This window comes from Solidesulfovibrio sp. C21 (assembly GCF_047785625.1).
Classification (GTDB): domain Bacteria; phylum Desulfobacterota; class Desulfovibrionia; order Desulfovibrionales; family Desulfovibrionaceae; genus Solidesulfovibrio.
Genome location: NZ_JBLODY010000021.1, coordinates 1 through 53568, shown reverse-complemented (window position 1 = coordinate 53568; position 53568 = coordinate 1). Strand labels below are relative to the sequence as shown.

General features: G+C 63.3%; 57 protein-coding genes and 1 tRNA gene (1 of these 58 only partly in view). 32 read left to right on the top strand and 26 right to left on the bottom strand.

The genetic code is table 11. The annotated features are described in order from the left end of the window. Positions 1-393, bottom strand: partial view of an aldehyde ferredoxin oxidoreductase C-terminal domain-containing protein gene (locus ACMZ6R_RS08790; protein WP_416110552.1) — the beginning only. It extends 1335 nt beyond the left edge of the window; the window shows 393 of its 1728 coding nt (coding positions 1-393); it begins with the start codon at positions 391-393; its stop codon lies beyond the left edge, outside the window. Positions 394-969: 576 nt separating this feature from the next. Here ACMZ6R_RS08790 and ACMZ6R_RS08785 point away from each other — a divergent pair. The 11 genes from ACMZ6R_RS08785 (at position 970) to ACMZ6R_RS08735 (ending at position 10834) form a co-directional block, all read left to right on the top strand. Further along, positions 970-1116: a hypothetical protein gene (locus ACMZ6R_RS08785; protein WP_416110551.1), complete on the top strand. Its 147-nt coding sequence runs from the start codon at positions 970-972 to the stop codon at positions 1114-1116. A 302-nt stretch (positions 1117-1418) separates the two neighbouring features. Next, positions 1419-2171, top strand: coding sequence for an N-acyl homoserine lactonase family protein (locus tag ACMZ6R_RS08780; RefSeq protein WP_416110550.1), 753 nt, complete (start codon positions 1419-1421; stop codon positions 2169-2171). A gap of 443 nt (positions 2172-2614) precedes the next feature. Next, entirely contained in the window at positions 2615-3982 is a 1368-nt protein-coding gene (locus tag ACMZ6R_RS08775) for a tyrosine-type recombinase/integrase (protein WP_416110549.1), read from the top strand. Continuing rightward, positions 3975-5657, top strand: a complete 1683-nt coding sequence (locus ACMZ6R_RS08770) for a hypothetical protein (RefSeq protein WP_416110548.1) — start codon at positions 3975-3977, stop codon at positions 5655-5657. Before ACMZ6R_RS08775 ends, ACMZ6R_RS08770 begins: the two co-directional genes overlap by 8 nt. Before the next feature lie 3 nt (positions 5658-5660). Then, entirely contained in the window at positions 5661-6974 is a 1314-nt protein-coding gene (locus tag ACMZ6R_RS08765; RefSeq protein ID WP_416110547.1) for a hypothetical protein, read from the top strand. Positions 6975-7008: 34 nt separating this feature from the next. Continuing rightward, positions 7009-7395, top strand: coding sequence for a hypothetical protein (locus tag ACMZ6R_RS08760; protein ID WP_416110546.1), 387 nt, complete (start codon positions 7009-7011; stop codon positions 7393-7395). A 12-nt stretch (positions 7396-7407) separates the two neighbouring features. Continuing rightward, positions 7408-8328, top strand: coding sequence for a major capsid protein (locus tag ACMZ6R_RS08755; RefSeq protein ID WP_416110545.1), 921 nt, complete (start codon positions 7408-7410; stop codon positions 8326-8328). Positions 8329-8487: 159 nt separating this feature from the next. After that, on the top strand, positions 8488-8961 hold the full coding sequence (locus ACMZ6R_RS08750; protein ID WP_416110544.1) for a DnaT-like ssDNA-binding protein: 474 nt from the start codon (positions 8488-8490) through the stop codon (positions 8959-8961). Between the two features lie 2 nt (positions 8962-8963). Next, a complete protein-coding gene (locus ACMZ6R_RS08745; protein WP_416110543.1) occupies positions 8964-9326 on the top strand; it encodes a head-tail joining protein in 363 nt (120 codons plus the stop codon). Between the two features lie 3 nt (positions 9327-9329). Then, positions 9330-10430, top strand: a complete 1101-nt coding sequence (locus ACMZ6R_RS08740) for a phage minor head protein (protein ID WP_416110542.1) — start codon at positions 9330-9332, stop codon at positions 10428-10430. A 26-nt stretch (positions 10431-10456) separates the two neighbouring features. Further along, the gene (locus tag ACMZ6R_RS08735; RefSeq protein ID WP_416110541.1) at positions 10457-10834 is read left to right on the top strand and encodes a hypothetical protein; all 378 of its coding nucleotides are present in this window, start codon (positions 10457-10459) and stop codon (positions 10832-10834) included. Between the two features lie 68 nt (positions 10835-10902). Here the strand turns inward: ACMZ6R_RS08735 and ACMZ6R_RS08730 are convergent, their stop codons facing one another. Further along, positions 10903-11235: a hypothetical protein gene (locus ACMZ6R_RS08730; protein ID WP_416110540.1), complete on the bottom strand. Its 333-nt coding sequence runs from the start codon at positions 11233-11235 to the stop codon at positions 10903-10905. Next, positions 11232-11582 carry a hypothetical protein gene (locus ACMZ6R_RS08725; protein ID WP_416110539.1) on the bottom strand — a complete coding sequence of 117 codons (351 nt, stop codon included), beginning with the start codon at positions 11580-11582 and terminating at the stop codon, positions 11232-11234. The genes ACMZ6R_RS08730 and ACMZ6R_RS08725 overlap by 4 nt, the downstream gene beginning before the upstream one ends. Positions 11583-11880: 298 nt before the next feature. Between ACMZ6R_RS08725 and ACMZ6R_RS08720 the strand changes: the two genes are divergently transcribed. The 4 genes from ACMZ6R_RS08720 to ACMZ6R_RS08705 all read left to right on the top strand — a co-directional run bounded on the left by ACMZ6R_RS08720 (position 11881) and on the right by ACMZ6R_RS08705 (position 13151). Continuing rightward, positions 11881-12210, top strand: coding sequence for a hypothetical protein (locus ACMZ6R_RS08720; RefSeq protein WP_416110538.1), 330 nt, complete (start codon positions 11881-11883; stop codon positions 12208-12210). Positions 12211-12313: 103 nt separating this feature from the next. Beyond that, positions 12314-12451, top strand: coding sequence for a FitA-like ribbon-helix-helix domain-containing protein (locus ACMZ6R_RS08715; RefSeq protein WP_416110537.1), 138 nt, complete (start codon positions 12314-12316; stop codon positions 12449-12451). Positions 12452-12528: 77 nt separating this feature from the next. Further along, the gene (locus ACMZ6R_RS08710) at positions 12529-12954 is read left to right on the top strand and encodes a hypothetical protein (RefSeq protein WP_416110536.1); all 426 of its coding nucleotides are present in this window, start codon (positions 12529-12531) and stop codon (positions 12952-12954) included. Next, positions 12951-13151: a hypothetical protein gene (locus tag ACMZ6R_RS08705; protein WP_416110535.1), complete on the top strand. Its 201-nt coding sequence runs from the start codon at positions 12951-12953 to the stop codon at positions 13149-13151. Before ACMZ6R_RS08710 ends, ACMZ6R_RS08705 begins: the two co-directional genes overlap by 4 nt. A 199-nt stretch (positions 13152-13350) precedes the next feature. Here the strand turns inward: ACMZ6R_RS08705 and ACMZ6R_RS08700 are convergent. Next, a tRNA-Arg gene (locus tag ACMZ6R_RS08700) sits at positions 13351-13427 on the bottom strand. Between the two features lie 161 nt (positions 13428-13588). Beyond that, positions 13589-14197, bottom strand: coding sequence for a peptidylprolyl isomerase (locus tag ACMZ6R_RS08695; protein ID WP_416110534.1), 609 nt, complete (start codon positions 14195-14197; stop codon positions 13589-13591). A 151-nt stretch (positions 14198-14348) separates the two neighbouring features. Between ACMZ6R_RS08695 and ACMZ6R_RS08690 the strand changes: the two genes are divergently transcribed. The 5 genes from ACMZ6R_RS08690 (at position 14349) to ACMZ6R_RS08670 (ending at position 19758) form a co-directional block, all read left to right on the top strand. After that, entirely contained in the window at positions 14349-14696 is a 348-nt protein-coding gene (locus ACMZ6R_RS08690) for a ferredoxin family protein (protein WP_416110533.1), read from the top strand. Further along, complete coding sequence (locus ACMZ6R_RS08685) at positions 14693-15838, top strand: 2-oxoacid:acceptor oxidoreductase subunit alpha (protein WP_416110532.1); 1146 nt, start codon at positions 14693-14695, stop codon at positions 15836-15838. The genes ACMZ6R_RS08690 and ACMZ6R_RS08685 overlap by 4 nt, the downstream gene beginning before the upstream one ends. A 62-nt stretch (positions 15839-15900) precedes the next feature. Continuing rightward, entirely contained in the window at positions 15901-16737 is an 837-nt protein-coding gene (locus ACMZ6R_RS08680) for a 2-oxoacid:ferredoxin oxidoreductase subunit beta (RefSeq protein WP_416110531.1), read from the top strand. Continuing rightward, a complete protein-coding gene (locus ACMZ6R_RS08675; RefSeq protein ID WP_416110530.1) occupies positions 16734-17378 on the top strand; it encodes a 2-oxoacid:acceptor oxidoreductase family protein in 645 nt (214 codons plus the stop codon). The genes ACMZ6R_RS08680 and ACMZ6R_RS08675 overlap by 4 nt, the downstream gene beginning before the upstream one ends. A gap of 268 nt (positions 17379-17646) precedes the next feature. Continuing rightward, a complete protein-coding gene (locus tag ACMZ6R_RS08670; protein ID WP_416110529.1) occupies positions 17647-19758 on the top strand; it encodes an ATP-grasp domain-containing protein in 2112 nt (703 codons plus the stop codon). A gap of 179 nt (positions 19759-19937) precedes the next feature. On the opposite strand, the gene ACMZ6R_RS08665 is transcribed toward ACMZ6R_RS08670, so the two are convergent. Next, the gene (locus ACMZ6R_RS08665) at positions 19938-20297 is read right to left on the bottom strand and encodes a hypothetical protein (RefSeq protein WP_416110528.1); all 360 of its coding nucleotides are present in this window, start codon (positions 20295-20297) and stop codon (positions 19938-19940) included. A gap of 150 nt (positions 20298-20447) precedes the next feature. On the opposite strand from ACMZ6R_RS08665, the gene ACMZ6R_RS08660 reads away from it, so the two are divergent. The 3 genes from ACMZ6R_RS08660 to ACMZ6R_RS08650 all read left to right on the top strand — a co-directional run bounded on the left by ACMZ6R_RS08660 (position 20448) and on the right by ACMZ6R_RS08650 (position 23951). Continuing rightward, entirely contained in the window at positions 20448-22091 is a 1644-nt protein-coding gene (locus ACMZ6R_RS08660; protein WP_416110527.1) for a PAS domain-containing sensor histidine kinase, read from the top strand. A gap of 30 nt (positions 22092-22121) precedes the next feature. Then, positions 22122-22949, top strand: coding sequence for a helix-turn-helix domain-containing protein (locus ACMZ6R_RS08655; protein ID WP_416110526.1), 828 nt, complete (start codon positions 22122-22124; stop codon positions 22947-22949). A gap of 87 nt (positions 22950-23036) precedes the next feature. Further along, a complete protein-coding gene (locus tag ACMZ6R_RS08650) occupies positions 23037-23951 on the top strand; it encodes a DMT family transporter (RefSeq protein ID WP_416110525.1) in 915 nt (304 codons plus the stop codon). On the opposite strand, the gene ybeY is transcribed toward ACMZ6R_RS08650, so the two are convergent. From ybeY to dksA, 5 genes are all read right to left on the bottom strand, one after another. Beyond that, on the bottom strand, positions 23948-24376 hold the full coding sequence (gene ybeY / locus ACMZ6R_RS08645) for an rRNA maturation RNase YbeY (protein ID WP_416110524.1): 429 nt from the start codon (positions 24374-24376) through the stop codon (positions 23948-23950). The genes ACMZ6R_RS08650 and ybeY overlap by 4 nt on opposite strands. Beyond that, a complete protein-coding gene (locus tag ACMZ6R_RS08640; protein ID WP_416110523.1) occupies positions 24373-26682 on the bottom strand; it encodes an HD family phosphohydrolase in 2310 nt (769 codons plus the stop codon). Before ACMZ6R_RS08640 ends, ybeY begins: the two co-directional genes overlap by 4 nt. Then, entirely contained in the window at positions 26645-27631 is a 987-nt protein-coding gene (locus tag ACMZ6R_RS08635; protein WP_416110522.1) for a PhoH family protein, read from the bottom strand. The genes ACMZ6R_RS08640 and ACMZ6R_RS08635 overlap by 38 nt, the downstream gene beginning before the upstream one ends. Before the next feature lie 93 nt (positions 27632-27724). Next, positions 27725-29251, bottom strand: a complete 1527-nt coding sequence (locus ACMZ6R_RS08630) for an NFACT RNA binding domain-containing protein (RefSeq protein WP_416110521.1) — start codon at positions 29249-29251, stop codon at positions 27725-27727. A gap of 100 nt (positions 29252-29351) precedes the next feature. Next, on the bottom strand, positions 29352-29714 hold the full coding sequence (dksA, locus tag ACMZ6R_RS08625; protein ID WP_416110520.1) for an RNA polymerase-binding protein DksA: 363 nt from the start codon (positions 29712-29714) through the stop codon (positions 29352-29354). Positions 29715-30081: 367 nt separating this feature from the next. Between dksA and ACMZ6R_RS08620 the strand changes: the two genes are divergently transcribed. The 4 genes from ACMZ6R_RS08620 (at position 30082) to ACMZ6R_RS08605 (ending at position 34169) form a co-directional block, all read left to right on the top strand. After that, entirely contained in the window at positions 30082-30642 is a 561-nt protein-coding gene (locus ACMZ6R_RS08620; protein WP_416110519.1) for a GAF domain-containing protein, read from the top strand. 14 nt (positions 30643-30656) lie between these two features. Next, positions 30657-31673: a type I glyceraldehyde-3-phosphate dehydrogenase gene (gap, locus tag ACMZ6R_RS08615; RefSeq protein WP_416110518.1), complete on the top strand. Its 1017-nt coding sequence runs from the start codon at positions 30657-30659 to the stop codon at positions 31671-31673. 165 nt (positions 31674-31838) lie between these two features. Continuing rightward, on the top strand, positions 31839-33749 hold the full coding sequence (locus ACMZ6R_RS08610) for a heavy metal translocating P-type ATPase (RefSeq protein WP_416110517.1): 1911 nt from the start codon (positions 31839-31841) through the stop codon (positions 33747-33749). 6 nt (positions 33750-33755) lie between these two features. Then, positions 33756-34169, top strand: a complete 414-nt coding sequence (locus ACMZ6R_RS08605) for a MarR family winged helix-turn-helix transcriptional regulator (RefSeq protein WP_416110516.1) — start codon at positions 33756-33758, stop codon at positions 34167-34169. A gap of 362 nt (positions 34170-34531) precedes the next feature. On the opposite strand, the gene ACMZ6R_RS08600 is transcribed toward ACMZ6R_RS08605, so the two are convergent. After that, positions 34532-36205 carry an AMP-binding protein gene (locus ACMZ6R_RS08600; protein ID WP_416110515.1) on the bottom strand — a complete coding sequence of 558 codons (1674 nt, stop codon included), beginning with the start codon at positions 36203-36205 and terminating at the stop codon, positions 34532-34534. A 16-nt stretch (positions 36206-36221) separates the two neighbouring features. Next, positions 36222-36800 carry a helix-turn-helix domain-containing protein gene (locus ACMZ6R_RS08595; protein WP_416110514.1) on the bottom strand — a complete coding sequence of 193 codons (579 nt, stop codon included), beginning with the start codon at positions 36798-36800 and terminating at the stop codon, positions 36222-36224. A gap of 204 nt (positions 36801-37004) precedes the next feature. Here ACMZ6R_RS08595 and ACMZ6R_RS08590 point away from each other — a divergent pair, with 204 nt between their 5' ends. Both ACMZ6R_RS08590 and ACMZ6R_RS08585 read left to right on the top strand, forming a co-directional pair. Beyond that, the gene (locus ACMZ6R_RS08590; RefSeq protein ID WP_416110513.1) at positions 37005-37565 is read left to right on the top strand and encodes a helix-turn-helix domain-containing protein; all 561 of its coding nucleotides are present in this window, start codon (positions 37005-37007) and stop codon (positions 37563-37565) included. A 94-nt stretch (positions 37566-37659) separates the two neighbouring features. Beyond that, a complete protein-coding gene (locus ACMZ6R_RS08585; RefSeq protein WP_416110512.1) occupies positions 37660-39312 on the top strand; it encodes an AMP-binding protein in 1653 nt (550 codons plus the stop codon). Positions 39313-39709: 397 nt separating this feature from the next. Here the strand turns inward: ACMZ6R_RS08585 and ACMZ6R_RS08580 are convergent, their stop codons facing one another. The 5 genes from ACMZ6R_RS08580 to ACMZ6R_RS08560 all read right to left on the bottom strand — a co-directional run bounded on the left by ACMZ6R_RS08580 (position 39710) and on the right by ACMZ6R_RS08560 (position 43659). Continuing rightward, positions 39710-40807: a nicotinate phosphoribosyltransferase gene (locus ACMZ6R_RS08580; protein WP_416110511.1), complete on the bottom strand. Its 1098-nt coding sequence runs from the start codon at positions 40805-40807 to the stop codon at positions 39710-39712. A 32-nt stretch (positions 40808-40839) separates the two neighbouring features. After that, positions 40840-41007, bottom strand: coding sequence for a hypothetical protein (locus ACMZ6R_RS08575; protein ID WP_416110510.1), 168 nt, complete (start codon positions 41005-41007; stop codon positions 40840-40842). 17 nt (positions 41008-41024) lie between these two features. Continuing rightward, positions 41025-42311, bottom strand: coding sequence for a Y-family DNA polymerase (locus ACMZ6R_RS08570; protein WP_416110509.1), 1287 nt, complete (start codon positions 42309-42311; stop codon positions 41025-41027). Between the two features lie 8 nt (positions 42312-42319). After that, positions 42320-42742 (bottom strand): translesion error-prone DNA polymerase V autoproteolytic subunit, encoded by a 423-nt coding sequence (gene umuD / locus ACMZ6R_RS08565; protein ID WP_416110508.1) that lies wholly within the window; start codon positions 42740-42742, stop codon positions 42320-42322. 299 nt (positions 42743-43041) lie between these two features. After that, complete coding sequence (locus ACMZ6R_RS08560; RefSeq protein ID WP_416110507.1) at positions 43042-43659, bottom strand: SOS response-associated peptidase; 618 nt, start codon at positions 43657-43659, stop codon at positions 43042-43044. Positions 43660-43893: 234 nt separating this feature from the next. Here ACMZ6R_RS08560 and ACMZ6R_RS08555 point away from each other — a divergent pair, with 234 nt between their 5' ends. Beyond that, positions 43894-44883: an HD-GYP domain-containing protein gene (locus tag ACMZ6R_RS08555; protein ID WP_416110506.1), complete on the top strand. Its 990-nt coding sequence runs from the start codon at positions 43894-43896 to the stop codon at positions 44881-44883. 61 nt (positions 44884-44944) lie between these two features. Continuing rightward, the gene (locus ACMZ6R_RS08550) at positions 44945-45640 is read left to right on the top strand and encodes a potassium channel family protein (RefSeq protein WP_416110505.1); all 696 of its coding nucleotides are present in this window, start codon (positions 44945-44947) and stop codon (positions 45638-45640) included. 4 nt (positions 45641-45644) lie between these two features. On the opposite strand, the gene ACMZ6R_RS08545 is transcribed toward ACMZ6R_RS08550, so the two are convergent. Next, the gene (locus ACMZ6R_RS08545) at positions 45645-45821 is read right to left on the bottom strand and encodes a hypothetical protein (protein WP_416110504.1); all 177 of its coding nucleotides are present in this window, start codon (positions 45819-45821) and stop codon (positions 45645-45647) included. Between the two features lie 498 nt (positions 45822-46319). Here ACMZ6R_RS08545 and ACMZ6R_RS08540 point away from each other — a divergent pair, with 498 nt between their 5' ends. Next, positions 46320-47033: a hypothetical protein gene (locus tag ACMZ6R_RS08540; protein ID WP_416110503.1), complete on the top strand. Its 714-nt coding sequence runs from the start codon at positions 46320-46322 to the stop codon at positions 47031-47033. A gap of 94 nt (positions 47034-47127) precedes the next feature. On the opposite strand, the gene ACMZ6R_RS08535 is transcribed toward ACMZ6R_RS08540, so the two are convergent. From ACMZ6R_RS08535 to thiL, 7 genes are all read right to left on the bottom strand, one after another. Continuing rightward, complete coding sequence (locus tag ACMZ6R_RS08535; RefSeq protein WP_416110502.1) at positions 47128-48372, bottom strand: NupC/NupG family nucleoside CNT transporter; 1245 nt, start codon at positions 48370-48372, stop codon at positions 47128-47130. A gap of 202 nt (positions 48373-48574) precedes the next feature. Continuing rightward, positions 48575-49378: a sulfite exporter TauE/SafE family protein gene (locus ACMZ6R_RS08530; protein WP_416110501.1), complete on the bottom strand. Its 804-nt coding sequence runs from the start codon at positions 49376-49378 to the stop codon at positions 48575-48577. A gap of 77 nt (positions 49379-49455) precedes the next feature. Continuing rightward, positions 49456-50802, bottom strand: coding sequence for a YihY/virulence factor BrkB family protein (locus ACMZ6R_RS08525; RefSeq protein ID WP_416110500.1), 1347 nt, complete (start codon positions 50800-50802; stop codon positions 49456-49458). Between the two features lie 67 nt (positions 50803-50869). Then, the gene (locus tag ACMZ6R_RS08520) at positions 50870-51133 is read right to left on the bottom strand and encodes a hypothetical protein (RefSeq protein ID WP_416110499.1); all 264 of its coding nucleotides are present in this window, start codon (positions 51131-51133) and stop codon (positions 50870-50872) included. A 116-nt stretch (positions 51134-51249) separates the two neighbouring features. Then, positions 51250-51657: a tRNA (N6-threonylcarbamoyladenosine(37)-N6)-methyltransferase TrmO gene (tsaA, locus tag ACMZ6R_RS08515; RefSeq protein ID WP_416110498.1), complete on the bottom strand. Its 408-nt coding sequence runs from the start codon at positions 51655-51657 to the stop codon at positions 51250-51252. A gap of 13 nt (positions 51658-51670) precedes the next feature. Then, on the bottom strand, positions 51671-52531 hold the full coding sequence (locus tag ACMZ6R_RS08510) for a DMT family transporter (protein WP_416110497.1): 861 nt from the start codon (positions 52529-52531) through the stop codon (positions 51671-51673). A gap of 3 nt (positions 52532-52534) precedes the next feature. Continuing rightward, positions 52535-53497 carry a thiamine-phosphate kinase gene (gene thiL, locus ACMZ6R_RS08505; RefSeq protein ID WP_416110496.1) on the bottom strand — a complete coding sequence of 321 codons (963 nt, stop codon included), beginning with the start codon at positions 53495-53497 and terminating at the stop codon, positions 52535-52537. Positions 53498-53568: the final 71 nt, after the last annotated feature.

Sequence of the window (53568 nt, the reverse complement as noted above, 5' to 3'; positions counted from 1 at the left end):
CGGGGCTTCGTCGAAGGTCACGCCGTCCATGGTGATCTTGACCACATAATAGGCGTCTTCGGCCGGAATTTCCTCGAATACGAGGGCCTTGATGTCCATCTTGGACATTTTCTGGCCAAAGGTGCCGCCGGTGTTGCTTTCCTTGATGCCGCCGGTGAGCGGGCTTTTCGCGCCGCAGGAAAGCCGGCCGGAGTTGGCGGCGCTCGTTCCGGTCAGGTAGCCGGGGGCGAAAACGAGCTTGTTGTAATGGCCAAGCGGATGGCAGGATGCCTTGACCTCATTGGCCACAACCGTGGAAGTCAGGCCGCGTCCGGCCAGGGCGGCGTAGTTTTCCGGGCATTCCTCGGTCGTTATCTTTTTGGACTTCATGTCAACTCTGATAAATTTGGGCATATCCCCTCCGCTGGTTATGATGGACGTGCAACATTGTTCTCGCATCGACAAACAAGGAGATGAAATTTTTTTGGAGGTATGTTGCAGTCCATCCGGTTTATTTTGGATACGAGGCAATCCCCACAGCCCTTTCGAGTCCCCAGCGCCTGGCGGAGAGGCCCTGCGCCGTTTTCTTCGGTTAAAAATAGCAAGTCTTGAGCCAAAAAAAATATCTATAATATCAATGTTTTGAAATTCAAGCTTCGGATTGTTTTGAGAAAAAATGGTACCGATTGGCCAGCGGGGTGACGCTGCGGGCGATAAAGTGGTGCTTTTTGTATGTTAAATTAAATATTACAACAAGTTCTGGCCATGGCAAAAATGACCCAGGCAACCCCCTGCCTTGGGTCAAAAGTATACGTTGTCTCACGATAGCGTGCGAATCGTGACGAATGTGGGGGAGGGCGCTCCCGCACGCTTTCGGTGGGGCGGGTGCCGGACAGGGCCGGCTTTCCGGCCATTCGTCAATTCCCGGACCGCGAAAAGGGATGTTTTGCCCTTGCCCCTGTTTCTTTTCGAAAAGGCGGCGGGGAAAACATGGCGGTCGTCGGCCATTTTCCCTTTCTGCCCAAGGTCCGCCAACAGGCCGCCAACCTGTGGGAGCTGGAAAACAATCCCCGCGAGGGCGATTTCGGTCCCGAACGGGCCGAGGCGTTTCTACGCAGGCCGGTGTCGTGGCCCTGACCGGCGCATTCTTCCCCAATCATATGTTCGCCGGGCTTCTCCGTCTGTGCCGACCCCGGGCCTTTGTGCTCATGCTGGGAGATTTCGTGCCGTTTACGCCGCTGCTCTTCGATTCGGAGAAAGTACTTCGCTGTGTCAGCCAGGGAGGAAATTACCGGCAAATTCAGGGGGAAGCAGCTGACCATGTTCGAGCAACAGCCCTGAGGCCTGGAGCTCGCAGCGCCACAAGGGAATTTTCTCCCGGTTTGGACATCTTGCGTGTCTTAGCGCATGGTGGGGAGAAAAAAAGGCTGGAGGGTCTCATGAGCACATTCGTGATTCATCCCATCGTGTTGGGGACCAAGGAATTCGACAAGGGCATGATGACCTACCAGGTCGACTACGGGCAGCCCTACACCATTCCCATTTATGGCTGGTACCTGGAAGGGGGCGACAAGCGCATCCTGGTGGACACCGGGGAGATGCGGCCCGTGGTTTCCGCGGCCAGGGAGGCGGCCATCGGGGGACCGATCCATGCCTTTGCCGAGGGGTTGGCCCGCTTCGGCCTGACGCCCGGCGATATCGACGTGGTGGTGCACACCCATCTCCACAACGACCACTGCGAAAACGACAGCCTGTGCGAAAATGCCGTGTTCTACGTCCACGAAAAGGAATTGGCCCACGCCTGCAATCCGCATCCGCTCGATTACCGCTATAACGAGGAATTCATCGAGGACGTGGCGGAAGCCGGGCAGATCGTGACCCTGTCCGAGGATACGGAAATCGCACCCGGCCTGCGCATGGTCCATACCCCGGCCCATACGGAAGGCGGCATGTCCGTGTTCGTGGACACGCCGGCTGGCTCGGCCGTTATCACCGGCTTTTGCGTCATCCGGGAGAACCTTTTCCCGCCCAAATCGGTAACGGCCCGGGAAATGGAGGTCATCCCGCCCGGGACCTGCATCAACAGCTACGACGCCTATGACATTGTGCGGCGGATTCGGGACGCGGCGGACATCGTCATCCCGCTTCATGAGCCGTCGTTTGCCACGGGCGCGCCCATCGGCCTAAAGTAATTGCCCCCGGGGCCTGACCAGGGAGGGGATGTATTATCCCCTCGCGGTGGACCGGCCTTCATCTTTCGGTTGGACGAGGAGCCGTGAAGCGGGGAGGGGGGTGATTTTCCCGCTCCTGCCCATGTCTTCCCGAGAAAGTGGGACCAGTGTGGGACCAAAATGAGGTGGGATAAAAAAAAGGGATCAGCCTTTCGGCTGACCCCTTGAAATTTTGGTGCGCCCGGAAGGATTCGAACCTTCGACCTACGGATTCGTAGTCCCGTATTTTATCCTTCCCGTATCTTCCCGCTTCTCCTGTTACATATTGACTTTTAAGCTTTTCCTGCCTAGCTTCTATCCCATCAAGTCCTTTTTTGTCCCCTGCGTTCATCGATAAAGTGGGGACATAGTGGGGACAAGAGACCTTCGGACTTCTCGGCAATCCGAGGGCAAGGGGTGGACAAATGAGCTATCTATGGCACTCTTCAAAATTTAAGGGCGTTCGTTTTCGGGAGCATCCAACCCGCAAGCACGGCATCGTGGCGGACCGCTATTTCGTCATCCGTTTTCAGCTAGACGGCAAACGCCGTGAAGAGGCGCTAGGGTGGGCTTCCCAGGGCTGGACCGAGCAGAAGGCAGCTTTAGAGCTGGAGAAGCTTCGGACCTCAGGCAGAATCGGAGACGGCCCCTGTTCGCTTCGGGAAAAGCGCAAGGAGCAAGAAGCCAAGCGTCAAGCCGAAGCAGAAGCCGAGACCGCCCGGAAGGTTCAAGAGGAACGCGACAACCTTACCTTCAACCGCTTTTTCGCGGACACATACATGCCGCAGCAAAAAGCCGACGGGAAAAGCGCCAGATCAGTAGCCCGGGAAGACGAGTTTGCCCGGCTATGGATCGGGCCAGCGTTCGGCAGTAAACCCTTGCGGAAAATTGCCCCGCTGGACCTGGAACGCCTCAAAAAGAACATGATGAATGCCGGCAGGGCGGCCCGTTCGATTTCGTACTGTTTGGCCGTCGCGCGCCAAGTTTTTAACCATGCCAAGCGCCTAGGTCTCTATGACGGTGAGGCCCCAACCGCCAAGGTAAAGAAGCCCACCGAGGACAACCGCCGCGTCCGGTTTCTGTCACACGAAGAAGCCGACCGCCTGCTTGAGGCCTTGGCCCTGAAAAGCCCTAACGTCCACGATATGGCCCTGTTGTCTCTGCATTGTGGCCTTCGCGCCGGGGAAATCTTTGGACTTGAGTGGGGAGACGTGGACATGGAACGCGGCGTCATCACGATCCGGGGCACGTCCGTCAAAGCGGGTACGCGCACCAAAAGCGGGAAGACTCGCCCGGCCATTATGACCGACGCCGTCAAGGAGATGTTTGCCCAACGCGTTCACGGGCAGCATCATGACCTCGTTTTCCCTGACCGGAGCGGTAAGAAGGCTGTCCAGGTTTCGGACAGCTTCAACCGGGTGGTAAGCGCCCTAGGATTTAATGAAGGCGTCGAGGATGACCGCCAGAAGGTGGTCTTTCATAAGGACCCAACGCGCCATGATGATCCGGCCTTAAAGGTCAAGATCGTCCGAGCCAAGTTGCGCGACATGGTCAGCGGCAGACTGTCACGAGTCCAGAAGATGCTGATCGAAACAATGGTCCCCATGTATTTGGAGCTCTTAGACATGCAAAACACCTACGGCACTCCAGGATTCGACTTTGACCGCTATGTCCGTGTGCAAAATCTCTTTCGCACGAACCTTGGCCAGCTTGCCAACGCGGCCAAGGGTTACGGCCAGAAGGACCCCGAGTCCTGGGGCGTCAACCTGTCCGAGGTCTTGAAGGATGCCTAAGCCCAAGGCCAAGCCCCGCAGCAACGACGACATCCTTGCCGCCTGGAACGCACCGGGGGCGGCGGGCTTTCGTCACTGGCTTGCCGACGTGAAGCCCCGCATCCTGACCAAGGGCAACGCCTGGGAGCCCGTGGCCCTCGAACCCTGGCAGAACGCCTTTATCGTCGAAGCCCTGGAGCCCGGCGACGGCAAGCCCTTCCGGTATTCCATCGTCCTGCATGTGACCCCGCGCCGCCATTCCAAGAGCACGCTTTTTGCCCTGCTTGCCCTGTGGCTTTTCACCAGTCGGAGCAACCAGACCATCCAGGCCTTGGGCAACTCCGAAATCCATTGCGAGAAGGTGCAGATGCGGACCCTTCGGGGGATCATCCGCAACACCCCGGCGCTCAAGGCCATGATCGGGGAAGAGAACCTTCGCAAGCAGGCCATCGAATATCCGGCCATGGGCAACATCATCCAGGCGTCCACCGTGACCATGAGCGGGGCCTTTGGCGACAAGCTGAACCTGCTTTGGGTCTCGGACTTCCACGCCTGCCCGGACACCGGGCCTTTCGACGCCTATCAAGCCTCGCTTCTCGATTCCGAGGGCACGCTTTGCCTGATCGACTCGAACACCGACCATGAGGGCGGGCACGTTCACGGACTGGAAATGCTGGCCGAGACGGACCCGGGCATCCTGTGCCGCCGGATCGAGTATCCCGACCTGGAAACCTACCTGCGCGAGGCCCCGGCCTGGATCGACCGGGAAAAGGTGGTCCGGCTTCAGAAGACGCAGCTTCCCACGGCCTTCTCCCGCGACATCCTGGGCAAACGCTCCAGCGCCCGCAACGCGCTTTTCCCGGCCGAGGTCATCACCTTGTGCCGCGCCGAAATCCCGTGTCCGTTCCCGCCTGACCGCCTGGAGGACCTGACCGGCGGGCGCAAGTACGTCATCGGCGGGGGCCTGGACCGTTCCAAGAAGCTCTTCGGCGGCGACAACACGGTTTGGACCACGACCTTGAAGGTGGCGTCGGCCAAGGACGCGGAGCCGGAATATTTCGTCCTCAACCAGGACGTGGTGGTCCCGAACCATGCCCGGTGCATCAAGAAGGCCATCCTTGAGGACCATCGCCGTTACAACCTGGATGCCGTGACCCTGGAGCAATACGAGGTGGCCGACCTCAAGCCCTGGTTGGATGACCAGGACATCCCGGCCGAGGTCCTTTCCGCCACCAGCACGAACCAGAACCTTTCCTTCGTCGAACTGCACCGGATCGCCAAGGAAGGCCGGCTTCACTTCTCCCAGGACCTTGAGGTGCTGACAAGCGAGATGCGGACCTTCGTTTACGAGGAAAAGCGGGACGGCAATTACACCTTCGGCCATTCCTCGCAGAAGTTCCACGACGACACAGTGTATTCCCTCAACTGGTCCGTCTTTGCGACCCGGGCGGCGGTCCTGTCGGTCTATGCCCTCAAGCGCATCGAATGCCGCAATCTGCGTCCCACGCGGAGCCTGTGCTTTCTCATGGGCGGAGACATGGAGCTTTTATGCAAGCACGAGTGCGCGGCCTATCACGAGGTCGCGGAGATGTTCCGGGGCTACATGCGGCTTCGGATGGACGACGACCATACCTTGCCCGGCTTCTATGCGGCTTACGTGAAGCTCGACGGGCCGCGCATCTATCAGGGGGTGTAAGCGATGCTTTTTGAACCGCAGGGGCCGGCGCTTGTGGCCGAGATGTTCCGGGGGGCGCTTTATGCCCTCAACCGGGACCGTAAACGGGATGCGGCCAAGCGTTTGGACTTTTACCACGACGGCCAGCTTGAGCATTTGCAGGAAGTGCTTGCCCTCAAGTTCGCGGAGCCGGCCAAGCTGACGCACTGCTTCGTGAACATCGTCAAGAAAGTGGTGGACCTGAAGGCCCGGGTCTATGCCGACGAGCCCAAGCGGAGCGTGGACGGGATCGAGTCCGACAAGGCCCTTTACGCGGAGATTGCCGAACAGGCCGCGCTCTCTATCAAGATGAAGACGGCCAGCCGGTACGTGAAGCTCTGCAAGACCTGCCTTGCCCGCCCCGTTTGGCGCAACGGTCGCCTGGACCTGGACATCCTGACCCCGGACATTCTGGACGTGACCACGGGCGAAAGCCCCGAGGACATCCAGGCCGTGCTGGTCACGCACTACCCGGACAATGGGAAGAGCGAGGAAGTCACCTATGCCTTGTGGACCCCGGAGACGTGGCAGCGCCTGGACTACCGGGGGAACCAGACGGATGGCGGCCCGAACCCCTACGGCGTGTTGCCCTTCGTGCCCCTGTGGGACCGCGCCCCCACGGATTCCTTTTGGATCGCGGGCGGGGAAGACCTGATCGTCATGCAAGAGGCCGTGAACAAGGCCCTGGTGGACTTGCTCCATACCCTGGAGTTTCAGGGCTTCGGCCTGGGCTGGGTTCGCGGAGCCGAGGGCGGCGGCATCCTCGACACCGGGCCGGGCAAGATCATCGAGCTTCCCAAGGAAGGCGAGCTTGGCATTGCCGCGCCCCAGGCCCCCATTGACGAGGTGGTGGGCGCAATCGACCGCTTGATGAAGTGGTGCGCCGTCTCCAACGGCCTGCCGGGCTCTTCCATGAGCGTGGACCCGACCGACGAAAGCGGCGTCTCCAAGATCGTGGGCAACGTGGAGCTTGAGGAGTCCCGCCGCGATGACATCGCGCTTTGGCGCATGTACGAGCGCCGGCTTTTCGCCGTCCTGCGGACCGTCTGGAACCACCACAACCCCGGCCGCAAGCTCTCCGACGCCGCGACCCTGGCCGTCGATTTTGCCGACCCCAAACCGGACACCAGCGAGAAGGACCAGGCCGCGACCTGGGAGCTTCTTTTGTCCATGGGCCTCATTTCCCCCGTGGACGCCGTCATGGAGCGAAACCCCGACCTCGCCACCAGGGAAGACGCCTTGGCCTACCTGATCCAGGTGCGCGACGAGACGGCCGCCCTCAAGGAACAGCAAATTTAGCGCCCACGCAGGCGTAAAACGCGAGGAGATCACCATGGAAGACCAGAACCAGCAGCAGGACCAGACCCCGAACCAGGGCCAGCAGGGCACACCCGGGACCGCCCCCGACAAAGGCGAAAAGACCGTGCCCTATGAGCGGTTCCAGAAGGTCAACGACGCCAAGAAGGCGGCCGAGGAAACGCTTTCCGGGATCGTCACCGAGCTTTTGGAGGACATCCCGGAGGACCTGCGGGACATCGTGCCCGACCTGCCGCCGGCCGAGAAGATCAAATGGATTCGCGCCGCCCACAAGAAAGGCGTTTTCGGCGGCCGCGCTCCCGAGCCCAACGGCCCGGACAGCAAGCGGCCCGGCGGGAAGCCTCCCGTCGATTTCTCGAACATGACCCCGCAAGCCATCATGGCGACCGGGTACAAGTCCTAAGAGGAAACCACCATGTTGACCCTGACCGAAGCCAGCAAGCTGATTCAGAACCCCTTGCAGCGGGGCGTTGTGGAAATTTTCCCCCGGTCCTCGGCGGTGCTGGAGCGCCTGCCCTTCATGGACGTGGCCGGAAACGCCTACGCCTGGAACCAGGAACAGACCCTGCCCGGCATCGGCTTCCGTGGCTACAATGATACCTACACCGAGAGCACGGGCGTCATCAATCCGATGACCGAAGCCTTGAAGATCTTCGGCGGCATTTCCAAGGTGGACCGTGCCCAGGTGAAGACCCAAGGCAAGATCAACGACATCCGGGCCACGCACGACGCCATGAAAGCCAAGGCGGCGGCCCTGGAGTTCACCCGGGTCTTCTTCAAGGGCGATGCCGAAGCGGACGCCCTGGCCTTCGACGGCCTGGAAAAGCGCCTGACCGGCAATCAGGTCCTCGCGGCCGGAACCGCCGCCGGCGGCGCGGCCCTGACCCTCGACATGCTGGACCAGCTCATGGACGCCGTCCAGGGCGGGCCGGACGTGCTCTTCATGAACAAGACCATGCGCCGCAAGGTCAACGCCCTCATGCGGGCCAGCAATCAGGCCACGGAACCCATTTCCGACGCCTTCGGCCGTCCCATCTACGCCTATGCCGGCATTCCCATCGGCGTGATCGAGCAGGACAAGGACGGGGCCGAAATCCTGGCCTTCGACGAGCAGGATGCCCAGGCGACCCCGGCCGACGCCGCTTGCACCAGCATCTATGCCGTGCGCTTCGGTGCCCAGGAATGGGTTTCCGGTCTCCAGGCCACGGGCGGCATGGAAGTCATCGACCAGGGCTTGCAAGGCATTTTTTATCAGACCCTGATCGAGTGGATTTGCTCGATCACGGTCTTTCACCCGAAGGCGGCCGCCCGCTTGAAGGCCATCAAGAACGCGTAAACGCTTCCAGGATTCCCCATCCTGAAGGCTTTCATGCGCCTGTTGGTACGGCCTTGGATCAAGGCGCGCCCGAGGGAGGGCGAAAAGGCCGCCCCGGACCCGCCGGAGTCCGAAAACGCCCGCAAGGGTTCCGGCAATTTTTCAAGCGAGGGATGAACCATGGCCGAAGTGCTCACAGGGTCTAACAGCTACGTCACCACGGACGAGGCGACCGCCTACTTCGAGGACCGCCTTCACGCCGACGCTTGGACGAGCGCCAGCGCCAACAATCAGGCCAAGGCCCTGGTGACGGCCGCCGTGCTCCTGGATCGGCATATCGTCTGGCAGGGGGCCAAGGCTTCCCCGGACCAGGGCATGGAGTGGCCGCGCCTGGGCATTCCTGGCCTCACCCTCACGACCACGCCCAAGGCGCTCAAGGTTGCGCAGATGGAGCTTGCCCTTGTGCTTCTGGCCAAGGACACCACGGCCATGCCCGAGACGGCCGGCATGAAGTCCATCCAGGCCGACACCATCAAGATTGAGGTGGACCCGGGCGACCGCGTGAAGGTCATCCCGGACCAAGTCTTCGCCCTGGTGGCTCCCTATGGCTTCCGTAGCGGCGGCTTGCGCTCCATAAGCCTGCGGAGGGCCTAGCCATGGGACTGCGTGCTGTACTGGCCCACGCCACGGCCACGGCGTTCACGGCCCTGGGGGACATTCCGGCCGACATCCTCATTCGTCGCACAGAAACCGGCGAGTATGACCCCGTGTCCGGCGAATACACGGACGAAGTGGTTACGGACTATCCCTGCCAGGGCCTCCTGACCGGGTACAATGACTTCCTGATCGACGGCACACGCATCAAGACCGGCGACCGAAAGCTCTCCATTCGGCAGGCGGAAATACCCATCCGCCCCACGGTGAGCGACCAAGTTGTCATCGGTGGGGAGTCGTGGGCCATCGTCAACGTCGAAGCGGACGCGGCGTCCATCCTCTGGAAGCTGCAAATCAGGTCGTAGGTCATGGCCGACAAGTATCTCGACGACCTTCTTAAGTTCCAGCACGCCGTGAACCAGCGGGCGACCGGGCTTGCCGAAGACATGGTCCGGGAGCTTCGGGCCGCCCGTGCGGACATTGTAGGCAAGCTGGCGGCCCTGGCCGACGATGCCGGGGATAACTTCGCGGACATGCCCCTAAGCCGCAAGAAAGCCCTTCTGGAGGCCCAGGCGGCGGCTATCGACAAGGTGCTTGCCCAAGTCTACGCCACGGCCGGCGACCAGCTTCACGAGGCCGGGCAAGACGTGATCCAGGCCAGCGCCACGCAGACAGCCGCGGCTATGTCGGAATTGGCCGGCGGGGCGGCGGTCGGCCTCGGCACGGCCTTCACCCTGGACATGACGAAAGCCTGGTTCGAGTCCTCGACCGTGGAGGGCCTGACCATCAACGACTTCCTGGGGAAGCTCCAGGCGTCGGCCCGGGACCGCATCATCAGCGCCGGCCGGCGGGCCCTGATCGAAGGCAAAGGCGTCCAGGCAGCGGCCCGGATGATCCGACAAGAGGGAATTGAAGGCAGCGTCCCCGGCCTGGAAGGGCTGGCCCGGACCTACCTTCTTTCCGCCAGCAACTACGCCCGGGAAACGATCATCGAAGAGAAATTTTCCGACGTGGTGAAGGGCTGGAAGCGCATGGTCGTGCTCGACGGCCGCACCTGCGTTGCCTGCGGGAGCATGGACGGCAAGATTTACAAGCCTGGGGAGCCGCGTCCCTCTCTGCCGGCGCACTGGCGTTGCCGCTGCCTCTACACGGTGGTGACGCCCACGTGGCGGGACCTGGGCGTGGACATCGACGAGATGGCCGACACGGGCCGCACCACGGTCAAGCACACGGGCAAGACCGTCCACCACAAGGACGGCAGCACCAGCACGAAATTCAAGGTGGCCGAGGTTGACCGGACCCGGCCCGGGGAGAATTATGCCGCCTGGATGAAGCGCCAGCTTGAGGAAGACCCGGCCTTTGTGCGCCGCGTCCTGGGGAAGACCCGGTTCGAGCTTTTCAAGGCCGGCAAGCTGTCCCTGTCGGGGATGGTGACGGACGGGCGGATCAAGAAATTGTCGGAGCTGTAATTTCTACCTCAAGGAGATATTTTGTTATGGAAGGAAGTAAGCCAATTGAGCGTGACGAATTTTTCAAGCAACTCGACAAAATATACAAGGAATCATCAAGTATTCGTGTTTCTTCAGAAATAGAAGCGAGGAAGAAAGCTCTTCGCGTATGCTCAGAAGCCGCCAGCATTATGGAGTTTTATGATGACCATATACCGTTTGCTCAAATTGTGCATAACGACAGAAAGAATGGAGTAGTTTCTTTAACAATCAAGATAGAAGGCCGCGTTTGTAAAACTATTAAGGTCTCAGGCGGATCTGTATTTGTCGATCAATCAGTGGTTCTCGAACCGGATGATTGGGATAAGGATAAATTTGAGGCGATAATTCAAGAGACGGCTATAGATATTGCCAAGCACGCTTAACTAAGACCAAGAAGACTCTAACTTTATAGGCGGTTTGGTGTAATGCCGGGCCGCTTTTTTGTGGCCCATCATCCGTGCAATTCTGCTACTGCGTCCCTGATTTCCTTGTCTGTCGGCTGGGCAATGTCACGCTTGCAATAGATCATGAGCAGAAAGACGTTCTCCGAGCCATCAAAGTACATGATGACGCGGAGCCCGCCACGCTTCCCGATCTTGTACGCTTTGAGCCCGAGCCGATCCTTCCATAGCATCTTGTGCCGCTGGATTTGATCGCCACGCGGTGCGGATTGCTCCAGGCTCTTCAGATAATCGACAAGCTCTTGCTTGAAGGCGGGATAGCGAGAAAGGATGTCCTTCGCCTGCCGCTTGAAGGTGGGCGAAAGTTTGACCGTGAAGGTCATTGGAAAAGGTCGGAGTCGCGCCAGTCGGTGAACTTGTCCTTGTTCGCCTGGACCGCCTGTTCCAAGTCATCCAGGAGCGCCCGACGTTCGGGAGTGGCGACCATGGAAAGGTTTTCCGCCAGCGCGTCCCAATCGTCCAAGGCGTCCTCAAAAAGCGGCTTCAGTACGCGAAGACGCGGATGCCGGGCGAGCTTTGAGATAAACACGATGAGCGCGTCCCGGGCCCGGGTGACGCTTGTATAGAGCCCTTCCAGATCGGTTTCGGCCTTCTGGGCCTCTTCCCTGGAGGTAAGGAGGGCCTTTTCACCCATCTTGCTCAGGGCAATGGCCTGCCGGGCAAGGTCCATATCCCTTTCCGACCTCGCCTTCAGACACCGCCCGGCGGAGGCGGCAACTCGCATATGGGCAAGGAGCCCGGCAAAGGCCGCCGCGTTGGCCGGTTCGCTGAAAGTTGGCGTGCTCATGGGGCTACCATGTCCACGGGGAGGGTGGAAGTCAAGGGCAGGTGGGACAAGAAGGGAGCCGGCTTTTTTTGAAGCTGGCCATGTTTTTGGATGCGATAGCGTCCCCCACCTAAAAACTTATTATCGATAACTTGCCCTGTCTATTTGTTTACTGGTATCTTTCTCAAAAAAGGGGAAGTACATGAAAACATTTTTGGCGGCGTTGGTCACCGTTTCTTTGTGGGCCTCGGCAGCCTTTGCACTTGATTGCGACAAACAACAAGCGCAGCTTATACTTGACACAATGCAAAAAAATTACAGCTTAAAATATGACGACTCTGGTGTTAGCTTGCACATCGATATGAATGGCGGGTGGGACAGCATGAATATAGATAGAAAAAATCGATTTCTCAGGCTAATTGCCGACTCTGACGCCTGCATTCGTGACAAGGCAAGAGGCATATTCATCTATTCATGGGGTGACAAAGTCGCGGAAGCATCCCCTCTGTTCGGCCTCAAGGTTATAAAATAAGGTTATTACGCCCCGGATCGCCGCGGCTCTTTTTGTGACGAGAGAAACTGGCCGCTTGACGTTGGCTAAACCGTGGGGTAGAAAGATAGAAAAGGTGGAAGACATGAGCGCAATCAACATCAAAAATATCCCCGACGAGATCCACCGCGAAGCCAAGGCCGCCGCCGCGAGAGCCGGCATATCCATGCAGGCTTGGATAATTGAAGCCATAAGGGAGAAGCTGGAAAGGACGAAAGCCTGAAAATATCAACAGCCCTGGCCAGAAGTTGCAGCTTCCGACCAGGGCCTAACCCGCAACCGCACACTGGAGATGCGATCATGGCTAACCCATTCGTATTCATCGACGGCAAGGAAAGCAACCGCCTTATCCCGGAACCCCGCATCTTCCGCCGCATCAGGCGGGCCAAGGAAGTTTGGAACGCCTTCAAGTTCCTGGTCCGGGGCGGGAAGTTCAAGGTCTTCCTGGACTTCTCCGGGGTTGATCCGCGCATCCTCAAACCGGTCAAAGTCACCGTCACCAACGACGGCCGCGTGGTGAACGTGGAGAACGAGCGGCGCGGAGCCGTTGCTTGTTCCATAGGCAAGATATTTCGTGATTCCGGCCTGACCCTGGCGAGTGACGACGAGCCCGGTTTCCGTGTCCGGTGGAGTGAACCGGCGCAGGGAAAAGCCTGGGAGGAAGTCGGCTTCGACGTGACCAGGGAACCCATCAGGGTGGTTGTCCAGCCCAAGGGGGCGGCATGACTACCACCGAACGCCGCGAGGTCTCCCACGCCGTGCTGGCCCTGGAAAATCTGGTCAACCAGTTGGTAGCCCTATCCGAGGGTTTCAAGCCCGTCCCCGGTGCGAACGTCCAGGGCGTGGCTTACCTCTTGGGCCTGACCACGGAACGCTTGGGCAATCTGGTCGGCAATGGGCCGGTGGAAGGACAGCCGGAATAGCCGGCACTGACGAAATCATGGGCGGCCTGCTTCCCTGGTGGAGGTGGGCCGCTTGGAACTAGGCAGACGGGGACAAGTGGGGACAAGGGGAACTGAATGTTTCCCAGGGCATCCCGGACGGAATGGGGACATGGTGGGGACAAAACGAGGTTTGCCAAAGAAGAAGGGGGCAACCTTTCGGCTAACCCCTTGAAATTTTTGGTGCGCCCGGAAGGATTCGAACCTTCGACCTACGGATTCGTAGTCCGGCACTCTATCCAGCTGAGCTACGGGCGCACGCGAGAAAAAGACTTCTACGCGTCAGCCCCGGGCCCGTCAATACTTTTTTTTCCGGGCAAGGTGTTTCCCCTGGGAAAATTTTTCGCGCGCCCCAGGCAAAAGGCCGCCCCGATACCTTCGGGACGGCCTTTCATGCGATCCGTGCGGAAGCGAAGACGCTATTCGCTGACCACCTCGGCCTTTTCGATGACCACCGGGACCACCGGCACATTCTCGTGGAAGCCCTTGGTCATGGTCGGTACGGCCTTGATGGCGTCCACCACGTCCTGGCCTTTGACCACCTTGCCGAACACCGCATAACCCCAGCCCTGGGGATTTTTCGCGGTGTGATCCAGAAAGCCGTTGTCGGCCACGTTGATGAAAAACTGGGCCGTGGCCGAATGCGGATCGGCCGTGCGGGCCATGGCCAGGGTATAGGCCTTGTTCTTGAGCCCGTTGTCGGCCTCGTTCTGGATCGGAGCCTCGGTGGGAAGCTCCTTCATGGACTTGTCCATGCCGCCGCCCTGGATCATGAAGCCGTTTATGACGCGGTGAAAGACCGTGCCGTCATAATGTCCCGATTTGACGTACTTGAGAAAGCTCTCAACCGTGATCGGGGCTTTTTCCTTGTCCAGCCCGATGACGATGTCACCTTTGCTGGTTGTCAACTTGACCATGGGGTTACCTCCCTCGGCCCGGACGACGCCAACGCCGCCCAGGGTTGCGGCCAGAACGCAGCACAGCGCCATAAGCGCCCGCAGCCAGAACCTCCGGCCAATTGCCACCATAACGTCAACCTCCGGAAAAAAAGTTGTATCGCCCTAAGGGAAATTCGCAATTTCGTCGAGTGAAAAATGGAATTGGAAGAGGCCGTTGCCATTTTGCCACAAACAGGTCACTGTCACGCCCACTTATAAATCCTCATCCCGGGACAGTGGCATGACCGAGCACAGGAAAGGACAAACCCGCGTCGTCGTCTATTCGGACTGGTGCAAAGGCTGCGGCATCTGTGCCGCATTTTGCCCGAAACAAGTACTCGCGCTCGGCCCTGATGGCAAGGCCAGGGTCGTACGCGAGGACGCCTGCGTCAATTGCGGCTTTTGCGAGCCGCATTGCCCGGATTTCGCCATCATGGTGGTTCCCGCGAACGGTAATGGCCATCAAAACGGCCACAAGGACAACCACACCGTCCAGTCCCCGGCGGATGGAGTCTGTCCAGGCCCCGAAGGGCCGGACGCGCCCACCGCGACCGTAACGAAGGCGGACGACAAGGAGGGCAGGCCGTGACGCAGCATCTTCGCAAAAAACGGCGCGAGGCCTTCGTGCTCGGCAACGAGGCCGTGGTCGAAGGGGCGCTGGCCGCCGGCTGCTCCTTTTACGCCGGTTATCCCATCACGCCGTCCACGGAAATCATGGAGACCATGGCCCGCCGGCTGCCGCTGGTGCCGGACGGCGTCTTTATCCAGATGGAGGACGAGATCGCCTCCATGGGAGCGATCATCGGCGCGTCGCTGGCCGGACGCAAGGTCATGACCGCCACCTCCGGCCCCGGCTTCTCGCTCATGCAGGAGCAGATCGGCTACGCCGCCATGACCGAGACGCCGCTGGTCATCGTCGACGTCATGCGCGGCGGCGCGAGCACGGGACTGCCCACCAGCCCCGGCCAGGGCGACGTGCAGCAGGCGCGCTGGGGCGCCCATGGCGACCATCCCATTATCGTGCTCTCGGCGACGGATGTGCCCCAGTGCGTGGAAATGACCGTGGCGGCCTTTAATTTCGCGGAGAAATACCGCACCCCGGTGGTGCTGCTTTTAGACGAAATCACTGCCCACACCCGCGAGAAGATCACGCTGCCGGAACCTGGCGATTTCGAGATCTTCTCCCGCCTGGTGCCGACCATGCCGCCGGAGTGGTACAAGCCCTACGAGGAGACCCTTCGCGGCGTGCCGCCCATGCCGCCTGTCGGCTCGGGCTACCGGTTCCACGTGACCGGGCTCACCCACGACCTGCTCGGCTTTCCGACCTCCCGGCCCGAGGAGGTGCGCGCCCTGGTCGAGCGGCAGTTCCGCAAGATCGACCGGTTTTTCCAGGATGTGCAGCTCGTGGAGCACGTGGATACGGAAGACGCCGAGGTACTGGTCGTGGCCTACGGCTGCGTGGCCCGCTCGGCGCGGCTGGCCGTGAAGCAGGCCCGGGATGTGGGGGTCAGGGCCGGCCTGCTCGTGCTCAATACGCTTTTTCCCTTTCCAAGGGCCCATGTGGAAAAGCTCATGCGGACCTGCCGGCTGGTGGTGGTGCCGGAACTCAATGTCGGCCAGATCTCCCGCGAGGTCAAACGGGTCAACGAGGGCTACACCGCCGTGCGCACGATAAACCGCATCGACGGCCAGATCATCACCCCGTCGCAGATATTCAAGGAGATCGCCTGAGGCCGGCCCCTTTCCCTCAATCGGAGCATTTGCGTCGCAGAGCGTGAAGGAGATCGCGTGACATGGCCGAAGTAACGCAGCTTATCCACCAGTACCTGCGCCACAACAAGAAGTTTCCCCTGGTCTTTTGCCCGGGCTGCGGCCACGGCATCGTGCTGGGGTCGCTCGTGCGCAGCGTCCATGCCCTGGGCCTGTCCAAGGACGAGGTGGTCATCGTGGCCGGCATCGGCTGCTCGGGCCGCATCGCCGCCTACGTGGACTTCAACACCGTCCACGCCACCCACGGCCGGGCGCTGACCATCGCCACGGGCATCAAGATGGCCAACCCGGAGCTGACCGTCATCGCGGTCATGGGCGACGGCGACGCCTTTTCCATCGGCGGCAACCACTTCATCCACGCCGCCCGGCGCAACATCGGCGTCACGGCGCTGGTGCTCAACAACTTCATTTACGGCATGACCGGCGGCCAGTGCTCGTCCACCACCCCCGAGGGCGCCTACACCCACACCAGCCCCATGGGCCAGCCCGAGGCCTCCTTCGACGTGGTCGAACTGGCCAGGGCCGCCGGGGCCAGCGGTGTGGCCCGGGGCACGGTCTACCACGTCAAGGCCCTGGACGGACTTGTAACCGCCGCGCTTGCCCAGCCGGGGTTCAATCTGGTCGAGGCGCTGACCCCGTGCTTCACCCAGTACGGCCGGGGCAACGGATTTAAGAACCCGGTGGCCATGTTTCAGTGGCTGAAAGAGCGGGCGGTGCCCATCGAGGCCTACGAGAAGCTGGAGCAAAAAGACGGGCGCATCCCCATCGGGGTGTTCGTCAAGCGCGATGTGCCGGGCCTGGAGACGCGCTACGCCGCCATGTGCCGGGAGTTTCGGGAGAAAAAGGGAGGCGCGGCATGAACGGCGAGGATATGGTGCTGGCCCGCTACGAGATACGGCTGTCGGGGCTTGGCGGCCAGGGCATCCTGACCATGGGCAAGCTCTTGGGCCAGGGCCTGGCGCTCTACCACGGCTACCACGTGACCCAGACCCAGAGCTACGGCCCCGAGGCCCGGGGCGGGGCCAGCCGGTCCGACCTCGTGGTCAGTTCCGACCCCATCAGCTATCCCAAGACCGAATACCTGGACCTGCTTGTCGCCTTGTCCCAGGAGGCGGTCGGCATCTACTACCATTACCTCAAGCCCCGGGGCACGCTGCTTATCGATACGGGGCTGGTCAAGCAGACGCCGTCCAACGTGTTTTTGGGTCTGCCGTTTACGGCGTTGGCCCGGGACCATGTGGGCGTGCCCCAGTCCACCAACGTGGTGGCGCTTGGCGCGGTGACCTGGCTTTTGCCGTTCGCCAAGCCCGAGGCCATGCGCAAGAGCCTCAAGGCGGCGCTGCCCGAAAAAATCCGGGCCGCCAACCTCAAGGCCTTCAACCTCGGCTATAACGAAGCCAAGAAGCGCCTGGGCCAGCCCATCGCCGTGATCGAGCCCGGCGCCGGCGACGGCCAGGACGAGGAACGTATGGACCTCTGCAACATCATGGCCGAGGACTAGGGCAAAGCATTTGGAAAAGATCGTGCGAGAGGGGAAACCCTTGAAAAAGGGTTCTCCTCTCTCGCGCTCTCCCTTTCCTAAACGTTTTGACGTTGCAACTCCATGTGATCACTATCTTTTGAGTTGCGAAAGTTGGGAAAGCCCCTTGAGGGAAAATCTTCGCCCGATCAAGCTGTTCCCACCGTATGTTTTTTTGAGGTAGGGGAAAGGAAACGGGCGGCGGAAAGGCCGCTGTCGCATCGTTGCAACCCGTAAGGGAGCGCCGTCCATGCATCTGACCGAACACGCCGGCAAGAAGCTTCTGGCCGAGGCGGGTATCGCTGTTCCGCCGGGCATCGCTTTCGAACCGGGCGAGGTGGACGGCCTTGCGCCGCCTTTTGCCTCGCCCTATTATCTCAAGGCCCAGACCCTTTCCGGCGGCCGGGGCAAGGCCGGCGGGGTGGTCCGGCTGGAATCGGCCGGGGAGTTGCCCGAAGCCGCCCGAGCGCTTTTTTCCCGTCCCTTCGGCGGCGTTTGTCCGCCTTTTTTGCGCCTGGAGCCGGCGGTTGCCCATGACCGGGCGCTCTATGTGTCTCTGGGCGTGTCCCGGGAGCGTCGGGCGCTTTGTCTGACCCTCGCCCGGCAGGGCGGGGTGGATGTGGAGGGGTTGGCCGGCACGCCGGACCTGCTCGTCCTGCCGGTCGTGCCGCCGTTTGTCCCCACGCCGCGCCTTGTGCGCCGGGCTTTTTTCCATTTCGGGCTGGCCCGGGAATGCTACGCGGCCTTTGCCGACCTGCTCGACCGGCTTTTTGCCGCCGTGGCCGATTACGGGCTGCTCTTGGCCGAAATCAATCCCCTGGCCGTGACGCCGGACGGGCATTTCGTGGCTCTCGACGCCAAGGTGGTCATCGACGACAGCGCGGTGTGCATTGCCCCCGGATTGTCCCGTTTCGGCGACAACCGGCTGGCCACGCCGGCCGAGCGGCTGGCCCGGGACCATGGCCTGTCCTTTGTGAGCCTTTCCGGCCACATCGGCCTTGTGGCCAACGGCGCGGGCCTGGCCATGGCCACCATGGACGCCCTCGACGTCGCCGGGCTGGCCGCCGCCAACTTTCTGGATTTCGGCGGCACGGCCGACGCCGCCCGGCTGCGGGCCGCCTTTGACCTCATTTTCGTCGAACCGCGCGTCGCGGCCTGCTGCGTCAACATGTTCGGCGGCATCCTGTCCTGTGCCGACGTGGCCAAGGCCCTGCTCGAGGCCTTGGGCGACGCGCCGCCGTCGCGACCGATCGTGGTGCGCTTCGCCGGCAACGGTGCGGAGATGGGCGCGGCGCTGTTGCGTCGCCAGGGCCTGCCCTCGCTGCTCGTGGCCGACGACATGGACCAGGCCGTGGCCTTGCTGTCCGAGGTGGCGCCGGTCGGCCCGCGAAAGCCGCAGGTCGAAGTTGCGCCGGATCACTGCCGCGAGGTGGCGTCCGGCCCCCGGACGCCGGCCGCATCCGGGAAACGCGCGCCGGTGCTGCCGTCCCTGCTCGCCCTCGACGGTGCAAGCGGCGTGCTCGTCCAGGGTATCACCGGCCGGGCCGGGCGGCTGCACGCCAAGCGCATGCGGGCCTACGGGGCCAACGTGGTCTGCGGGGTGACGCCTTTCCGGGGCGGCACGGCCGTGGACGGGGTGCCGGTCTACGATACCGTGGCCGCGGCGGCCGACGCCCACGACATCGCCCTGTCCGTCATCTTCGTCCCCGGCATGGGCGCGGCCGATGCCGTGCTGGAGGCGATCGAGGCCGGTGTCCCGCGCATCGTGTGCATCACCGACGGCGTTCCCCAAAAGGACATGTTGACCGTGCGGGCGGCTTTTTCCGGGCGCGACATCCTGCTGCTCGGGCCCAACACGCCGGGCATGCTGCTGCCCGGGCGGATGCAGGCGGGCATCATGCCGGCCGAGCCCTTCATTCCCGGGCCGGTGGCGGTTTTTTCCCGAAGCGGCACGCTGACCTACGAAGTGTGCTCGCGGCTGTCGGCGGCGGGCATCGGTCAGGCCGTGGCCGCCGGCATCGGCGGTGACCCCTTCGGCGGCGCGGGTTTTGTCGAGTTGTGCGAAATGGTGCGCGACGATCCCCAGGTGCTCGGGGTGATGGTCCTCGGCGAAGTGGGGGGGCGGGCCGAAGAGGATCTGGCCGCCTATGTGGTCGAAACCGGCTACACCAAGCCGGTGGCGGCATTCGTGGCCGGTATGACCGCTCCCCCCGGCCGGGCGCTCGGCCATGCCGGGGCGCTGCTCGAACACCCCGGCGGCATAAACGCCAAGATCGCCTGCCTCGAGCGGGCCGGCATCGCCGTGTGCCCGGAACTCGGCGACGTGGCCGGCGTCATGGCCGGGCTGCTGTGTGGCCGGTAGGAGAAGATTTTTTGGAAAAGACAGAAAGTGCGAGAGGGGGACCCTTTTTGGAAAAAGGGTCCCCCTCTCGCGCTCTCCCCTCCCCAAAACTTTTCACGGTGATGGGTGGATGAAGGAATTTTTTGGGGAAAAGAGGGGGAAAGGAAAATTTGTGTGAGACGAGGGAGCCCCGCGGAGATTCAGTTCCCCTTGGGCGTGGCCGGTTCGGCCTTGGCGTTTTTCTTCTTGTCGTGCTTGGGCCGCACGTAGCCCTTGTACTTGTCCTCGATCTTGCTTTTTTCCTTGGTGAATTCAACCGCGTCCGCGGCATGTTCCCGATCCACCCAGGCGCGGTAGCGCGCTTCGGCCGCATCCGTGGCCGGGTTGGACGGTCCGTGCTCGGCCGGTTCGGCCTTGGCGCCTGGCGCGTTTTGGGACGCGGCGGCGGGCGCTTTCGGGCTTGTCGCGGCGACCGGGGCTGCCGGGTCGGCGGCCCGGGTCGGGGAGGGCAGGGCCAAAACGATGGCCGCCAGCATGATCGGCAAGAAAACCTTGTACATGGAATCTCCCTGGCGGCATAGGGCCGCGAAGATCATCGTCGAGCGAACTAACCATATTTTACCCGGTCCGGCAATGGGCCGTCGGCCACGCGCCGGGGGACCGTCCCCGCCATACTGGTCAAGGCCGCGTAAGTGCCCTATACTTCGGTTATGGCCGATACCCTCCCGCTGTTCGACGATCCCGCTTTTGTCGGGGCATTGCTCGACGCCTCGCCGGACCTTTTTTTCTACAAGGACGCGGCCTTCGTCTACCGCTTTGCCAACAAGGCCTTTTGCGAGCTTTTCGGGCTATCCTTGGAGGCCGTGGCCGGGCAGACGGATTTCGCACTTTTCGAGAAGGAAAGCGCCGAGCGCCACCGCAAGGCCGATCTCACCGTTGTGCGTACGGGACGTTTCGGCGCCTTCGAGTACGAGGTGGTGGGCGGCGGGCGATCGGTCTGGCTCGAGGTGTTCAAGACGCCCGTGCGCGACGCTTCCGGCGGCATACAGGGCATCTTTTGCTCGGCGCGCAATATCACCACCCACAAGCGGCTCGAAGTGGCGTCCCGAAACGCGCGCCTCGAACTGGAAAAGGATGCCGCCGCCCGGGCCGAGGACCTGCGCCGCGTCAACGCGGAACTGCGCCGGCAGATGGCCGAACGGAGCAAGGCGGAAAAGGCCCTGGAAGAGTCCCTGCGCACCGTCAATCTGATTTTGGAAAACAGCCCCATCGGCATCACCTTCGTTGCCGATCGCGTGGTGCAGCGGGCCAATCCGACCTTTCACGAACTGTTCGCCATGCCCCCGGATACGGGGGCCGGACGGTCGACCGCCGATTTTTATCCCGACCGCGAGGCCTATGAGGCCTTTGGCCGGGAGTTTTATTCGGTCCTTGGACGCGGGCGGCGCGTGGACACGGTGCGGCCCATGCGGCGCGCCGACGGCACGGAGTTCTGGTGCCGCATCATTGGCCAGGTGCTTTTTCCGGACAGGCCCCAGGCCGGCTCCATCTGGCTCATGGAGGACGTGACCGAGCGCCGTCTGGCCGAGGAGGCCACCTTGGCCGCCGAGCGCCTCAAGCGGGAATTCGCGGACAACATGTCCCACGAGGTGCGCACGCCGCTCAATGGCATCCTGGGCATGGCCGAGCTGCTGCTGGCCACCGACCTGACCGACGAGCAGCGGGGATTGGTGGCGACACTCAAGGAGTCGGCCGGCAACCTCACCGAACTTCTGGAAAGCATCCTCGATTTTTCGCGCCTGGACGCCGACTCCGAGGCGACCCGGAATACGCCCTTCAACATCAACAACATCATCCAGGGCGCGGTCAATTCCTTCGGTTCCTCGGCCCTGCAAAAAGGCCTGTCCCTGACCTGGCGCATCGACCCCGAAACACCGGACCTGGTCGTCGGCGACGGCGCGGGCCTGCGGCGCGTGCTGGCGGCGCTTTTGAGCAACGCCATCAAATTTACGGTCCAAGGCGGGGTGGAGGTGGCCGTCTCCGTGGGCGCGGACTGCCGGGAAGCGGTACCCGCGGCAACGGACGGGGTGGTCATGGTGTCCTTTGCCGTGCGCGACACGGGCATCGGCCTGCCCGCCGACCAGCTGGAAACCGTTTTCGAGCCCTTCCGTCAGGCCGACGGCAGCATGACCCGCCATTTCGGCGGCGCAGGCCTGGGCTTGGCCATCGCCCGGAAAATAGCCACCTCCATGGGAGGCGACCTGACCGTGGAAAGCCGGCCCGGGAGCGGCAGTGTGTTCTGCTTCACCGCGCCCTTTAGCCTTCCCCGGGACGGGGGCGCGCCCACGCCTTGACCCTGGCGGGCCGCCGGGGCATGGAAAACTATGCCGCGCCGCACCGCATCCTTTGCTCCCGAATTGTTGCGTCGTCGGGAAGATCCCGACCTCCCCGGGCTTGTGGCCCGTCTGGCCGCCTACCGTCGGCGGGCTTTTTCCCGCCATATCCATGACGCCTGGTGCGTAGGCCTCATCCTTTCCGGGGCCACACGGCTCCGGCAGGCCGGCGGCCTAGGCCGGATCACGGCCGGGGAGACGGCGCTTATTGCCCCGGGCGAGCCCCATGCCTGCAATCCCGAGCCGGACGGCAGGCTGGCCTATGTGATGTTTTTCCTGGAACGCGAAGCGGTGCGGCTTGTGGGCGTCGGCGACGAGCCGGCCTTTCGGGTGCCGCTTGTGCGGGACCCGGTTCTGGCCGCGCGCCTGTCCGGGCTGTACCGGGCCATGACCGCGCGTCGCGACCGCCTGGAAAAACAGTCGCTTTTGTGTTTGGCCCTGGCGCCGCTTTTTTCCAGGACGGAGCATTTGCCCGGACCGCCTGGCCGGGGGCTCGCCCGGGTGCGCGACTATCTGCGGGAGCACTGGCGCGACAAGGTTTCATTGACCGAGTTGGCCGAGTTGGCCGGGCAGAGCCCGAGCCATGTGCTGCGCCTGTTCAAGCGGGAATACGGCCTGCCGCCCCATGCCTATCAGAGTTTCCTGCGCGTGGAGCGGGCCAAGGCGCTTTTGGCCGGCACGGACCTGCCCGCCGCCGCCGTGGCCCAGGAAGTCGGATTCGCCGACCAGAGCCATTTGATCCGCACCTTCACGCCCCAGGTCGGGGCCACGCCCAACCAGTACCGCCTGTCCCTGCGGCGTGCGCGCCCCCGGGCGTAGCCCCGGTAGGGCAATTTTGTTCAATCCTCCCCGGGGCAGGCATGGCATGTCCTCCCGGCGCGGCCGTGGCGTCGCGGGGAGGCTCTTTTGAAAGATCACGATGGGAGTGTGGCCGCCGCCCTGGCCGTCACGCTTTTCGCCTGGGGACTTTCCTATGTCTGGACCAAGGTGGCGCTGGCGGCCATGGGGCCTTTCACCCTGGTGTGCCTGCGCTTCACCCTGGCGAGCGCGCTTTTCGGGCTGCTTTTTTGCGTCACGGGGCGACGGCCCCAGCGCCTTGGCCGGGCCGACCGCTGGCGCATGTTTGTTCTGGCCCTGCTCCAGCCCGTCGGCCATTTCGCCTTCGAGACCTGCGGGCTGGTCTACACCACGGCCTCGGCCGCGGCCCTGATCGTGGCCGCCATTCCCCTGGCCGCGCTGGCCCTGGCCGCCTGTCTCGGCCGGCAGCGGGCCGGGGCGGGGGATTTGGCCCGCATCCTCGTCTCGGCCGGGGGCGTTTCGCTGATCATCCTGGGCGGTGGCCAGGGCGGGCTTGTCGGCGGCGAGCTGGTCGGCAATCTGCTTATGGTGGGGGCGGTTATTTCCACGGCCGGCTATGTGGTGCTGGGCGGGGCGCTGGTGCGCCGCTTGGACGCCTGGACCGTTACCTTTGTGCAACTGGCCTGGGGCGCGGTGCTTTTTTTGCCGGGTTGTCTGTGGGAAATCGTCGAGCGGGGCTGGCCTGTTCTCGACGGCAGGCAGATGCTGGCGGTGGCCGCCCTGACCGTGTTGGCCAGCTTCGCCGCCTTTTTGTGCTACAATTACGTGCTTTCCCGACTTTCGCCGGCCCGGTCGGCCTTGTGGCTCAACGCCGTGCCTGTGGTGGCGGCTGTCGGGGCCTGGGCGACCCTGGGCGAACGCTTGGGCGGGTGGCAGCTTGTCGGCGGCGCGGCCGTGGTCATGGCCGTGGCCATGCCCCGTGTCGTGTCCTCGAAGTTCGGAAAATGCCGACGTGTCGTTTAAGGGGCCCAGGCAGCCGCGTCGGCAACGGCCTGACAGGCCGCTTCGGTGAGCCCGTCCATGATCGGGCCGTGGTCGAACCCGGCCAGATGCAGAAAGCCGTGGGCCACAAGCCTGGTGAGGTGCCCGGTCGGGTCCTGGCCGTAGAGAAAGGCCTCGCGCACGGCCGTGTCGCGGCTGACGGCCATTTCCCCGAGATAGTCCGGCCGGTCGGGATCGTCGGCCGGGAAGCTCAACACGTTGGTCGGGCCGCAAAGCCCCAGATAGTCGCGGTTGAGCCGCGCCATCTCCGCGTCGCCCACCAGCCGCAGGTCGAAGTCGCGTCCCGGGAGGTCCAGGGCGGCCAGGATGCGCCGGCAAAGCGCGTCGAGCTCCCGGCGCGAGACGGGGAGTTCCGGTTGGATGGGCCCGCGCGCCACCCCGATCATGCGGCGTGTTCCGCCGCGTTTTTAGGGCCAACGGCGCACACCGGCTCCTCGCGGGTCTTGCCGTTTTTGACCTCGGTCGTCTTGGCGCTCGGGTATTCGATGCGCTGGTGGAAGATGCCGGTCAGGATGCGGTGGAAGGTCTCGGAAAGCAGGGTCAGGTCCTTGAGTGTGAGCTGGGAATCGTCCAGCTCGCCCTCGGTGTAGATCTTGCGCACGATGTTTTGGATATGGCCCTTGATGCGGCTCGGCGTGGGATCGACCAGGGTGCGGCTGGAGGCCTCGATGGCGTCGGCCAGGAGAATCAGCCCGGCTTCCTTGCTTTGGGGCTTGGGGCCGGGATAGCGGTAATCCTCTTCGCGGATGGGCTCCTCGCCCTTGGCCTCGGCCTGTTCCTTGGCCTTGTGGTGGAAGTAGGCGATCAGCGTGGTGCCGTGGTGCTGGCCGATGAGGTCGGTGATCTGCTGGCCCAGGCGATGTTCCCTGGCCAGTTCCACTCCTTTTTTGACGTGGGCGATGAGGATCAGCGCGCTCATGGACGGGGCCAGCTTGTTATGCCGGTTTTCCTTGCACGAGATGTTTTCGATGAAATAGTGCGGGCTCTTGAGCTTGCCGATGTCGTGGTAGAGCGCCGCCACCTTGCCCAGAAGCGGGTTGGCCCCGATGGCCCGGGCTCCGGCCTCCACCATGTTGGAGACGATCAGCGAATGGTGGTAGGTGCCCGGCGCCTTGACCATGAGCTCCTGCAGGAGCGGCTGCTCAAGGTTGAGAAGTTCCATGAGCCGAAAGCGCGACGTGTAGCCGAAGAGAAGCTCCATGATGGGCGCGATGCCGACCACGGCCAGAAGCGACAGAAAGGCGGAGAGCGCCACGAAGACGAGGCCCGTGCCGGTCACGGCCGGCGTGCTCAGGTCCATGAGATTGATGGAAACCCACATGACGCACAGCGCGGCGAAAAGCGGCAGGGTGGCCCTGAGCACCTGGGACCGGGTCTCCGAACGCTTCATGAGGTAGATGTAGATCATGGAGCCGACGAAATAGTAGCAGAAGGCGCCGATGCCGCCGAAGACCATGTTGGAGGCCAGAAAGGCCAGGATGAGGCTGACGAAGATGCACAGGCGCTTGGAGAAAAAAAGCGCCAGGATGCCCGCCGCCCCGGCCATGGGCAGGCTGAAGGCGAAATAGAGCGCCCGCGTGCCCTCGGGCAGCCCGCTGCCCCCCGGCAGCGTGACCACGTCGGCCATCTTGGCCAGCAGGCCGAAAATGACCAGGATCACGGCGAGAAACATCCAGTCCGTGTTGCGCAGCCGTTTGACGCCGGTGCGCTCCAGGGACGCGTAGAGCACGGCCAGAAACATCAGGCACATGCCGAAGATCCCGAGCGCCCGCAGCATGTTGTAGGAACCCTTGCGGTGGGAGTAGAGGGCTTGCAGCTTCAGCTGCTGGATGGGGCCCACGCGCTCGCCCTGGCGCACGATGACCTCGCCCTTCTTGATGATGTAGTAGAGCGGCTCCACGGCCTGGCTGATTTCGCGGCGGCGGGACTGGGTCGTTTCCTGGTTGAAGGTCATGTTCGGGGCGATGAAGGGATTGACCAGGGTGTAGACGGCCTTGCGCACCCGAAAGGGTTTGTTCATGGACACCTTGAGCATGTGTTCCATGTCGTCCTTGACCTGCTTGATGTCCTTGAGGTCGCGGGTGTCCATGCGCAGCGTTTCCATCATGGACGGCAGGTCGCGGATGAGGATGCCGTTTTTGTACGGCGCGAACAGGGCGGCGGAGGCCACCACGCCCTGTTCGTAGTTCTGCTTGAGCCAGGGCAGGACGTCCTGGTCGATCAGGTTCTTGAAGCCGTCCTGGCGCCAGACCTCGATGATCTCGCCGCCGATTTCGGTGTTGAGGTTCTCGGCGATCTGCCAGCGCAGCTTGTCCAGGTCCTCGCCGCCGGCGGTGCGCACCGAGGTCAGGATGTCGTCCACGCTCTTGACCAGGGCCTCGTAGGGCAGCGGGCTGACGTCGAAAACAGGGGGCTGGGACTGGGCCACCTGCTCGCGCTTGCGGCTGGTGGCTTCCACGTCCTCGATCTGGAGATTCTGGTCGGCGGCCACGTCCTGGGTCGCGATTTCGCCGGCGGTGAATATCTTGACGGAATTATCGAGCCCGAGCCGGGCAATGAAACTCAGGGCGAAGACAATGGCCAAAAAGAAGACGAACCCCGGCAGCCCGTTGGCCGTGACCGCACAGCATACGGCCTGCGCGCCGGGATGACTTTTAAGCTTCCTTTTGACCTTGTTTGCTATCTCGCTCATAGGCCTTGACGATCCTTCCCACAAGGGGATGGCGGATCACGTCCGCGTCGCTAAAGGATATGAAATCGATGCCGCACACGTTTTTGAGCACGCGTCTGGCCTCGACGAGGCCGGAGACGGCCCGGGAGGGCAGGTCGATCTGGGTCACGTCGCCGGTGACCACGGCCTTGGAGGCCAGGCCCAGGCGCGTGAGAAACATCTTCATCTGTTCCGGGGTGGTGTTTTGCGCCTCATCCAGGATGATCAGCGCGTCGTTTAAGGTGCGGCCGCGCATGAAGGCCAGCGGGGCCACCTCGATCACGCCCGTTTCCAGCATCTCCCGGACCTTCCGGAAGTCGAGCATGTCGTTTAGGGCGTCGTAGAGCGGGCGCAGGTAGGGATTGATCTTCTCCACCAGGTCGCCCGGCAAAAATCCGAGCTTCTCGCCGGCTTCCACCGCCGGCCGGGTAAGGATGAGCCGCTTGACCTTGCGTTCGAGCAGGAAGCTCACGCCCATGGCCACGGCCAGATAGGTCTTGCCGGTGCCGGCCGGGCCGATGCCGAACACGAGGTCATGCCTGCGGATGGAGGCGAGGTAGTCGCGCTGGGTGGCGGTCTTGGGCACCACGGTCTTTTTGGCTGAAACCACCAGCCCTTCCTCCCGGTACACCCGGTTGAGGCTGGCCTCGGGTTCCTTGGCCAGGACGGAGAGCGCCTGTTCCACGTCGGCGGGATAGACGGGCTTGCCCTGGCGCAAGAGCCCGTAGAGCTGCACCAGGACGTTGGCCACGTGGGCCAGGGTTTCCTCGGAATCGGCGCGCAGGATGACGGCGTTGCCCCGGGTGTCGAGACGCGCCCCGGATTTGCCGGCGATCAGGGCGATGTTGGCGTTGTGGGGACCGAAGAGGTCCCTGGCCAGCTCCGAGTCGTCGAACTCCAGCCGCCGTTCGTGCTCAAGGGTTTGCATCATGGTGTCACGAAGCGGTTACGGTCAAATGCCGCGCGTATGGCCCATGCCCGCACCTAATACAACCCGGCGACAAGTACAAGCGGATGGCGGCATTCATGATGGTTCCCGCAATATTTCCAAGTGTGGGTCCGGGGTGACCCGCAACGTTTCCAACAGATTGGTCACGGTCACGCGCCCCGTGGCCGCGCCCTTCACGCGCCGCACGTCGGCCACCCGGGCCAGCATGACGTCGGCCGCGCCCGCCTTGCCGGCAAAGCTGGCCAGGGCCGCCAGTCCCGCCGCTTCGAGCAGGCTTCGCCGGGGCACCTCCCGGCCGGGATGGTCCCGGCGCAGGATGACGTGGGCTCCGGGCCCGCCAGCGGCGTGCAGCCACAGGTCGAAGTGGCTGGCCTTGCGCAGGAGCTGCTCGCCGGCCTTGGCGTTTTTGCCGCGAAGAACCAGAAAACCGTCGGAGGTGCGGTAGACGTTGGCCGCAATGCCCGAGACGATGGCAGGTGTTGGGGGCGCGGGCTTTTTCGTGCCCGCGACGTGTTCCCGACCTTGTAAGTATTTTTTGGCGACTTGCAAGTCCCCCCGGCGCCTGGCGATGGCGGTGAGCCCCCGTTCGCCCTTTGCCGCCAAATGATAGAGCTTTTGCATGTTGCCAAGCACCGAAAGCGACGGATCCAGGGCGAGCTCCCGACTGCCGCCGTCCGGGGTTGTCACGGAAAGTGCGTGGAGTTTTGCCTGTTTATCCAATACGTGCAGCCGCGCTGCGATCAGATTGGCGTCGGCGCGCCGGGCGATAAAGGCCCGCATGCGCGCCTCGTCGGCGTCGAGTTTGGCCAGGGCTCTGGTCAGCCGGCGTTTGCCGGCCGTCCGGGCGGCGGATTGGGGCGCGGCTTCCCGTCCCGACACCTCGCCGAAGGCCAGCGGTTCGCCAAAGGCGGCGGCCGCGGCGAGCGCCGAGGAAAAGGCGCGCACCTCCCGGCCGCCTTTGGACCCGTCCGGCCAGGACACGGGCCAGACGGCCTCGGGCTCGCCGTTTTTCATTTCCACGAAAGCACCTTCCGCCGTCTCGCCCTGGAGGCTGGCATAGATGGCCTGGGCCTCCCCTAGGGGCAGCCCGGCCAGCCGGCGGCGCAGGGCCGGGGAGAGCTGGGGATTTCCCCGCCAGATCTCGGGGTCGGTCAGCACCGCCGTCAGCGGTGGCCAGGAGAGCCGGTCGTCGGGGGGAGGCGACGGCGCGTCGGCCAGACGGGGAAAGGACCGGGGATCGAGGACGAGGCAGGGGCCTTCCCCGGCCAGGACCAGCGTCAGGACGCGGTGGGGCCAGTCGGCGACGACGCCGGCCACCCTTCGGCCGCGCAGGTGCTTGCGCAGGCGCATGGCCGCTTCCGGGGCGCGTCCGGGCTGGTTGGTCTTCTGGGGCGAGAGAAACAGGAAGAAACGGCCCGTACCGTATCTGACGTGGAGGTACAGGGTCTTTTTCCCCCCGGTCACGGCGGGATCGCCGCCGGGCGGCATGTACAGCGCCAGGGAGATGACGTTGGGGCTTGGCAGAAAGATCTTTTCCACCCGGGCTCCGGGCAGGACGCGTGCCAGTTCCCGGGCCAGGGAGCGAAAGAAGACGGCCTCCATGGAAGTTGTCCGATGCGCCGGTCAGCGCGCCCGGCAGGCGGGTTGCGGGCGCGGGGGGTGGAACAAGAACATGATCCGGCGGCCAAGGAGCAAAGCGGGGCTAGTCCCCGCGCAGGTTCTCGTCGGCTTCCTGCTTGCTTTTACACTTGATGCAAAGCGTGGTGACGGGACGGGCCTTGAGCCTGGCCACGCTGATGTCCTCACCGCACTCCACGCATTGGCCATAGGTGCCGTCGTCGATACGTTCAAGGGCTTCCTTGACCTTCTTGATGAGCCGGCGTTCGCGGTCTCGCAGGCGCAACGTGAAAGCCCGATCGGACTCGGCCGTGGCCCGGTCGGCCGGGTCGGCGTAGACCTCCACGGTGTCGGTCATGTCCTCGATGGTCTCCTCGCCTTTCTTGAGGATATCCTGGAGCATGCCGTTTAAAAGTTCCCGGAAAAATTCGACATCCTTGGGATCCATGCGGTCCTCCTGGGTCTGGCCTGCCGGCTCCGACTTTGAAATTGACTTCCCTACCGCAAACCTTCAGCGAGGTAAAGGGGCGAACTCCCGGCGGGCGCGTCCTTGCCTAGCCCGGTCCGCAATTGTTAGGGGGATTAAGTGCGGGACGCGGCGCGTCGATGGCAAGCCCTTTTTCCCCCGCGGGACGGATGGAAACGGACCGTCACGCTTTGTCCGGCTCGCCGGAACTTCCCTTTTCATGTAAAGTAGGTATGCTGTCATTTGGTTGCCATCGAAACGTACGCGACCGGCCGTCATGGTCGCCTCTCCCGGTTCCCGGGATCGTCCGGGGACCGGGACGTGTAACCATCCCCATCAGGAGGGAATCATGAGCGAAAAGGAATGCGCCTATTATCGCACCCTGTATGAAGTGGCCAAAGGCATCAATTCGAGCCTGGAGCCCGTCACGGTGCTGCGGGCCATCGTGGAGCAGGTGGCCAGGGCCCTTGACGCCAAGGCCTGCTCCATCCGCCTTCTGGACAAGAAGGGGAAGACGCTTCTGGCCAGCACCTCATATGGCTTGAGCAAGGGCTACCTGCGCAAAGGCCCGGTCGAAGTGGCCAAAAGCAAGCTGGACCAGGAAACCCTGGCCGGCAATATCGTCCAGATCAAGGACGCCGGTTCCGATTCCCGTTTCCAGTATCCCGAGGCCGCCAAGGAAGAGGGCATCGCCTCGGTCATGGTCCTGCCGCTGACCGTCGAGGGACGCGCCATCGGCGTGCTGCGCCTCTATTGCGACAAGGTCCGGGAATTCGAGGAAGGCGAGGTCCATTTCGCCACGGCCATCGCCAACCTAAGCGCCATTGCCATCGAGAACGCCCGGCTGCATCAGGCGCTCAAGACCGATTACGAACTGCTCACGGCCTACGATTACACCATCCACGAGTAGCGGGAGAAGCCCTTATGAATAAATTGCGCATAGCCATCAACGGCTTCGGCCGCATCGGCCGGCAGGTGCTCAAGGCCATGATCGAGCACCACGCCGACGCCATGGAAGTCGTGGCGATAAACGATCTTTTCGACGTCGAAACCAACGCCCACCTGCTCAGTTACGACACCAACTACGGCAAGCTGCCCGTGGCCGCCTCGGTCGAGGGCGACATCATGGTCGTCGGCGACTGGCGCATTCGCAACTATGCCGAACGCGACCCCCACGGGTTGCCCTGGGACGAGCTTGGCATCGACGTGGTCATCGAATCCACGGGCATTTTCCGCACCGGACCCAAATGCCAGGCCCACATCGAAGCCGGCGCGAAAAAAGTCATCATCACCGCCCCGGCCAAGGAAGAGGACCTGACCGTGGTGCTCGGCGTCAACCAGGACAAGTACGACCCGGCCACCCACCACATCCTGTCCAACGCCTCGTGCACCACCAACTGCCTGGCGCCGGTGGCCAAGGTCATCCATGACAGCTTCGGCATCGTCAAGGGCGTCATGACCACCATCCACTCCTACACCAACGACCAGCGCATCCTGGACCAGCCGCACAAGGACCTGCGCCGGGCCCGGGCCGCCGCCTGCAACATGATCCCCACCTCCACCGGCGCGGCCCAGGCCGTGGCGTTGGTGATTCCGGACCTCAAGGGCAAGTTTTCGGGCCTGTCCGTGCGCGTGCCCACCCCGACCGTGTCCCTGGTCGACTTCGTGGTCCAGGTGGAAAAATCCACCTCCACCGAGGAGGTCCGGGCCAAGCTGAAGGAAGCCGCCGCCGGGCCGCTTGCGGGCATCATGGGCGTTTCCGAAAAGCCTCTCGTGTCCATGGATTTCAAGGGCGATCCCCGGTCGAGCATCGTGGACGCCGAGTACACCACCGTCCAGGGCGGGGACATGGTCAAGATCCTGTCCTGGTACGACAACGAATGGGGCTATTCCTGCCGGGTGGCCGACCTGGTCGCCTTCATGGCCGCCAAGGGCCTGTAGTTCCCCCATAGGATCGACCGTTACGGGCGGGAGGGCAGACGTGCCTTCCCGCCTTTTTTGTGGTCTGCGGACCGGCAGCTGTTTTTGTTTTCAAAATGTTTGACTATCAAAAAATAATTGCATAAAGATTCTCTTGCATAAAGATGTTTTTTGCAAGGAGTACCCATGATAGGACGTTTTTCCAGCCTCGGGGCGTACAAAGGGCTTTTCACGCTGCGGGAGTTCTACCGCTGCCTGTCCGGCGGCGGGCTGGCCCTGGCCGCCTTCATTGTCGGACAGGCGGGGGGGCCGCTGTGGCTGGCCGTGCTGCTGGGACTGGCTTCGGTGGCGATCAACGGCTTGCCCATCGTCATCGAGGCGGCCAGGGGGCTCTACGAACGCCGGATCAACGTGGACGAGCTGGTGAGCCTCGCCATCGTGGCCACGCTGCTGCAGGGCGAGGTGCTGGCCGCCGCGGTCATAAGCTTCATCATGACGCTCGGGTCGCTGATCGAAGAGGCGGTCAGCGACGGGGCCAGGCGGTCCATCGAAGGACTCGCCGCGCTTTCGCCCCAGGAGGCGGTGCTCGTGACCGACGACGGGGACGAGCGCGCCGTGTCCGTGGCCGACATCCGCCTTGGCGACACGGTGCTGGTGCGTCCGGGCGAACGCATCCCGGTCGACGGGGTCATCGAGTCCGGCACGACGGCCGTGGACGAGTCGGCGCTGACCGGCGAATCGCTCCCCCGCGAGCGCCGTCCCGGCGACGCCATCCTGGCCGGCACGCTCAACTACACCGGCCGGATCACGGCCCGGGCCGTCAAGGTGGGCGAGGACACCACCTTCGGCAAGGTGGTGAAACTTGTGGTCGCGGCCGAGGCCGGCAAGCCCCGGGCGGCGCGCATCGTCGACCGCTACGCCCGGTGGTTTACGCCGCTGGTGCTTTTGGCGGCGGGGCTAGCCTGGCTTTTTTCCGGCCAGCTGGACCGGGCCGTGGCCGTGCTGGTGGCCGGCTGCCCGTGCGCGCTTTTAATGGCCGCGCCGACGGCCACGGTGGCGGCTGTCGGCCGGGCGGCCCGGCGGGGCATCCTCATCAAGGGCGGGCAGTTCCTGGAAGAAGCGGGCCGGGCCGATGTGGTCCTTTTCGACAAGACCGGCACCCTGACCCTGGGCCGGCCGGCCGTGACCGAGGTCGCTTGGACCGACGGGGAATCGGCGGCGGGCGTCATCGGCTGCGCCGCCTGCCTGGAGCGGGAGAGTTCCCATCCGCTGGCCTCGGCCATTTGCGACGAGGCCCGGCGTCTGGGTCTTGAGCCGGCCGCGCCCGAGTCCATGAGCGCCGCCATCGGCCTTGGGCTTCGCGGCACGGTGGCCGGCAGGGCCGTGGAAGTGGGCAGCCCGGAGATGGCCGGCGGCGCGGAAACGCTCCCGTCCCCGCTTCGGGAATGCCTGGCCGCCATTCGGGAGCAGGGGGCAACGGGGCTCGTGGTGCGTCGGGACGGCGAGGCCATCGGCGTCATCGGCGTGGCCGACGCGACCAGGGGGATGGCCGCCCGCGCCGTGGCGGCGCTGCGCGAACTCGGCATCAAAACCGTCGGCATCCTGTCCGGGGACCACGAGAAGGCCGTGGCCGCGCTGGCCGGCCGGGTCGGCGTCACCGACATGTGGGCGGGCCTTGCCCCGGGGGACAAACTTGATATCCTGTCCCGGTTTCAGGAGCGGGGCGGCCGGGTGCTTTTTGTCGGCGACGGGGTCAACGACGCCCCGGCCCTTGCCCGGGCCAACGTGGGCGTGGCCATGGGCGCGGTGGGCTCGGACGTGGCCCTGGAAACGGCCGATGTGGCGCTAGCCGACGACGACATCGCCAAACTGCCGTTTCTCATCCATCTGGGCCGGCGCATGACGTGGCTCATCGGCGTCAACATCGGCCTGGGGCTCCTTTTCAACTCCGTGGCCATCCTGGGCGGGGCCTACGGCTACCTGTCGCCGGTCGCGGCCGCGATTTTCCATAACGTGGGGTCGGTGGTGGTGGTGCTGTCCTCGGCCAGCCTTGCCTTGACCAGGGAGCCGGACCTTTATGCCGGCAAGGAGGCCTGATCCGTCATGGAGCATGAAAAGCTCACCCGATTGCTCATTGCCTTTTACGAGAAGTTTTCGTCCTGGGAGCATGGGGTGGTCAAGGAAAGCGGGCTGACGTTGCCCCAGATGCACACCTTGGAGATCCTCGGGGCCGACGGCGACCTGCGCATGACCGAGCTTGCCGCCAGGATGGGGGTGACGACCGGGTCGCTGACGGTGCTGGTGGACAGGCTGGAGCGGGGCGGATTCGTGGCCCGCCGGCCTCATGAGACGGACCGGCGCTCCATCCGCGTGGGGCTCACTCCCGAGGGGGAGCGGCTTTTCACCGAGCACCATGCGCTGCACGAGAAGTTGACGAGCGAGATCCTGTGCGATCTCTCGCCCGAGGAGGCGGAGCAGTTCGCCGGCATGCTGGAGCGCATTACGGCTTGTTTGTGATGGTCGGTTGATCAGTTGGTTGGCTGGTTGGTCGGCGGGGCAGGGCGCGCGGCCGTGCGCGGCGCATATTTGAAGAATACGCCTTCACGCCCGCGCGCCCTCCCCCCCCGACCCTGGACACGCGACTCATCAGCCTGTTGTGAAAGTCCTCTTTCGCAGGCTGCTGTAGATTTTTGCTGGAATGGAAAAAGTCAATATCGGCAGGAAGTAGCCTCAATGAAGCTTTGAACGTTCGTCTGCTACGCTTGGGAACAAGTATTTTTTTGCCCCGTTGAAAGTTTTTGAAGGGGGTCCAGGGGGAAACTTTTTTCAAAAAGTTTCCCCCTGGCCGCCGGAGGCGTTCCTTCCTCCCTCGCCCCTTTCTACCGCATCGCCTCGGGGAACAGCTTGGCCCCCAGTTCGCGCAGCTTGTATTTCTGCACCTTGCCGCTGGTGGTCAGGGGGAACTCCTTCACGAAGGCGATGTATTTCGGAATCTTGTGCCAGGCGATCTGGCCCCGGCAGAAGTCGCGCACTTCCTCGGGCTCCATGGCGACGTCCTTTCGAAGGATGATGTAGGCGCCCACTTCCTCGCCGTACTTGCGGCTGGGGACGCCGGCCACCTGGACGTCGGCGATGCCGGGCATGGTGTAGAGGAACTCCTCGATTTCGCGGGGATAGATGTTTTCGCCGCCCCGGATGATCATGTCCTTGATGCGGCCGGTGATGGTCACGTAGCCGTACTCGTCCATGACGCCGAGGTCGCCGGAATGCAGCCAGCGGTCCTTGTCGATACATTTGGCCGTGGCTTCGGGGTTGTTGTAGTAGCCCTTCATGGCGTTGTAGCCGCGACAGCACAGTTCCCCCTGCTTGCCGCGCTCCATCTCCACGCCCGTGTCCGGATCGGCCACCTTGACCTCGACGTGGGGGAAGGCCCGGCCCACGCCCCCGACCCGGTAATGGAAGGGGTCGGTGATATCGGTCTGGGTCATGCCGGGCGAGCTTTCGGTCAGCCCATACACGCTCGTGATTTCCTTCATGTACATCTTCTCGGTCACCTGCCGCATGGTCTGGGTGGGACAGACCGAGCCGGCCATGATGCCGGTGCGCAGCGACGAGAAGTCGAACTTCGGGAAGAGCTTGTGCTCCAGGATGGCGATGAACATGGTGGGCACGCCGTAGATGGCCGTGCACTTTTCCTGTTCGATGCTCATCATGGAATGCACCGGGTTGAAGACCTCGGTAAAGACCATGGTTGTGCCGTGGTTGACGCAGGCCATGACCCCGAGCACGCAGCCGAAACAGTGGAACAGCGGCACCTGGACGCACAGTTTGTCGTTGTGCGTGAAGCGCTGTCGCTGGCCGATGGAGTAGCCGTTGTTGACGATGTTGTGGTGGCTCAGCATGACCCCCTTGGGGAAACCGGTGGTTCCCGAGGTGTACTGCATGTTCACCACATCGTGGCAGGTAAAGGTGGCCTGCCTTGCGCGCAGGTCCTCGTCGGTGACGGTGCGGGCCAGACCCAGGATCTCGGGGATGGAGTACATGCCCCGGTGTTTTTCCACGCCGAGGAAGCAGACGCGCTTCAAGTGCGGGAAGGTCTCGCTTTTAACGGCCCCGCGCTGCATGGTGCGCAGTTCCGGGGCCAGGCCGTAGAGGATCTCGATGTAGTCCGAGTCGCGGAACCCGTTGGTAATGAAGATGTTTTCCGCTTCGGAGTTGGTCATCAGGTACTTGAGCTCGTTGCGCTTGTAGGCGGTGTTGACCGTGAGCAGCACGGCCCCCATCTTGGCCGTGGCGAACATGAGCGCCACCCAGAAGGGCACGTTGGTGGCCCAGAGCGCAACTTTCTCACCCTTTTCGATGCCAAGCGCGATAAGCCCCTTGGCCAGCTCGTCGGTCAATTCGTCGAACTGTCGCCAGGTCAGCCGGTAGTCCCGGTCCACGTAGACCACGGCTTCCTGATCCGGGTATTTGGTGGCCGTCTGGTGGAGCAGCTCACCGAGCGTCAGGTCGAAAAGCGGCGGCTCGTGCAGTGGAGGAGGCACAAAGGTCATACTGTGGCTCCTTTCGTTATTGCGGGATGTACAGCACGGCGTAGATGTCGGTTCTTTGCGCGTTGCCGCAGCCGACATAGTGGGGCACCACCGAGTTGTAGTAGATGGAGTCGCCGGGGGCGAGGACATGGCGTTCGTTGCCCAGGATCACTTCCAACTCGCCGGTAACGACCACGATGAACTCCTCGCCCTCGTGGGAGGACAGCGGTTTTTCGGCCGCGGCGTCCTCGTCGGGGTAGACCTCGATGAAAAAGGGCTCCATGTGGCGATCGGTCTTGCCCCGGCCCATGGAATGGTAGCGGAAGGCGGCGCGTTTGCCCCGGGCCTTTCTGAGCACGGCGTCGTCCTCGGCCCTGTCGGCCCGGCAGGTCAGGCACACATCGCCGTCCACGGCGTCGTCCATGAAGGTGCCCAGGCGCTGGCCCAGGGCCAGGGCTATCTTGAGCAGGGGGCCGATCGAGGGAGTGACGTCCTCTTCTTCCAGGGCGGTCAGGAAATCCACGGAAAGGCCCGTGCGCCGGGAAAGTTCCTCGCGGGAAAGCTCCTGGCCCTCGCGGTACGTGCGAATGCGATCACCAAGCTTTTTGTCGCTCATGGCTCCCTCGTTGGTAGAATCTGAAGTAAGGTGGGGCGGAAATGACGGCACAGCCCCGTGAAGCAGCTTCCATAGCCCAAGGTTTGGCGAAATTCCAGCCGTTTTTGCAGGGCCCCGGCCGTGAAAAAAATTGACAACCCCCTTTGACGTGCGAAAAGACGGGGAAGCGCGATTGCATCCAAAACATCAGGCAAGGGGACTCTCATGAGCAAGGAAATCGGACCCGTGCGGGAAATCGCCATGCGGCTTCGCGGCATCCGCGAAGTGACGGGTTTCAGCATGGAGCAACTGGCCGAGGCCACGGGCGTTTCGGCGGATCAGGTGCTGCTGTACGAAACAGGGGAAGAAGAAATTCCGGTCAGCTACCTCTACGAAGTGGCCAAGGCGGCCGGCGTCGACCTTACGGCGCTTTTGACCGGCGGCGAGGCCCACCTGCACGCCTATTCCCTGGTGCGCGACGGCAATGGCCTGTCCGTGGACCGGCGCAAGGCCTACAAGTACCAGTCCCTGGCCTACCGCTTCCACAAGCCGCTCATGGAGCCGTTTCTGGTCACGGTGCCGCCCAAGGCCGAGTCGGAGATGGAATTCAACCGGCATCTGGGCGAGGAATTCATCTACATGCTGCGCGGGCGCATGGAAGTGCGCCTCGGCGACGAGGTGCTCACCCTCGAACCCCACGATTCCCTGTATATTTCCTCGCGTACTCCCCATGCCATGCGGGGACTCGACGACACGGAAGCCGAATTCCTCGACGTGATTATCTAGCCGGGCGCCGATTGCCCATGCGGTGTCCGGCCGAGTCGATCCATGCCAAAGCGTTTCACGCGACACCAACCTATTGCCCTTGGAGCCCAAGACCATGCCTGTCGCCAAACTGCGACCCCAAACGTATCGTGAACTGCTGGAGACCGTGTCCGTCTCCGTGCCCGAAAACTATAATTTCGCCTTCGACTTTCTCGACACCGAGGCCGCCGCGGACCCGACCCGCCCGGCCATGATCCATATCGACAAGGACGGCACCCGCCGGGATTTCGACCTGGCCTTTTTCAGCAAGGAATCGGCCCGGATGGCCAATGCCTTCAAGGACGCGGGCCTCAAGAAGGGCGACCGCGTCATGGTCATCCTCTACCGTCGGCTGGAGTGGTGGGTGACCATGCTGGCGCTGCACAAGCTCGGGGCCGTGCCCGTGCCCTCGCCCAACCTGCTCACCCCCCACGATATCGACTTCCGGGTCAATTATGCCGGCATCAAGGCCATCATCGCCGAGGATTCGGTCGTCTCCCGGGTGGAGGACGCCCGGCCGACCTGTCCGACGCTTTCCGTCCTCATCCATGTGGGCGAGGCCCCCATGCCGGCGGGCTGGCTCGACTACGAAACCATCCGCGCCGCCGCCTCGGACGTCTTTCCCCGGACCGCCGACGCCCCCGGCGGCAAGGACACGCTGCTCATCTTCTTCTCCTCCGGCACCACCGGCATGCCCAAGATGGTGGAGCACACCCACGCCTACGCCCTGGGCCACATGCCGACCGGCGTCTACTGGCACAACCTGGAGCCCGGCGACATTCACCTCACCGTGGCCGACACCGGCTGGGGCAAGGCCGTGTGGGGCAAGTTCTACGGCCAGTGGATGGCCGGGGCCACGATCTTTGTCTGGGATTTCCGCGGCAAGTTCCATCCGGCGGAGTTGCTCGAGATCATGAGCAGGCACAAGGTCACGACCTTTTGCGCCCCGCCCACGGTCTACCGATTCCTCATCCGCGAGGACCTCAAGAAATACGACCTGTCGGCGCTGCGCTACTGCACCACCGCCGGCGAGCTCTTAAACGACGGCGTGTTTCGGGCCTGGAAGGAGATCACGGGGCTGCCCATCTACGAAGGCTACGGCCAGACCGAGACCTGTCTGCAAATCGCCACGTTTCCCTGCATGGAGCCCAAGCCCGGTTCCATCGGCCGGCCGGCTCCGGGCTGGAACGTGACGCTCCTCGACGAAGAGGGGCATACCTGCCCGACGGGCGTGGAAGGCGAAATCTGCATCGGGCTCGAGGACGACAAGAACGTCGGGCTTTTCGCCGGCTATCTGCTGGAGCCGGCAAAAACTTCCTCGGTCGTGATCAACGGCTACTACCACACGGGCGACAAGGCCTGGATGGACGAAGACGGCTACTACTGGTTCCTCGGCCGCACCGACGACCTCATCAAGTCGAGCGGCTACCGCATCGGGCCGTTCGAGGTGGAAAGCGCGCTCATCACGCACAAGGCCGTTGTCGAGGCGGCGGTGACCGGCGTGCCCGATCCCGTGCGCGGCCAGGCGGTCAAGGCCACCGTGGTTTTGGCTCCCGGGTACGATCCGTCCGACGAGTTGGCCAAGGAGCTGCAAAACCACGTGAAAAAGGAAACCGCGCCCTACAAGTACCCGCGCGTCATCGACTTCGTGGACGAACTGCCCAAGACCATCAGTGGCAAGATCAAGCGGGCCGAGATCCGCGCCCGCGATGCGAATAGGGAGATATAGAGAGAGAAGATGCCTCCGGCGGCCAGGGGGAAACTTTTTGAAAAAAGTTTCCCCCTGGACCCCTTTCAAAAACTTTCAAAGGGGTGACGGAGAATTTTTCAAAGTGAGATCAGAGAAACTGGAAAATGAGCAAAACTGACTTGCTGTGGCTCGTGGTCGCAGGCGTCGGCGTTGTCTTGACCGTGCTTTTTTTCCTGCTGCCGCCTGACAAGCCCAGCCAGCACAACGGCTGCAAGTAGGTTCCCCTTAAAGAGAGGGACCTCTCTTGCGTTTTCTCCCTCCTCAATTTTCCGCCTTGTGGGATGAGAGAGGTAAAAGTTTGTTATCATTAAAAGTCTTTGGAAAGGGGGCCCGGGGGGAGAACCTTTCTTCAGAAAGGTTTCCCCCCGGTTACGCCCTATAGCATCCTGACCAAACGCGGATTGACATGGAAGGCCCGGCCGGTCTTGGCCAGCTCGGTTCCGCCCACGCGCACGATGTCGGCCGTGGCGGCGTAGGATTTAAACAGCCCGCCGATGCCGAGCGACGCGAAGAGCCTTGGGTGTTCGCGTCGGGCCGCCGCGAAGGCCGCCACCTTCTCCAGGTTTCCGAAACCGCTTGAAAGCACGATATCCACCGTGTCGTGTCCGGCCGCGTCGAGCGCCCGGCGCACGGCCAGGGCGCTGGCCACGGTGACGCCGGGACCGGTCTGATAGGTGCGCCCGTCGAAGGCGACGCCTCCCTGCCCGATGCATTCCCCGGCCGTGTCCAGACGCACGGCGTCGAGCCGTTGGCCAAGGGCTCCGGCCGTGTCCAGGGAATCGTCGACCTCGTGGTTGAAGGTGTCGACCAGGGCGATGCGGGGACAGGAGCGTTCGATGTGCCGGTCGAAGGCGATGGTGGCTTCGCGCGTGGCGTGCTCCCGGCCGACCCGGGAGGCAAAGGCCAGGACCAGCGCGTGGGGAATGGTGCCGACGCCTTGGGATAGGCCGGCGGCCCTGGCTCCGGCGTCCGTGGCGCAGGAATCGAAGCCCGCGCTGACGGCGGCCTGGCAAAACGCTTCCTCCCGCGACCAGTGCCAGTGCCGCGCGCCGAAATACATCAGCGGCGTGTCCGGCAGCAGTTCGCGGATGGCGGCGGCCTTGGCCGCGACCTCCCGCGTCGTGGGTTCGGGCAGGCCGCAGGCAAGCGACGTGGCGGCGCTGACGATGCCGAGATAGAGCGTTTCCAGCTCGATGAAATCCAGAAGCGGCCCGGTAATGTGCATGACCGGCTCAAGGGGCGAAAAATCCGCGCCCTCGGGCAGGGCGAGGATTTCCCCGCCATGGTCGGCCAGGGGCGAAAAGGCCCGGAACACGGCCACGGCTTCGTCTATGCCGGCGAACTTCCCCGGTCCGTCCCGGAAAAACACCTGCATGGTCGCGATGGGGTTGAGGCCTTCGGCCTCCAGGATCTGCCGGGATCGAAGGAAGTATTTGTCCGCATAGGGCTGCGGGCTTTCGGGCAGCGTGTGCATAATACTTATTTTATCCTTTAATGGCAGGTGGTTCAAGGGCAATGCGGCCGATTCGGGTGTTTTTCTTTCTTTTCGTGACCATTGGAGCGGAAAAGACGCCAGTCGCGGCTGTTCCTGAACCGGGGCAGCCAGCGCATGGCCACGAGCGCCGCCAAAAGCAGCAGCAGATAGAGCAGATGCAGCAGGTCGGAATGGTCCATGAAGCCTCCGGGAACGGTCAGCCGGCGGTCACCACGGGCAGTTCGGCCCAGACGGTGGTGTAGCGCGGGGAGCGCATGTTCTGGCGCATGGCCCAGGATTGTCCCGTGGCCGAGGCTCCCTGGGCGGCGCAGCGCAGCGTGTCGCGGCCCCATTTGGCGTTTATGGCGTCCAGGGTGGCCATGAGCCGGGCATCGCGGGTCGCGTTTGCCGGCTCGGGGTCGAGCAGGGAAAGCTGGCGGCCGGATTCGCGCTCGAGGCCGGTGAGGATCACCCCGGCCTTCTTGTAGCGCTGGCCGGGCCGGAAGATGCCGGACAGGGCGGCTTGGGCCAGGGCGATGAGCGTTGCGGTGTGGGCCGTGGGCGATTTGGGCGCGGCGGCGGCGATGTCGGAAGAAGGCGGGCGTCCCGAGGCGTCGGCATAGGTCCGGACGTAGACTTCGATTCCCCCGGCCACGAGGCGCCTTGCCCGCAGACGGGCGGCCGCCCGGGCGACATAGGAAGCCACGGCCTCAGAGAGCGGCTCCAGGGTCGTCACCGCCTCGCCGAAGGAGCGCGAGGACATGAGCGTGCGCGGTGGCGGCGAGGCCTTTTCCAGGTCGATGCAGGAAAAGCCGCGCAGCTCGAGCAGCGTGTGCACGCCCTGCACGGTCATGTGCCGGCGCACGAACACCTGGGGCAGGTCGCGGAACTGGCGGGCGTTGACCACGCCGTATTTGGCCAGCTTTTCCCCGTGGCGGCGGCCGATGCCCCAGACCTCCGCAACCGGCACGCTTTCGAGCAGGGGGCCAGGATCGGGCAGAGCCGAAAAATCGAACACCCCGCCGCATTCCGGCCGCATCTTGGCCGCCCGGTTGGCCAGCTTGGCCAGCGTCTTGGTAGGGCCGATGCCGACGGAAACCGGGATGCCCGTCCAACGGCCGACCGTCTCCTTGATGTGGCGGGCATGGTCGCTCGCGCCGCCGGGAAGCCCGGTCAGGTCCAGGAAAGCCTCGTCGATGGAATAGACTTCCAGGCGTGGGGCCATGCGGGTCAACACGCTCATGACCCGGGCCGACATGTCGCCGTAGAGGGCGTAATTGGAGGAAAAAACCGTCACTCCCCGGCGGGCGAAAAGGTCCCGGCACTTGAAGGCCGGCGCGCCCATGGGTACTCCCACCGCCTTGGCTTCGGCCGAGCGGGAGATGACGCAGCCGTCGTTGTTGGAAAGCACCACAATGGGTTTGCCCTGAAGCGACGGCGCGAAGACCCGCTCGCAGGAGGCGTAGAAGTTGTTGCAGTCGACCAGGGCGAAAACCGTGGACATGGCGGGCGTTATGCCTTGTGGATGATGTAGGTGACCACGCCCCAGACTTCGAAGGATGCCTCGGGACCGACGGCCACCGGCGCATAGTCGGGGTTTTCGGGCACAAGCAATACCTGGCCGTTTTTGCGCCGCAGCCGCTTGACCGTCAGCTCGCCGTCGAGGGCCGCGATGACGATATGTCCGTCGCGGGGTTCCACGGCCCGGTCCACCACCAGAATGTCGCCGGACGCCACCCTGGCGTCACGCATGGAGTTGCCGTCCACGCGCACGAAAAAGGTGGCCGCCGGATGGCGCACCAGTTGCTCGTTGAGATCGAGCTTCTTGTCGATGTAGTCCTCGGCCGGCGACGGAAACCCCGCCGGGACCGTGGACAGGTAGAGCGGCAGCCCCAGCTCCGCGCGCCGCTCGAATCCGCATATATCAAGTTTCACTTGTGAGCCTCCGGCGGCCAGGGGAGGCTCCGCCCCCCCTGGACCCCACCGCCGGGGTGCCGAGGGCCCCCCGGCCCCCCCATATAGTTTTGAGAAGGGGGTGCCGTTTGCTATCCTAAAAGAGCGCTCATTTTCTGTCCATTCCCGTTGCGGCGACAAACATCCCTCGTCCCGTCCTCTCCCGACTCCACCTCCGCCCACCATCCCAGCCCGGTAAAAGGGGGTCCGGGGGACATCAAGTCCCCCGGCGGAGAGGTGCAGGAGAGGCAGAGCCTCTCCTGCCGGATCTCTCTCCCACACTATCCCTCCACCAGCTGCAACTCAGGCGGCGGCGTGGCCAGAAGCGGGGCCACGTCCTGGCGTTCGGTCAGGAGCGGATCGAGCCAGTCCCGGAAAATCTCCGGCGGCAGGATGAGCGGCATGCGGTCGTGGATGGCGGCCATGGCGGAGGCGGCGGGCCGGGTGAGAATGGCCACGGTGTCGCGGGCCTCGCCTTCCGGGGTAAGGGTGCGTTCGTAGATGCCGGCCAGGGCCATGACGGGTGTTTCGGGCAGGGTGGCGAAAAAGCGGGTTTTGCCGCCGCCCGGGTCCGTGCGCCATTCGTAGAAGCCCTGGGCCGGCAACAGGCAGCGACGGTAGCGGATGGCGCCCCGGAAGGAGGGTTTGTCCAGGGCGGTTTCGGCCCGGGCGTTGATCATGGGGCGCAGGGGCCGGTCGGATTTTGCGAAGGAGGGGAGAAATCCCCAACGAAACAGGCCGGCCATGTGTCGTCCGGTTTGCCGGGCGGCGAAGATGCCCTCGACGAGTTCGCCGGGGGTGATCTCCGGCCGGTCCGGGATGTTTTGGGGCATGTCCGGCACGCCCATGGCTTCGGCCACCAGGCGTCGCGGCACGGCCAGGGCAAATCTGCCGCACATGGCGTGTCCTCCTTATGTGTGGGGCGCGATCATGGCAGTCCGGTCCCGGGCTGGCAAGGAGGCAGGAACGGCGGAGGGGCGGCCCGTCTTTTGCTAGGGGTGGATGATAAAACCGACCAATAAGCAATACAATGCGCCAATTTGCCGCAAACACAAATGTTTTCTGGCCGACCGAAGGGGCGACCGGGATGGCGGAGCGCCATTTTGTAACAAAGTCAAACGCCGCATGACCGTATGACCGCATTGCCGCCGCCGCCGCCACTCGACCTGGAAAGCGAATTCCAGCCGATTCCGCTGACGCATCTTTTCGCCCATGCCGCCGGGGACTTCGAGATTTATCTGCGCCATGGCGACACCCACACCCTTTTCGCCCACAGCGGTGAGGCGGTCACCCGGGATCGGCGCAGGCTTCTGGCGGAATATGGCGTGTCGCTGGTCTACATCCACCGGGAGGAGCGGGAGCGCTACCGGGGCTATATGCGGCGGCACCTGGGTGGGGCGCTGTTGTCCCCGGACATGGCGACCGAGCACAAGGCGGCGGTTTTTTATCACAACTGCTGCGACATCGTCCGGGATCTGCTGCGCACGCGGCTGCCCCAGGGCGTTTCCGACAGGCACGGCCGGCTGTTCGGGGCCTACGTGCGCGACTGCGTGAACTTTTTGGCCACCGAGGCGGGGCTTGCCCGCATCGGGATGCTCATGTCCCATGACTACGACGTCTACAGCCATGGGGTGCATGTCTTTGTCTACACGCTGTTTCTGCTCAAGTCCCTGGGCCTGCCCAAACCGGCGCTGATCCAGGCCGGGGTGGGGGCGCTTTTGCACGACAGCGGCAAGGAGGCGGTGGATGCCTCCATCCTGCGCAAGCCCGGCCGCCTGATGCCCGAGGAGTTTTTGGCCATCCGGGAGCATCCCGTCCTCGGCGTGCGCTACTGCCGGCCGCTTTCCCTGTCGCGCCTGGCCCGGGAGTGCATCCTCATGCACCACGAAAAGATGGATGGGCGGGGCTATCCCGGCGGCCGTTCCGGCGAGGCCGTGCCCCTGCACGCCCGGGCCGTGTCCCTGGCCGACGTCTACGACGCGCTGACCTCCAGGCGCGTCTACGCCGATGCGGTGCGCCCCTTCGAAGCGCTTTCCATCATGCGCCACGAGATGGCCGGCTCCTTCGACCTCGAACTCTACAAACGTTTTGTCATGCTTTTAAGCGGCGCGGCCTTGTTGTGACGGCGCGGGTGGTTGCGGCCGGGTCGGGGATCGCGTAGCCGGGAAGACAGGGAGGAGTCGCATGGTCAAGCCGCCGATCAACGCCACCATCGCGTCGTCGCGTTCGGGCAATCGCTTCCATATCCTGCTTGCCGCCCTTTTGGCCCAGATCGTTGCCTCGCCGTTTTTGACGGGTCCGGGCACGGACGTGTTCCAGGACATCTTCTTCCTGATGCTGCTCATTGCCTCCGTCCATGGGGTGCGCCATAGTAGGCTCTATCCCGCCATTTTCTCCCTGACGATCGTCAGCGTCCTGAGCGTGCTGGCAAAGCACCTCATCAAGGGCGTTTTTTGGGATGTGACCTGCGACGCGCTGGGCGCGGTGGTGGTCCTTTTGACGGGCGTGGCGCTGTCGCTGTATCTGGCCCGGCAGCGGCGGGTCAACCTGGACACCGTGCTGGGCGGGCTTTGCGTCTACCTCTTCATGGGGGCCATGTGGTTTCTGCTCTACGGTCTTGTAAACAGGCTCATTCCTGATGCGTTCGCCTTCACGGTCCACCCCGGTCCCCTGTCGCCGGAGATGACCGACCGCCTGCTTTTTTTCTTCAGCTATGTGACGCTCATGACCATCGGCTATGGCGATATCGTACCGCTTTCCCCGGTGGCCCAGGTCCTTGCCATTCTGGAAGGGTTGCTCGGCCAGTTCTATCTGGTCTTTTTCATGGCCCGGCTGGTGGGGCTGCATGTGGCGGCCAAGCAGGGCGATCCCGAGCCGTGAGAGACTAGTTTTCGCGCGCCAGACGTTCGCACAGGCCGAAAGCGCGCACGAGCTCGGCCACGGCCAGGGCCTCGATGACCGCTCGCTTGGCCCGCGGGTCTTTGGCGTGCGCGGCCACGTCCGGGGCCTTGGTGTGGCCGTGGATGAAGCCGTAGTCCGTTTGTTCGGGGATTTGCCGCATTGCGGGGCTGGCGCTTCCCCCAAGGATCGGCGGGATCGGCCCGGGACGGCGGCGTGCATGGTCTGACTGTAGTATTTTGACGCTATTATAGTAGAAATGCCATGTTTCAGGGAGGACAGAACGCATCTCTTTTGAGAGGCGCGGACGTTCCCATGGTATTGGTGCGGTGCCTCGTTTTTGTCAAATGATGCGCTTGTCCCCCTCTCGCCTCCCGTCACAGCAGCACATTCCCCTCATTCCCCAAGTCTCCTTTTCCTGCAGTCTCCGTTTTTCCTTCTCCCGCGCTCCGAAAACGAGCCAAGGGAGTTTTGGCCTATGCCTGAAGGGATTGGCTCCCGTGACCGCTTGTCAGGACTCGCTTCTATGTGATGCAATCCCAGCGGCTTTCGTTAGCGCAAAATTGATGGATGGTGTGATGGTTATTTACGGGGCTGCACTTTTTTTGTTATAATCGATTCATTCTTGTTTTTTATGTTTATTGCGACAAAGGAAAAAATGATGGGAAAAGTCAAGAATATTATTATAGCTGACGATGAAGCTGAATGCAGAGAGGAATTTACTTCCAGGCCTGAACATTTTAAGGTTCTCGAAGTTGATAATGCAAATAATCTTGTTGATGAACTCAAGAAGCTATTTGCACTAAATCAAAGCCCAGACCTTGTGCTGCTTGATATTTGGCGGCCTGCTGACCGCATACCACCTGATCAGGCGGAGCGTGAAGCCCGTGCCAAGGAAAGTTTACAGGATTTGACCGCCCAGTTGGAACGGACACGTAGTATTGTTCAGGAGGCGTGGATTCCACGAGGCTTTCATGTCCTCAGTGAAATCCGTAAAGAGTGGCCTGATCCAACGGAATTGCCTGTCGCAATGTATTCCAAGCGCGGCTACTTTTTAGCTACTCCTGAGCAATTGGAGCAGGTCGAGAACCAAAATGCTCATTGGATTCTTAAGAATGATGAGAATGAGTTTTTTGAGTATGTGCAAGATCGTATCGATCGTCTTGTCGGTATTTATGAAAAAAACCGGAAGACGAAAGGACAGATTCTCAAAATGCGCATTGTCTCAATTCTAGCTATTTTTGTATCAATTGCTGTTCTGGCACTTTTTATCGGCCAGCATATTCTTGGAGCGAATTCTTTCCCAGAAACAGTGGCATCGTGTATTCTGAGCGTCATTTTGACATATGGCCTTGACCGCCTCCTCTTGCGCTGAACCGTAAGGGAGAAAGACGGGAGCGGATAGAACTGGAGGGCAAAGTCCGTTCGACAACGCGCGAGGCTTCTTCCCCGGGCGCCTGCCGCCTTTTTTAAAACGACGACAAGATTCCCACCACCGTTCCGGTCATAAGCGAGGCCAGTACGCCGGCTACCAGCGCCTTGCCGCCAAGGGCCGTGATCTCGTGCTTACGCGACGGGCAAAGCGAGGTGAGCCCGGCGAGCAGGATGCCCACGCTGCCAAAGTTGGCGAAACTGCACATGGCGTAGGTCAGAATCAGCCGGCTGTGCTCGGAGAGCGTCCCGGCCGGCAGCTTGGCCATGTCGATGAAGGCGATGAATTCGTTGAGCACGATCTTGGTGCCCAGCAGCGAACCGGCCGTGGCGGCTTCGGCCCAGGGCACGCCGAGCAGCCAGGCCGCCGGGGCCAGCACGTAGCCGAGCATGCGCTCGAGGGTCAGCGGCGCGCCGGCCACTTCCGGAAAGAGCGCAAGCATGATGTTGGCCAGCTTGACCAGGGCCACGAACACAAGCAGCGTGGCCACGATGCTCCAGAAGAGCTTCAGCCCGTCGGCCGTGCCCGAAACGATGGCGTCCATGGCTCCCGAGGCCGACGAGGGGGGCAGCTTGCGGCCCAGTGTCGGCGGCTCGCTCTCCGGAATCATCAGCGCCGCCAGCACCAGCGCCGCCGGGGCGTGGATGACCGAGGCGGTGAGGATATGCCCCACGGCGTCGGGAATGACGGATTTGAGCACCGTGGCGTAGAGCATGAGCATGGTCCCGGCGATGCAGGACATGCCTGTCGCCATCATGGCGAAAAGTTCGCTTCGGGTCATGCGCTCCATGTAGGGGCGGATGAGAAGCGGCGCTTCGATCATGCCCAGAAAGACGCATCCCGCCGAACCCACCCCAAGCACCCCGCCGATGCCCATGCTCTTTTCCAGCACCAGCGAAAAGCCTCGCACCACCTTGGGCAGGATTTTCCAGTAATAGAGCAGGGCGGTAAGAGCCGCGATGACGATGACCAGGGGCAGCGCCTGAAAGCCGAGAATGAACGCCGAAGACGGGTCGGTGACGGCAAAAGGGGCCGGACCGCCGCCCACGTAGCCGAACACGAAGGCCGTGCCGGCGCGCGTGGCCTCGTCCATGGCCGCGACCAGGGCGTTTAGGGCCATGAACAGGCCGCGCAGAAACGGCGCCTTGAGCATGAAGACGGCGATGGCCGCCTGCAACCCCAATCCCCCCAGAACCAACCGCCAGGGAATCACACCCCGACGTTCACTGAGCGCCATGGCGACCAGAACGAGCGCCGCCAGCCCAAGCAGGCTTTGTCCCATGGACGTTCCTTTTTGAAGAGGCGGGGGGAACCTTTCTGGAGAAAGGTTCCCCCCGGGCCCCCTTCCAAAGACTTCTAATGGTAATAGTGCGTTACTGGAAAAGTATTTGTAACGTTAAGAAGTTTAGGAAGGGGAGAGCGCGAGAGGGGCTACTGCCCTTTTTAAAGGGTTTCCCCTCTCGCATTCTCTTTCCTCACTCCCCCTAAAACATACTCCACAGCATGCGCGTGGCCATGGCCAGGAGGAACAGGGCGAAGACGCGTTTGAGCGTTCCCACGGGCAGGGCGTGGGCGAGTTTGGCCCCGTATTTGGCCGTCAGCATGCTGGTGGCCACGATGCCGATTAGGGCCGGCAGGTAGATGTAGCCGATGCTCATGCCCGGCAGGTCGGCCTTGCCCAGGCCGTTGGCGATATAGCCGATGACCCCGGCCGCGGCGATGGGAAAGCCGATGGCCGAGGCCGTACCCACGGCCACGTGGATGGGGATATTGCACCAGGTCATAAACGGCACGGTGATGGTGCCGCCGCCGATGCCGACCATGTTGGAGATGAGCCCCACGCCGCCGCCTGTGGCGAACATGCCGGCCGTTCCCGGGATGCTCCGCGTGGGCTTGGGCTTGATGTTGAGGATCATCTGGATGGAGACGTAGTACAGGAACGCGACGAAAAATCCCTTGAGAAATTTGGTGGACAGCTGGGCCGCCACCCAGGCTCCCAGAAGCGAACCGATGAGGATGCCGGGGGTGATGCTTTTGAAGATGTCCCAGCGCACCGCGCCGCGCTTGTCGTGGGCGCGAAAGCTGGCCACGGAGGTGAAGACGATGGTGGCCAGCGAAGTGCCGAGCGCCATCTGCATGATGTGCGCATGGGGCAGTCCCTGGGCGGTGAAAAGGAAATACAGGGCCGGAACGACGACGATGCCTCCGCCCACCCCGAGCAGGCCGGCGATGATGCCGGCGGCGCAACCGAACGCGAGATAGGCGAGCCAGAACGAAACGGACGGCATGGCGAAACTCCTTGCGGGTACTGATAGGGCTGGAGGTTGCCTGTAACGGAAAAAGTCGGGAAAGAAAAGAGGTTGCGTTATATTTGGGCGGGAAGGGCCGCGTCCAGGTCCGCCGCGAAGCGTGCTTCTAGGGAAGCGAGGCTTTCCGTGCGGTCGGACTGGCCGGCCAGGGTGCAAAGCCGTGCGAGAAGGGGGTAGTCCCGGACCAGACCGGCCGGAGGCGGGGCGTCGTCCCCGTCCAGAGCCCGGGCCACGTCGGCCATGGTCACGTCCTGCGTCCGGGCCAGGAGGACGAAGGTGTGGCCACCCGCTTCGGCGGTCGCGACCGCGAGCCCGGATGCGGCCATGGCCTCCCACAGTCCGGCCACGGTCGGTTCGGGCAGGCCCAGGAGCGCCGCCTGGCGGGTGATGTCCGGGAGCAGCCGGCGTTTGGCGGCGGCGCGCGCGGCGAGCAGAAGCAGAAAAAGGGCCAGGGCGTGACGGTGGGACTGGGCCAGGCCGTCGGCCCGGGACTGGCGTAAAAAAACGCCGTAGCGTTGGGCGGTGTGGCTGATCTGGGCTCCGAGCAGCACGATGGCCCAGCTGATGTAGAGCCACAGGAGCAGCAAGGGAATCTGGGCGAAGCTGCCGTAAATGGCGTTGTAGCCGGCGGCTCCGAACTGGAATTTGATGTAGGCCCACTGCACGAGCTGCCACAGCGTGCCGGCGCAAAGCGCCCCGATAACGGCGCATCGTGGTTTGACCCGGGTGTTGGGCAAAAACTGATAGAGCACGAAAAAGACCGTCCAGACGATGAGCACCGGGGCCACGGACAAGACAATGCGCTCGACGTCCTGGACCAGGGAGAATTCCAGCAGCCTGCGGGTGAGGCTTGCGTCCTGGACCGCGGCCATGGCGCTTACGGCGGCGAAAAGCAGCGGCGGGCAGATGATGATCAAAAGCAGATAGCTGGTGAAGCGGGTAACGAGGCTGCGCTTGACGCCGATGTCCCAGGCGGCGTTTATCGCGCCCTCGATGGTGGAGACCAGGGACACGGCCGTGACCAGCAACAGCACCGTACCGATGGCCCCGAGTGTCTTGACGTTGGTGTTCTGGATGTAAAGCAGAATCTGCTCCACCACTTCCGCGCGGCCGGCGGTGACGCGCATAAGCAGGTCGCGGATCTGGGGCGAGTCGTAGAAGCCGAGGCCCTTGGCCACGGAAAAAGCCACGGCCAGAAACGGCACGATGGACAGCACCGTGGTGTAGGACAGCGCGGCGGCAAGACTCAGTCCATGGTTTTTGAGAAACGAGCGCAGGGCGTGGAATACCGGCCCCAACCAGGCCGGCAGGGAACACTGGTCCGGGACGCGGCCCGTGGCATAGGCCCGGCCGATGGCGGCCGCCAGGGATGCGGCGTGATGGGAAGCGTCGGATTCGGGCACGGTAACGTCGTGCCGGCCGCTGCGACCCGGAGGCGCTTCCGGGTCGCAGGCACGGCGGGAGCGGCGCTTAGGCGATACCGTAACCGCTGATGTGCTTCATGTATTCGTCGACTTCCTTGGACAGGTGGTCGAACAGCTTGCTGACGCCCTTGTCCGGCTCGGTGCCGATCTTGCTGAAGATGTTGCCGGCCTTGGCGTAGGCTTCCTCGAAATGGGTCTCGTCGAGGCCGCATAATTCCTTGGCTTCCTCCCGGGTCAGGTAGCCCGTATGGGCGAAATAGGCGCAGACGACGGCGTTGACCTTTTTGACGTGCTCAACTTTGGTGGACATGCGGGACTCCTTTGGTGGGATCGGTGGTCGACAGCGGTTTTGCTAAAGCATTTCCCCGGTGCTCGGCAAGCCTTGGACGGAAAAAACATGGCCGCGCGGATTGTTGCCTGTTGCACTCAGGTATTTTTTTGACGGTCGGCCAGCGGTTTGATGTCGATGACCGGGGTACCGTCAATGGCCTCCAGGGCTTCGACGGTGATGGTATCGCCGTCGATGGCGGCGATGCGCACCTTGTGCAGTCCGATGGGGTTGGGCCGGTCCGGCGAGCGGGTGGAAAAGACGCCGGTCAGGGGACGGGTCTTGTCCCGGCGGGGATGGACCTGCTGGCAGGACCGGTCGGCCAGGTGGAGCCAGGTGAAGACCAGGATTTCCTGCCCGACCTCGAGGGATTCGGCCGTGGCGTGGTAGGCGGGGTTCAGGACCAGTTCGGCGCGGGGGGCGTTTTCGGTCTCGAAGCGTGGGGCCGTGGCCGGATCGGTAAGCTTCGAGCGCACCGTGCCGAGTACGCGAAGGGTCAGGTCCATGGGGAACGCTCCTTTAAGGTTTGTCGGCGAAGCGGACGGAACCGAGATAGATGCCGCCAAGGGCCAGTACCACTCCGCATAGTTCCACCGGACCGGTGGCTTTGTCAAAAAAGACCACGTCCCAAAGATACGACAGCGTGGGCTGGAGCAGCAGGATGAGCCCGGCCAGGGCGGGACGCACGCCGGCCAGACCGCTGGAGATGGCCAGCCAGCCCAGGCATTGGGCCAGGATGCCGAGCGCGACCAGGGACCAGACCGCCTGGAGCCCCGGCAGGGCGAAACCCGCATCCGTCGCGGCGACCACCGGAACAAGCAGCCCCGCTCCGAGAAAGGAAAGCACCGCCATGGTCGCCATGGGGCCGGCCCGGCCCTGGTCGGTGACGGCCTTTTTGAGGGTCAGGATAAAGAGCGCGTAAAAAACCGCCGCCGCCAGACCGTAGCCCACGCCCAGGTGGAAATCGGACGACTGGGCGGCGAAATTTCTGCCCACCACAAGGTACAGCCCGAAAAGGGCCAGCCCCATGGAAGCCAGGAATCCCGGTCGGGGCAATCGGCGACCGGCCACGGCGGCCACGGCCGTCAGGGCGAACACCTGGAAATTGGCCACCAGCGTGGCCAGCCCCGGTCCCACCCGGGCGATGCTGGCATGCCAGCACAACAGGTCGCACACGAAAAAAACGGCGCAGCCGGCCGCCGGCCAGGACATCGCCCGGCGAAACGCCGGAAGGTTTTTTGTCGCGGCCAAAAGCGACAAGAGCGCCAACCCGCCGATGAGCAGCCGGTAAAACGCGGACACCGAGGTGGCGACGCCGGCCAGCTTGACGAACACGGCGGCGAAACTGATGCACGTCGCCCCGAATAACAGCAGTCCCATGATTTATCCGAAATGATCGAAGCCGTTCATGGCGAACGGCGCGCCGTTGAGCGTATAGCCCGGCTTGCCGCCTACCATGCCGATGGGGCTCGCCCCGGGAAGGGCGGCGCGCACCGTTTTCCAGCCCTCGGGCGTGGCGCTGGCCACGAGCGCGTAATCCTCGCCGCCGAAAATCGCCTCTTTCTCCGGCTGCCGGCCATGCCCGGCGACATAGGCCGTCACCTCGGGATGCAGCATCCCCGGCGGCAGGAAAAGATCCGCCCCCATCCCCGGCGGCAACAGGCGGGGCAGGTCCCTGGCCAGGCCGTCGGACACGTCCATGCAGGCCGTGACCCCTGGTATCTCGGCCAGGATGCCCCCCTCGTCCACCCGGGGAACCGGGCGCAGATGGGCGGCCACGGCGGCCGGGAAAGACTCCCTGGCGCTACGCCCGTCCTTTTCCAGCAGAGCCAGCCCCACCCTGGCCAGGCCGATTTCCCCCACAACGAACAAAATATCCCCCGGCTTGGCCGTTCCCCGGGTCAGGAACCGGCCCGACGGCCCGGCCTCGCCCCAGATGGTCACCGTCAGCCCGACCTTGTCGCCCCGGCTCAAATCACCACCCACCAGCGGCAACGCATACGCTCCCGCCAACTCGGCCATGCCCGCCAGGACCTCGTTCCAATACTCCCGGTCGGTCTCGCCAGGACTCACAAGCCCCAGCACGAACCCCAGCGGTCGCGCGCCCATGGCGGCCACATCGCTTATGTTGACGGCCAGCGCCTTGTACCCGACATCCTCGGGCGAAAAGTACGAGCGCCGGAAATGCACGTCCTCCAAAAAAAGATCCGTGGTGACGCACATCCGGTCGGGACAGGAAATCACCGCCGCGTCGTCGCCGCGCGAAAGCGCCACCGTCTCCCCGCCACGCGGGAAATGCCGGTCGACCAAAGCCAGGAAATCATCCTCGGAGCGTAAGTGCGGCATGGTGTGATGTGCGGGGGGAGGAGGAACCGGGGGAGGGGAACCCTTTTTGAAAAAAGGGGTCCCCTCCCCCG

Excerpts from the sequence above, each read along its gene's own strand:
- ACMZ6R_RS08785 (WP_416110551.1), top strand. The coding sequence starts at position 970 with ATGGCGGTCGTCGGCCATTTTCCCTTTCTGCCCAAGGTCCGCCAACAG.
- ACMZ6R_RS08780 (WP_416110550.1), top strand. The coding sequence starts at position 1,419 with ATGAGCACATTCGTGATTCATCCCATCGTGTTGGGGACCAAGGAATTC.
- ACMZ6R_RS08775 (WP_416110549.1), top strand. The coding sequence starts at position 2,615 with ATGAGCTATCTATGGCACTCTTCAAAATTTAAGGGCGTTCGTTTTCGG.
- ACMZ6R_RS08770 (WP_416110548.1), top strand. The coding sequence starts at position 3,975 with ATGCCTAAGCCCAAGGCCAAGCCCCGCAGCAACGACGACATCCTTGCC.
- ACMZ6R_RS08765 (WP_416110547.1), top strand. The coding sequence starts at position 5,661 with ATGCTTTTTGAACCGCAGGGGCCGGCGCTTGTGGCCGAGATGTTCCGG.
- ACMZ6R_RS08760 (WP_416110546.1), top strand. The coding sequence starts at position 7,009 with ATGGAAGACCAGAACCAGCAGCAGGACCAGACCCCGAACCAGGGCCAG.
- ACMZ6R_RS08755 (WP_416110545.1), top strand. The coding sequence starts at position 7,408 with ATGTTGACCCTGACCGAAGCCAGCAAGCTGATTCAGAACCCCTTGCAG.
- ACMZ6R_RS08750 (WP_416110544.1), top strand. The coding sequence starts at position 8,488 with ATGGCCGAAGTGCTCACAGGGTCTAACAGCTACGTCACCACGGACGAG.
- ACMZ6R_RS08745 (WP_416110543.1), top strand. The coding sequence starts at position 8,964 with ATGGGACTGCGTGCTGTACTGGCCCACGCCACGGCCACGGCGTTCACG.
- ACMZ6R_RS08740 (WP_416110542.1), top strand. The coding sequence starts at position 9,330 with ATGGCCGACAAGTATCTCGACGACCTTCTTAAGTTCCAGCACGCCGTG.
- ACMZ6R_RS08735 (WP_416110541.1), top strand. The coding sequence starts at position 10,457 with ATGGAAGGAAGTAAGCCAATTGAGCGTGACGAATTTTTCAAGCAACTC.
- ACMZ6R_RS08730 (WP_416110540.1), bottom strand. The coding sequence starts at position 11,235 with ATGACCTTCACGGTCAAACTTTCGCCCACCTTCAAGCGGCAGGCGAAG.
- ACMZ6R_RS08725 (WP_416110539.1), bottom strand. The coding sequence starts at position 11,582 with ATGGACCTTGCCCGGCAGGCCATTGCCCTGAGCAAGATGGGTGAAAAG.
- ACMZ6R_RS08720 (WP_416110538.1), top strand. The coding sequence starts at position 11,881 with ATGAAAACATTTTTGGCGGCGTTGGTCACCGTTTCTTTGTGGGCCTCG.
- ACMZ6R_RS08715 (WP_416110537.1), top strand. The coding sequence starts at position 12,314 with ATGAGCGCAATCAACATCAAAAATATCCCCGACGAGATCCACCGCGAA.
- ACMZ6R_RS08710 (WP_416110536.1), top strand. The coding sequence starts at position 12,529 with ATGGCTAACCCATTCGTATTCATCGACGGCAAGGAAAGCAACCGCCTT.
- ACMZ6R_RS08705 (WP_416110535.1), top strand. The coding sequence starts at position 12,951 with ATGACTACCACCGAACGCCGCGAGGTCTCCCACGCCGTGCTGGCCCTG.
- ACMZ6R_RS08695 (WP_416110534.1), bottom strand. The coding sequence starts at position 14,197 with ATGGTGGCAATTGGCCGGAGGTTCTGGCTGCGGGCGCTTATGGCGCTG.
- ACMZ6R_RS08690 (WP_416110533.1), top strand. The coding sequence starts at position 14,349 with ATGACCGAGCACAGGAAAGGACAAACCCGCGTCGTCGTCTATTCGGAC.
- ACMZ6R_RS08680 (WP_416110531.1), top strand. The coding sequence starts at position 15,901 with ATGGCCGAAGTAACGCAGCTTATCCACCAGTACCTGCGCCACAACAAG.
- ACMZ6R_RS08675 (WP_416110530.1), top strand. The coding sequence starts at position 16,734 with ATGAACGGCGAGGATATGGTGCTGGCCCGCTACGAGATACGGCTGTCG.
- ACMZ6R_RS08670 (WP_416110529.1), top strand. The coding sequence starts at position 17,647 with ATGCATCTGACCGAACACGCCGGCAAGAAGCTTCTGGCCGAGGCGGGT.
- ACMZ6R_RS08665 (WP_416110528.1), bottom strand. The coding sequence starts at position 20,297 with ATGTACAAGGTTTTCTTGCCGATCATGCTGGCGGCCATCGTTTTGGCC.
- ACMZ6R_RS08660 (WP_416110527.1), top strand. The coding sequence starts at position 20,448 with ATGGCCGATACCCTCCCGCTGTTCGACGATCCCGCTTTTGTCGGGGCA.
- ACMZ6R_RS08655 (WP_416110526.1), top strand. The coding sequence starts at position 22,122 with ATGCCGCGCCGCACCGCATCCTTTGCTCCCGAATTGTTGCGTCGTCGG.
- ybeY (WP_416110524.1), bottom strand. The coding sequence starts at position 24,376 with ATGATCGGGGTGGCGCGCGGGCCCATCCAACCGGAACTCCCCGTCTCG.
- ACMZ6R_RS08640 (WP_416110523.1), bottom strand. The coding sequence starts at position 26,682 with ATGAGCGAGATAGCAAACAAGGTCAAAAGGAAGCTTAAAAGTCATCCC.
- ACMZ6R_RS08635 (WP_416110522.1), bottom strand. The coding sequence starts at position 27,631 with ATGATGCAAACCCTTGAGCACGAACGGCGGCTGGAGTTCGACGACTCG.
- ACMZ6R_RS08630 (WP_416110521.1), bottom strand. The coding sequence starts at position 29,251 with ATGGAGGCCGTCTTCTTTCGCTCCCTGGCCCGGGAACTGGCACGCGTC.
- dksA (WP_416110520.1), bottom strand. The coding sequence starts at position 29,714 with ATGGATCCCAAGGATGTCGAATTTTTCCGGGAACTTTTAAACGGCATG.
- ACMZ6R_RS08620 (WP_416110519.1), top strand. The coding sequence starts at position 30,082 with ATGAGCGAAAAGGAATGCGCCTATTATCGCACCCTGTATGAAGTGGCC.
- gap (WP_416110518.1), top strand. The coding sequence starts at position 30,657 with ATGAATAAATTGCGCATAGCCATCAACGGCTTCGGCCGCATCGGCCGG.
- ACMZ6R_RS08610 (WP_416110517.1), top strand. The coding sequence starts at position 31,839 with ATGATAGGACGTTTTTCCAGCCTCGGGGCGTACAAAGGGCTTTTCACG.
- ACMZ6R_RS08605 (WP_416110516.1), top strand. The coding sequence starts at position 33,756 with ATGGAGCATGAAAAGCTCACCCGATTGCTCATTGCCTTTTACGAGAAG.
- ACMZ6R_RS08600 (WP_416110515.1), bottom strand. The coding sequence starts at position 36,205 with ATGACCTTTGTGCCTCCTCCACTGCACGAGCCGCCGCTTTTCGACCTG.
- ACMZ6R_RS08595 (WP_416110514.1), bottom strand. The coding sequence starts at position 36,800 with ATGAGCGACAAAAAGCTTGGTGATCGCATTCGCACGTACCGCGAGGGC.
- ACMZ6R_RS08590 (WP_416110513.1), top strand. The coding sequence starts at position 37,005 with ATGAGCAAGGAAATCGGACCCGTGCGGGAAATCGCCATGCGGCTTCGC.
- ACMZ6R_RS08585 (WP_416110512.1), top strand. The coding sequence starts at position 37,660 with ATGCCTGTCGCCAAACTGCGACCCCAAACGTATCGTGAACTGCTGGAG.
- ACMZ6R_RS08580 (WP_416110511.1), bottom strand. The coding sequence starts at position 40,807 with ATGCACACGCTGCCCGAAAGCCCGCAGCCCTATGCGGACAAATACTTC.
- ACMZ6R_RS08575 (WP_416110510.1), bottom strand. The coding sequence starts at position 41,007 with ATGGACCATTCCGACCTGCTGCATCTGCTCTATCTGCTGCTGCTTTTG.
- ACMZ6R_RS08570 (WP_416110509.1), bottom strand. The coding sequence starts at position 42,311 with ATGTCCACGGTTTTCGCCCTGGTCGACTGCAACAACTTCTACGCCTCC.
- ACMZ6R_RS08560 (WP_416110507.1), bottom strand. The coding sequence starts at position 43,659 with ATGTGCGGCAGATTTGCCCTGGCCGTGCCGCGACGCCTGGTGGCCGAA.
- ACMZ6R_RS08555 (WP_416110506.1), top strand. The coding sequence starts at position 43,894 with ATGACCGCATTGCCGCCGCCGCCGCCACTCGACCTGGAAAGCGAATTC.
- ACMZ6R_RS08550 (WP_416110505.1), top strand. The coding sequence starts at position 44,945 with ATGGTCAAGCCGCCGATCAACGCCACCATCGCGTCGTCGCGTTCGGGC.
- ACMZ6R_RS08545 (WP_416110504.1), bottom strand. The coding sequence starts at position 45,821 with ATGCGGCAAATCCCCGAACAAACGGACTACGGCTTCATCCACGGCCAC.
- ACMZ6R_RS08540 (WP_416110503.1), top strand. The coding sequence starts at position 46,320 with ATGGGAAAAGTCAAGAATATTATTATAGCTGACGATGAAGCTGAATGC.
- ACMZ6R_RS08535 (WP_416110502.1), bottom strand. The coding sequence starts at position 48,372 with ATGGGACAAAGCCTGCTTGGGCTGGCGGCGCTCGTTCTGGTCGCCATG.
- ACMZ6R_RS08530 (WP_416110501.1), bottom strand. The coding sequence starts at position 49,378 with ATGCCGTCCGTTTCGTTCTGGCTCGCCTATCTCGCGTTCGGTTGCGCC.
- ACMZ6R_RS08520 (WP_416110499.1), bottom strand. The coding sequence starts at position 51,133 with ATGTCCACCAAAGTTGAGCACGTCAAAAAGGTCAACGCCGTCGTCTGC.
- tsaA (WP_416110498.1), bottom strand. The coding sequence starts at position 51,657 with ATGGACCTGACCCTTCGCGTACTCGGCACGGTGCGCTCGAAGCTTACC.
- ACMZ6R_RS08510 (WP_416110497.1), bottom strand. The coding sequence starts at position 52,531 with ATGGGACTGCTGTTATTCGGGGCGACGTGCATCAGTTTCGCCGCCGTG.
- thiL (WP_416110496.1), bottom strand. The coding sequence starts at position 53,497 with ATGCCGCACTTACGCTCCGAGGATGATTTCCTGGCTTTGGTCGACCGG.